The 57671-nt window shown below is 50.4% G+C and carries 53 protein-coding genes, 1 tRNA gene, 1 other RNA gene and 1 pseudogene (1 of these 56 running past the window's edge); 42 read left to right on the plus strand and 14 right to left on the minus strand.

Features of this window, described 5'->3' with window-relative positions; genetic code table 11:
- Positions 1-154: 154 nt before the first annotated feature.
- Complete coding sequence (locus tag LKD71_RS07545) at positions 155-1285, plus strand: hypothetical protein (protein WP_178047196.1); 1131 nt, start codon at positions 155-157, stop codon at positions 1283-1285.
- 98 nt (positions 1286-1383) lie between these two features.
- Here the strand turns inward: LKD71_RS07545 and LKD71_RS07550 are convergent, their stop codons facing one another.
- On the minus strand, positions 1384-2085 hold the full coding sequence (locus tag LKD71_RS07550) for an anaerobic ribonucleoside-triphosphate reductase activating protein (RefSeq protein WP_227614955.1): 702 nt from the start codon (positions 2083-2085) through the stop codon (positions 1384-1386).
- A 236-nt stretch (positions 2086-2321) separates the two neighbouring features.
- On the opposite strand from LKD71_RS07550, the pseudogene tadA reads away from it, so the two are divergent.
- The 11 genes and pseudogenes from tadA to LKD71_RS07605 all read left to right on the plus strand — a co-directional run.
- A pseudogene (tadA, locus tag LKD71_RS18505) lies at positions 2322-2801 on the plus strand (tRNA adenosine(34) deaminase TadA); the annotation flags it as partial.
- Positions 2775-3344: a GNAT family N-acetyltransferase gene (locus LKD71_RS18510; protein WP_227615028.1), complete on the plus strand. Its 570-nt coding sequence runs from the start codon at positions 2775-2777 to the stop codon at positions 3342-3344. The pseudogene tadA and the gene LKD71_RS18510, both read left to right, overlap by 27 nt.
- A gap of 319 nt (positions 3345-3663) precedes the next feature.
- An RNA gene (ffs, locus tag LKD71_RS07565) (signal recognition particle sRNA large type) lies at positions 3664-3925 on the plus strand.
- 206 nt (positions 3926-4131) lie between these two features.
- The gene (gene hflK / locus LKD71_RS07570) at positions 4132-5166 is read left to right on the plus strand and encodes an FtsH protease activity modulator HflK (RefSeq protein WP_331466407.1); all 1035 of its coding nucleotides are present in this window, start codon (positions 4132-4134) and stop codon (positions 5164-5166) included.
- Between the two features lie 4 nt (positions 5167-5170).
- Positions 5171-6034, plus strand: coding sequence for a protease modulator HflC (gene hflC, locus LKD71_RS07575; RefSeq protein WP_227614956.1), 864 nt, complete (start codon positions 5171-5173; stop codon positions 6032-6034).
- 178 nt (positions 6035-6212) lie between these two features.
- Entirely contained in the window at positions 6213-7079 is an 867-nt protein-coding gene (locus tag LKD71_RS07580) for a substrate-binding domain-containing protein (RefSeq protein ID WP_178047201.1), read from the plus strand.
- A 129-nt stretch (positions 7080-7208) separates the two neighbouring features.
- On the plus strand, positions 7209-8057 hold the full coding sequence (pstC, locus tag LKD71_RS07585; RefSeq protein WP_178047202.1) for a phosphate ABC transporter permease subunit PstC: 849 nt from the start codon (positions 7209-7211) through the stop codon (positions 8055-8057).
- Positions 8050-8913, plus strand: coding sequence for a phosphate ABC transporter permease PstA (gene pstA, locus LKD71_RS07590; protein ID WP_178047203.1), 864 nt, complete (start codon positions 8050-8052; stop codon positions 8911-8913). The genes pstC and pstA overlap by 8 nt, the downstream gene beginning before the upstream one ends.
- A 36-nt stretch (positions 8914-8949) precedes the next feature.
- On the plus strand, positions 8950-9699 hold the full coding sequence (pstB, locus tag LKD71_RS07595; protein WP_178047204.1) for a phosphate ABC transporter ATP-binding protein PstB: 750 nt from the start codon (positions 8950-8952) through the stop codon (positions 9697-9699).
- Entirely contained in the window at positions 9699-10346 is a 648-nt protein-coding gene (phoU, locus tag LKD71_RS07600; protein WP_227615031.1) for a phosphate signaling complex protein PhoU, read from the plus strand. The genes pstB and phoU overlap by 1 nt, the downstream gene beginning before the upstream one ends.
- Positions 10347-10359: 13 nt before the next feature.
- Positions 10360-12012: a sensor histidine kinase gene (locus tag LKD71_RS07605; protein ID WP_227614957.1), complete on the plus strand. Its 1653-nt coding sequence runs from the start codon at positions 10360-10362 to the stop codon at positions 12010-12012.
- A 163-nt stretch (positions 12013-12175) separates the two neighbouring features.
- Here the strand turns inward: LKD71_RS07605 and LKD71_RS07610 are convergent, their stop codons facing one another.
- Entirely contained in the window at positions 12176-13105 is a 930-nt protein-coding gene (locus tag LKD71_RS07610; RefSeq protein WP_227614958.1) for a LysR family transcriptional regulator, read from the minus strand.
- Positions 13106-13249: 144 nt separating this feature from the next.
- Between LKD71_RS07610 and aspA the strand changes: the two genes are divergently transcribed.
- Entirely contained in the window at positions 13250-14701 is a 1452-nt protein-coding gene (gene aspA, locus LKD71_RS07615) for an aspartate ammonia-lyase (protein WP_227614959.1), read from the plus strand.
- A 119-nt stretch (positions 14702-14820) separates the two neighbouring features.
- Here aspA and LKD71_RS07620 read toward each other — a convergent pair whose 3' ends face one another.
- Together LKD71_RS07620 and LKD71_RS07625 are read right to left on the minus strand one after the other, a co-directional pair.
- Complete coding sequence (locus LKD71_RS07620; RefSeq protein ID WP_227614960.1) at positions 14821-15669, minus strand: hypothetical protein; 849 nt, start codon at positions 15667-15669, stop codon at positions 14821-14823.
- A gap of 361 nt (positions 15670-16030) precedes the next feature.
- Positions 16031-16978 (minus strand): lysozyme inhibitor LprI family protein, encoded by a 948-nt coding sequence (locus tag LKD71_RS07625; RefSeq protein WP_227614961.1) that lies wholly within the window; start codon positions 16976-16978, stop codon positions 16031-16033.
- Between the two features lie 218 nt (positions 16979-17196).
- On the opposite strand from LKD71_RS07625, the gene LKD71_RS07630 reads away from it, so the two are divergent.
- The 5 genes from LKD71_RS07630 to recR all read left to right on the plus strand — a co-directional run bounded on the left by LKD71_RS07630 (position 17197) and on the right by recR (position 21381).
- Positions 17197-17284 (plus strand) — tRNA-Ser (locus LKD71_RS07630).
- A 391-nt stretch (positions 17285-17675) separates the two neighbouring features.
- Positions 17676-18749: a 6-phosphofructokinase gene (locus tag LKD71_RS07635; RefSeq protein WP_227614962.1), complete on the plus strand. Its 1074-nt coding sequence runs from the start codon at positions 17676-17678 to the stop codon at positions 18747-18749.
- 6 nt (positions 18750-18755) lie between these two features.
- Positions 18756-20405, plus strand: coding sequence for a DNA polymerase III subunit gamma/tau (gene dnaX, locus LKD71_RS07640; protein WP_227614963.1), 1650 nt, complete (start codon positions 18756-18758; stop codon positions 20403-20405).
- Between the two features lie 14 nt (positions 20406-20419).
- The gene (locus tag LKD71_RS07645; protein WP_178047143.1) at positions 20420-20785 is read left to right on the plus strand and encodes a YbaB/EbfC family nucleoid-associated protein; all 366 of its coding nucleotides are present in this window, start codon (positions 20420-20422) and stop codon (positions 20783-20785) included.
- On the plus strand, positions 20785-21381 hold the full coding sequence (recR, locus tag LKD71_RS07650) for a recombination mediator RecR (RefSeq protein WP_178047144.1): 597 nt from the start codon (positions 20785-20787) through the stop codon (positions 21379-21381). The genes LKD71_RS07645 and recR overlap by 1 nt, the downstream gene beginning before the upstream one ends.
- Before the next feature lie 182 nt (positions 21382-21563).
- On the opposite strand, the gene LKD71_RS07655 is transcribed toward recR, so the two are convergent.
- Genes LKD71_RS07655 through LKD71_RS07665 form a run of 3 tightly spaced genes read right to left on the minus strand, consistent with a single transcriptional unit; the run spans position 21564 to position 22940 of the window.
- Entirely contained in the window at positions 21564-22424 is an 861-nt protein-coding gene (locus LKD71_RS07655; protein WP_227614964.1) for an HD domain-containing protein, read from the minus strand.
- Positions 22421-22795, minus strand: coding sequence for a substrate-binding domain-containing protein (locus tag LKD71_RS18680; RefSeq protein WP_408610985.1), 375 nt, complete (start codon positions 22793-22795; stop codon positions 22421-22423). The genes LKD71_RS07655 and LKD71_RS18680 overlap by 4 nt, the downstream gene beginning before the upstream one ends.
- Entirely contained in the window at positions 22698-22940 is a 243-nt protein-coding gene (locus LKD71_RS07665) for a type 1 periplasmic-binding domain-containing protein (protein WP_227614966.1), read from the minus strand. Before LKD71_RS07665 ends, LKD71_RS18680 begins: the two co-directional genes overlap by 98 nt.
- Before the next feature lie 126 nt (positions 22941-23066).
- Here LKD71_RS07665 and LKD71_RS07670 point away from each other — a divergent pair, with 126 nt between their 5' ends.
- The 3 genes from LKD71_RS07670 to LKD71_RS18330 all read left to right on the plus strand — a co-directional run bounded on the left by LKD71_RS07670 (position 23067) and on the right by LKD71_RS18330 (position 26159).
- Complete coding sequence (locus LKD71_RS07670) at positions 23067-23279, plus strand: hypothetical protein (RefSeq protein ID WP_227614967.1); 213 nt, start codon at positions 23067-23069, stop codon at positions 23277-23279.
- Positions 23280-23652: 373 nt separating this feature from the next.
- Positions 23653-24012 carry an ABC transporter permease subunit gene (locus tag LKD71_RS07675; RefSeq protein ID WP_227615032.1) on the plus strand — a complete coding sequence of 120 codons (360 nt, stop codon included), beginning with the start codon at positions 23653-23655 and terminating at the stop codon, positions 24010-24012.
- Positions 24013-24269: 257 nt separating this feature from the next.
- Positions 24270-26159 (plus strand): type I phosphomannose isomerase catalytic subunit, encoded by a 1890-nt coding sequence (locus LKD71_RS18330; protein ID WP_331466409.1) that lies wholly within the window; start codon positions 24270-24272, stop codon positions 26157-26159.
- A 62-nt stretch (positions 26160-26221) separates the two neighbouring features.
- Here the strand turns inward: LKD71_RS18330 and LKD71_RS07690 are convergent, their stop codons facing one another.
- Complete coding sequence (locus LKD71_RS07690) at positions 26222-26533, minus strand: hypothetical protein (protein WP_227614968.1); 312 nt, start codon at positions 26531-26533, stop codon at positions 26222-26224.
- A gap of 129 nt (positions 26534-26662) precedes the next feature.
- On the minus strand, positions 26663-27901 hold the full coding sequence (locus tag LKD71_RS07695) for a M20/M25/M40 family metallo-hydrolase (RefSeq protein WP_227614969.1): 1239 nt from the start codon (positions 27899-27901) through the stop codon (positions 26663-26665).
- 185 nt (positions 27902-28086) lie between these two features.
- Here LKD71_RS07695 and LKD71_RS07700 point away from each other — a divergent pair, with 185 nt between their 5' ends.
- From LKD71_RS07700 to LKD71_RS07770, 15 genes are all read left to right on the plus strand, one after another.
- Entirely contained in the window at positions 28087-29433 is a 1347-nt protein-coding gene (locus tag LKD71_RS07700; RefSeq protein WP_227614970.1) for an MATE family efflux transporter, read from the plus strand.
- 10 nt (positions 29434-29443) lie between these two features.
- Positions 29444-30553 (plus strand): LacI family DNA-binding transcriptional regulator, encoded by a 1110-nt coding sequence (locus LKD71_RS07705; protein WP_227614971.1) that lies wholly within the window; start codon positions 29444-29446, stop codon positions 30551-30553.
- Positions 30554-30769: 216 nt separating this feature from the next.
- Positions 30770-31426 carry a fructose-6-phosphate aldolase gene (fsa, locus tag LKD71_RS07710; protein WP_227614972.1) on the plus strand — a complete coding sequence of 219 codons (657 nt, stop codon included), beginning with the start codon at positions 30770-30772 and terminating at the stop codon, positions 31424-31426.
- A gap of 133 nt (positions 31427-31559) precedes the next feature.
- Positions 31560-32399: a transketolase gene (locus tag LKD71_RS07715; RefSeq protein WP_227614973.1), complete on the plus strand. Its 840-nt coding sequence runs from the start codon at positions 31560-31562 to the stop codon at positions 32397-32399.
- Positions 32387-33325, plus strand: a complete 939-nt coding sequence (locus LKD71_RS07720) for a transketolase family protein (protein WP_227614974.1) — start codon at positions 32387-32389, stop codon at positions 33323-33325. The genes LKD71_RS07715 and LKD71_RS07720 overlap by 13 nt, the downstream gene beginning before the upstream one ends.
- A 166-nt stretch (positions 33326-33491) precedes the next feature.
- Positions 33492-34499, plus strand: a complete 1008-nt coding sequence (locus LKD71_RS07725) for a stealth family protein (RefSeq protein WP_227614975.1) — start codon at positions 33492-33494, stop codon at positions 34497-34499.
- Positions 34500-34516: 17 nt separating this feature from the next.
- Positions 34517-36682: an NAD-dependent epimerase/dehydratase family protein gene (locus LKD71_RS07730; RefSeq protein ID WP_227614976.1), complete on the plus strand. Its 2166-nt coding sequence runs from the start codon at positions 34517-34519 to the stop codon at positions 36680-36682.
- Between the two features lie 8 nt (positions 36683-36690).
- Positions 36691-37599 (plus strand): hypothetical protein, encoded by a 909-nt coding sequence (locus LKD71_RS07735; RefSeq protein ID WP_227614977.1) that lies wholly within the window; start codon positions 36691-36693, stop codon positions 37597-37599.
- Between the two features lie 13 nt (positions 37600-37612).
- Positions 37613-39442, plus strand: a complete 1830-nt coding sequence (locus LKD71_RS07740; protein WP_227614978.1) for a DUF2194 domain-containing protein — start codon at positions 37613-37615, stop codon at positions 39440-39442.
- Between the two features lie 24 nt (positions 39443-39466).
- Positions 39467-40933: a GT4 family glycosyltransferase PelF gene (pelF, locus tag LKD71_RS07745; RefSeq protein ID WP_227614979.1), complete on the plus strand. Its 1467-nt coding sequence runs from the start codon at positions 39467-39469 to the stop codon at positions 40931-40933.
- An 18-nt stretch (positions 40934-40951) separates the two neighbouring features.
- Entirely contained in the window at positions 40952-42418 is a 1467-nt protein-coding gene (gene pelG, locus LKD71_RS07750; protein WP_227614980.1) for an exopolysaccharide Pel transporter PelG, read from the plus strand.
- Entirely contained in the window at positions 42415-43611 is a 1197-nt protein-coding gene (locus tag LKD71_RS07755) for a glycosyltransferase (protein WP_227614981.1), read from the plus strand. Before pelG ends, LKD71_RS07755 begins: the two co-directional genes overlap by 4 nt.
- 11 nt (positions 43612-43622) lie before the next feature.
- Complete coding sequence (locus LKD71_RS07760) at positions 43623-44909, plus strand: DUF4832 domain-containing protein (protein ID WP_227614982.1); 1287 nt, start codon at positions 43623-43625, stop codon at positions 44907-44909.
- A gap of 48 nt (positions 44910-44957) precedes the next feature.
- Positions 44958-46502 (plus strand): lipopolysaccharide biosynthesis protein, encoded by a 1545-nt coding sequence (locus tag LKD71_RS07765; protein WP_227614983.1) that lies wholly within the window; start codon positions 44958-44960, stop codon positions 46500-46502.
- Positions 46503-46507: 5 nt separating this feature from the next.
- Positions 46508-47590: a glycosyltransferase family 2 protein gene (locus LKD71_RS07770; protein WP_227614984.1), complete on the plus strand. Its 1083-nt coding sequence runs from the start codon at positions 46508-46510 to the stop codon at positions 47588-47590.
- Positions 47591-47605: 15 nt separating this feature from the next.
- Here the strand turns inward: LKD71_RS07770 and LKD71_RS07775 are convergent, their stop codons facing one another.
- The gene (locus LKD71_RS07775; protein WP_227614985.1) at positions 47606-48802 is read right to left on the minus strand and encodes a nucleotidyltransferase domain-containing protein; all 1197 of its coding nucleotides are present in this window, start codon (positions 48800-48802) and stop codon (positions 47606-47608) included.
- 71 nt (positions 48803-48873) lie between these two features.
- On the opposite strand from LKD71_RS07775, the gene LKD71_RS07780 reads away from it, so the two are divergent.
- Positions 48874-49137 (plus strand): PqqD family protein, encoded by a 264-nt coding sequence (locus LKD71_RS07780; RefSeq protein ID WP_227614986.1) that lies wholly within the window; start codon positions 48874-48876, stop codon positions 49135-49137.
- Here LKD71_RS07780 and LKD71_RS07785 read toward each other — a convergent pair.
- On the minus strand, positions 49132-49557 hold the full coding sequence (locus LKD71_RS07785) for a S24/S26 family peptidase (RefSeq protein WP_227614987.1): 426 nt from the start codon (positions 49555-49557) through the stop codon (positions 49132-49134). The two genes, LKD71_RS07780 and LKD71_RS07785, sit on opposite strands and share 6 nt — an antisense overlap.
- Before the next feature lie 336 nt (positions 49558-49893).
- Here LKD71_RS07785 and LKD71_RS07790 point away from each other — a divergent pair, with 336 nt between their 5' ends.
- Positions 49894-50277 carry a hypothetical protein gene (locus LKD71_RS07790; protein WP_227614988.1) on the plus strand — a complete coding sequence of 128 codons (384 nt, stop codon included), beginning with the start codon at positions 49894-49896 and terminating at the stop codon, positions 50275-50277.
- 41 nt (positions 50278-50318) lie between these two features.
- On the opposite strand, the gene LKD71_RS18140 is transcribed toward LKD71_RS07790, so the two are convergent.
- From LKD71_RS18140 to LKD71_RS07800, 3 genes are all read right to left on the minus strand, one after another.
- Positions 50319-50441 (minus strand): hypothetical protein, encoded by a 123-nt coding sequence (locus tag LKD71_RS18140; protein WP_255632961.1) that lies wholly within the window; start codon positions 50439-50441, stop codon positions 50319-50321.
- Between the two features lie 95 nt (positions 50442-50536).
- Entirely contained in the window at positions 50537-52306 is a 1770-nt protein-coding gene (locus tag LKD71_RS07795; protein WP_227614989.1) for a peptidase domain-containing ABC transporter, read from the minus strand.
- A complete protein-coding gene (locus LKD71_RS07800; RefSeq protein WP_227614990.1) occupies positions 52303-53463 on the minus strand; it encodes a PqqD family protein in 1161 nt (386 codons plus the stop codon). Before LKD71_RS07800 ends, LKD71_RS07795 begins: the two co-directional genes overlap by 4 nt.
- Before the next feature lie 465 nt (positions 53464-53928).
- On the opposite strand from LKD71_RS07800, the gene LKD71_RS07805 reads away from it, so the two are divergent.
- The 4 genes from LKD71_RS07805 to LKD71_RS07820 form a co-directional block, all read left to right on the plus strand.
- Complete coding sequence (locus tag LKD71_RS07805; protein WP_227614991.1) at positions 53929-55416, plus strand: phospholipase D-like domain-containing protein; 1488 nt, start codon at positions 53929-53931, stop codon at positions 55414-55416.
- A 193-nt stretch (positions 55417-55609) separates the two neighbouring features.
- A complete protein-coding gene (locus tag LKD71_RS07810) occupies positions 55610-56611 on the plus strand; it encodes an ABC transporter ATP-binding protein (protein ID WP_178046212.1) in 1002 nt (333 codons plus the stop codon).
- An 18-nt stretch (positions 56612-56629) separates the two neighbouring features.
- The gene (locus tag LKD71_RS07815; RefSeq protein ID WP_227614992.1) at positions 56630-57610 is read left to right on the plus strand and encodes an ABC transporter ATP-binding protein; all 981 of its coding nucleotides are present in this window, start codon (positions 56630-56632) and stop codon (positions 57608-57610) included.
- Positions 57611-57628: 18 nt separating this feature from the next.
- Positions 57629-57671, plus strand: the 5' end (the start) of a protein-coding gene (locus LKD71_RS07820; protein WP_227614993.1) for an ABC transporter permease. The gene runs 878 nt beyond the window's last position; the window shows 43 of its 921 coding nt (coding positions 1-43); the start codon lies at positions 57629-57631; its stop codon lies off the right edge, out of view.

The following is a 57671-nucleotide window of genomic DNA, read 5'->3' on the forward strand; positions in this document are numbered from 1 at the left end:
CGCCTCATTCCTCCGCCTTGCATATGAAGAAATCATCCTGCGTCAATATAGCAGATACTTAATTTTCACTGTACTAGGTACGGGTGGTCAGGCATGTATGAAACGGGAAAGCCCTGCATATAGTAGCCTTGAGAGAAGGGCAGGAGCGATGAATTTGGCTGATTACAGACGGTTTGTCTCCTACATTTATGCATACAGAAACGGAAAAAAAGAGAAGAATACGGGCTTTGCAAAAGTGGAAGCCAGAAAGAGAAATTTAAGGATAAGCATTCAGCTGGAAGCCTCTGAAAACCGGGAGACCAGTTTGGATGCTTATGGTTTTATAAGGAAAGGGGAAAAAAACTTCGGGATCTTTCTTGGGGAGATGCAAAAATCTTCCGGGCCCCTCTATTTTCTGAAGGTGGAAACCGACACCGATAACATAAAAGGAAGCGGTCATAGCCTGAATCAGTTCTCCGGTCTCTGGATCAAAGGAGAAGCAGGGGAGAATTACATCACGATCTGGGATGACGAGCCGGTGAAGCGGATGGATCTGGAAATTGAGATGGAAGAGGAGGAGCAGGAACGCATAGAGCCTGTTCCAGCAGCACCAGAAGTGGAGTTTGAGAAGCCCCTCAACGGCGTCCGGGCCCAGGAAGCGGAGCTCATCGCGGGGCTGGAGGCTTCTGAGACGGATCTTCCAGAAACGGATCTGGAGCCCGACGAGGCCTGTGTACCGGAAGAAATCATGTCAGATCCGGCTGCAGGCGAGTCTCCAAATGATCGGGAGCAGGAAGTAAAAGCTTCGGGGGAAACAGGTCAGGAGGCTGTACAGAATCAGGCATCAGATCAAGAAAAAAAAGACGCTTCCTGCGAGGTGGACGAAACTGCGGTCGAGCAGGCATCAGAACCAGAGCCGCCGGCAGTTAAGCTTACAGCTTCGGACACTGTATACACGGAGCATTACGCCAGTCTTTGGGAGCGTCTCTCACCGGCGTACGCCCACCGAAATCCCTTTCAGGACGGCGAAGCCACTGATGCCATACTGATCTCGCCGCGCGAGCTGCATTTCTTCTGCTGTAAAGGCTGGAGCGCCGCGAAAAACAGCTTCATCTACCACGGCTACTACAACTTCCACCATCTTCTTTTCGGAAAAACCGCCGATGGCACTTTCTTCCTCGCAGTTCCCGGCACTTACTCGCCCCAGGAGCAGCGAATGGCCGTCTCCTTTGGCTTTCCCCTTTTTAAGGAAAGCCAGGATAAGGCTCCGGCCTGCCGCCGTGGCTACTGGTGCCGTCTGCTTTAAAACTTTGATTTTCTCGATATTCAGAAAGCACCCTCCGGTCTGACGTAAGCCCCTTTAAGCTTCGAAGGGAAAGGCGGCCAGCCTGTCCCTTCGAAATTTTACTCAATCCCCCTGACTTCCACCACCGGAATTTTTTCTCTAAGAATCGCTGCAAACCTCTCCAGCTCCTCGCGGCTATAGCTGCTGTAATTTCCAGGTTTTAAGATATGCTCCGAGTCGCGGTAAGCCTGAAGATAATAGCGTCTGGCGCCAGCCAGCCAGTTCCGGATCGCCACAAAATCTTCCTGTTCATGCAGTTCCCGCACAACGGTGGTGCGAAATTCATAATCAAGATTCCCCTCCATCAGAAAAGCGGCAGTTTCCTCCACAGTAGCCAGCAGTTTTTCACTGGAATTTCCCGCGAGCCGTGCATAGTGTTCCCGGGAGCTCTTGATATCCATGGCCACATAGTCGATGAGCTTTTCTTCGGTAAGCTTCCGGACAATGGCCGGATGCGTGCCGTTGGTGTCGAGCTTGACGAGATAGCCCAGCTCCTTGATGGAGCGGATCAACTCCGGAAGCTCCGGTTCCAGGGTGGGTTCGCCGCCGGTGATACAGACGCCGTCCAGCACCCGCCGCCTTTTTTTCAGGAAGGCGAGGACGTCATCCTCCGGAATCACCGGTTCTTCATCCGGACGGAGAACCAGACCAGCGTTCTGGCAGAAGGGACAGCGGAAATTGCAGCCGCCAAGAAAGATTGTCGCGGCAGTATAGCCGGGATAATCCAGCAGAGTTAAAGTTTGAAATCCATGTATCTTCATAATCACAGAATCCTGCCGCCAAAGTGTTTTGAAAGCAGGAGTTTCCTTTCTTAAAAAAATATATAGTCCATTCAGGTTTGTATTTGATCCTTACTGGTGAGTTCGAGTAATTCCAGTATACCCCCTTTCCTCAAAAACGCAATGCATCAGACCAAAACTTTCTTCCCCTGCTTGCCATCCCTCCTATTTCCGTTTATACTTGACACCAGAAAAACATTTCACCGAAAGGCATTTTTATGACAGAAATACAAAACACAGATGAAACATACATGCGGGAGGCCCTGAAGCAGGCGAAAAAAGCCCTGGCCCTTGGGGAGGTGCCCATCGGCTGCGTCATCGTCCATGAGGGGAAAATCATCGCCCGGGGTTACAACCGCCGTAATACAGACCAGAGCACCCTTTCCCACGCTGAGATCACGGCCATCCGAAAGGCAGGAAAAGTCTTAAAAGACTGGCGGCTGGAGGGCTGTACCCTCTATGTGACGCTGGAACCCTGCCAGATGTGCGCCGGGGCTATTGTCCAGGCGAGGATTCCGCGGGTGGTCATGGGAAGCATGAACCCGAAGGCGGGCTGCGCGGGTTCCATCATTAACTTACTGGAAATGAAAGCCTTTAACCATCAGGTGGAGGTCACAAGGGACGTGCTTCGGGAGGAGTGCAGCGCGATTCTTCAGACTTTTTTCAGTGAAATGCGGGAAAAACAGCGGGCGAAACGCGCTCCGGGCACACTGATCCGAAGTCTCCGGGGAGGCCTTCCGGGCTACACGATTGTGGAAGGCTCCGAGGAAAATGCTGAGGATATCCAGAAGCTTATGGCCGGAAACGAAGAATATTTCCGTTTGGTAAAAGAAAAACTTCCCACCCTGGAAGGCGCCAGAGAAAGCTATACGATCCTGCCGCCGAACACAAGCCGTGAGCAGAAAATCTTCGCCGTTTTTTATAAGAAGGGAAAATGTACGGCAGTCCTCGATTTTATTCAGGGCTACCCGAAAGAATCTGTCGGTTTCATCGGCCTGTTCATGTTGGCCGCGGACTGCCAGGGCAAAGGCATCGGAAAGAAAATGTTCCGCCATATCCGTGAGGCCGCCGAGAAGGCTGGCCTTGAAAAACTCCGTCTGGGCTGCTATGCCGCCAACGAACCCGGCCGCATCTTCTGGGAAAAACAGGGCTTTCAGCTTGCAGAAATCCAGAAAAAAGACGGACAGAAACTGCTGGTGCTGGAACTTGCATTAAAAAACAGAAATACTGCTTTACACTGACAGAAAAACCTGTTACAATCCCATCTTTGACAGTTGGAAAGATAAAAAATGGCTACTAACCCAGTAAACATTCAAGGCTTTGCGGTATTTTTTTGAATTTTAATGTGTCAAACTCCCGATTGTCATCGATACGGAAAACGGCTTCATCCGCCTGAAACTGGCCGTGGATCTGGCCCGGAAACTGAAGGCAGATTACTTTAAACTGGAGGATCTGAACGCCGAGACACTGGCCGGTGTTGTGAGCGAGACTGTAAAATTCAGTTGACAAGTACTTATTTTTCAGTTACAATAGTCCGGAATCAATTTTGTCATAAAGCTTCCGCGCAGCCGGAGAGTTAGCGGTGCTCTGAACCTGCAATCCGCTATAGCAGGGGTGATACCAATCCGAGGACTTTTCGTTGTGGGGCTGCCTTTTATAAGTGGCGTTGACGTCTGGGTCTTACGCAACAGGACTCTGTGAACCGTGTCAGGGTAGGAATACAGCAGCACTAAGCAGATACTCCTGTGTGACGTAAGGCAGCCTGGGCTGAGCTGGCTGTAGGAGTAACGCCTGTGGCGTATTTTCGAAGTGCGGTGCGCGGATTAAAATATAAACCAACAGAAAAAAGGGAGTAGCTGCCAGGCTGTTCCGTCAGGAGCAGAATGGTACATGATGGCGTCAGGACGATAGAAATATCCGCGTCATGTAAGCGATTAGCGAGACTTTTGTCTAAGATATACACTATGCTTAGGTAAAGGTCTTTTTTGTATTCAAAATCCCTTTTTCACCACAAAACGGAGGAGAACTATGGAAGAACAGAATCAGAACTGGAAGGATGTTATTTACGAACAGGTTCCGGAAAAAGAAAACAAACCAAAGAAGAACAAAAGCAAAAAAATGAAGCACATGAAACTGGTTGTGGGAGCCGCCATCGCGGCAGGCGTCCTTGTGCCGGCGGTCTTTGGATCCTTTTATCAGATTCAGGAGCAGGAACAGGCCGTGCTGGTGACCTTCGGTAAACCAAAAGCCGTGACGGAGACAGGTCTTCACTTCAAGCTTCCTTTTATTCAGGAGGTTCGGAAGGTGAACACCACAATCCAGGGTTTTCCGGTGGGCTACACCGAGGAAAACAACGAGATGGTGGAGGCGGAGAGTATCATGATTACCTCCGATTATAACTTTATCGACGTGGATTTCTTCGTGGAGTACCGGATTTCCGACCCGGTGGCCTATCTTTACGGATCGAGAGAGCCGGAGCAGATCCTGAGAAATATTTCTCAGAGCTGCATCCGAAACGTTATCGGAAGCTATGTGGTGGACGATGTCCTGACCACCGGAAAAAGTGAGATCCAGGCGAAGATCAAAGAGATGATCATGGCACAGCTGGAGCAGCAGGAGATCGGCCTCATGCTCACGAATATCACGATGCAGGACTCCGAGCCCCCGACAACAGAAGTGATGGAGGCCTTTAAAAAGGTAGAAACGGCCAAACAGGGCAAGGAGACGACCCTCAATAACGCGGAGAAATACCGGAGCGAGAAGCTTCCGGAGGCAGAAGCCGAGGCAGACCAGATAATCAAAAATGCCGAGGCCGCGAAACAAACCCGCATCAACGAGGCGGAAGGCCAGGTGGCCCGTTTCAACGCCATATATGAAGAATACAGGAAAAATCCGGAGATCACGAAAGAGCGGATGTACTACGAAGCCATGGAGACGGTGCTTCCGGATGTGAAACTGGTGATCGACAGCGGCGACGGCGTAGAAAAAGTCCTTCCCCTGGAAAAATTTTCCGGTGGAGAGACCGTGACAGCCGATACAGAAGACAATAATGGAGGAGAATAAACATATGAAGAAGAAAATGGCAGCAGGCCTTGGAATTTTTACAGTCGGAGCGATCGCTCTGGCCTCGTCCCTGACGGTGGCCCAGCAGAACGAATATCAGCTGGTCCGTCAGTTTGGTAAGGTAAAACGAATCATTGAGGAGCCCGGCATTTACTTTAAAGTGCCCTTTGTGGAGTCGGTGTCCACCCTGCCGAAGGAGACGCTGATCTACGATCTGACGCCCTCGGACGTTATCACGAAGGACAAAAAGACGATGATCTGCGACAGCTACGTTTTATGGCGGATCGAGGATCCGCTCAAATTTGCCCAGACCCTGAACTCCTCCCTCAGCAATGCGGAGAGCAGGCTGAATACAAGTGTATACAACGCCACAAAGAACGTGATCAGCAGTATGGATCAGGATCAGGTCATCAGCGGGAGAACAGGAAGCCTTTCCGAGAAGGTCATGGAAAACATTGGCACCAACATGGAACAGTACGGAATCGAGCTCCTTTCCTTTGAGACCAAACAGCTGGACCTTCCGAATGACAATAAGGAAGCGGTTTACGAGCGCATGATCTCCGAGCGGGAAAACATCGCCGCTACTTATACAGCGGAAGGAAACTCGGAGGCAAAGGTGATCCGGAACACCACAGACAAGGAGGTGGCCATTCAGATCTCCGATGCGGAAAAGCAGGCGGAGATCCTGGAGGCCGAGGGCGAGGCAGAGTACATGCGGGTTCTCTCGGAAGCCTACGGCGATGCGGAACGGACAGAATTTTACACCTTTGTCCGCAGCCTCGATGCCCTAAAGGAATCCATGAAGGGCGGCGACAAGACCGTGATCCTAGATGAAAATTCCCCGATCGCCCAGATTTTTTACAAGTAATGATGTTTCCCCTGCGGGTCTTCTCGCGGGGGATTTTTTTGTGGAAATCTTACGATGGTTTACACGGATTTTACAGAGCTGCGCTTTTTGACTTTACATTCCTTTTCTATACTTGGAAACGTAAACGAGGTAAAGAAAAAAGCCCGCAGGGGCATAGATAAAAAGGAGATCAAAAATTATGAGAAAATTAGTTGCAGCAGCTTTAATCGGAGTTATGACCATGGGGCTTACCGTATGCGGGGCATCCGCAGCAGATTTTGATTCATCAGAAGATATCACCGTTGTTTCCCGTGAGGATGGTTCAGGTACCAGAGGCGCTTTCATCGAGCTTTTCGGTATTCAGGAAGAGCAGGACGGCGAGAAAGTCGATATGACTACCGACGAGGCAAACATCACCAACAGCACCTCCGTTATGATGACTACCGTAGCAGATGATGAGTATGCCATCGGTTATATTTCCCTCGGTTCTCTGGATGACAGCGTCAAAGCAGTCAGGATCGACGGAGCAGAAGCTACCGTAGATGACATCAACGATGGAACCTACAAGATCTTCCGTCCCTTCAACATCGCAACCAAAGGCGATGTGAGCGACGCAGCACAGGATTTTATCAACTATATCATGAGCAAAGACGGCCAGGCAGTTGTCGAGGAAAACAAATACATCGCTGTCGGCGAGCCGGAGGATTACACCTCAAACGGAGCTGAAGGTAAAGTTGTAGTAGCTGGTTCCTCTTCCGTTTCCCCGGTAATGCAGAAACTGAAAGAAGCTTATGAGAAAGTAAATGATAAAGTAGAGATCGAGATTCAGACCAGCGATTCCACTACCGGTATGCAGAACACCATCGACGGCATCTGTGACATCGGAATGGCATCCAGAGAGCTGAAAGATTCTGAGACCGAGGCAGGCCTGACTGCTACCGTGATTGCAAACGACGGTATCGCAGTAGTCGTAAACAACGACAACCCGATTGATGAGCTGACTTCCGATCAGGTAAAGAGCGTATTCACCGGTGAGACAACCACTTGGGCTGATCTGGAGAAATAATTACTGGACAGATAAAGAAATGATAGCGGGCCTCACTTTCCGGCCCGCTGTTTCTGGTAGTATGGTTGAAAATAACTATTCAGTAGCCACTGTGAAGGTACTGAACAGTTACGAACGGAGAGAGTAAGAATGATAAAAGAAAAACTCATGCATGCGGTCTTTTTCATCGCAGCCTGCACCTCGATTTTGGCAGTTGCACTGATCTGCCTCTTCCTTTTTGCAAACGGTATTCCGGCGATTCAGGAGATCGGCGTTTTTAAATTTCTTCTGGGTACCCGCTGGAAACCGGGAAACAACATTTTCGGAATTCTGCCCATGATCATGGGAAGTATTTATGTAACCGCGGGAGCCATCATCATCGGCGTTCCTATCGGCATCATGACTTCCATCTTCATGGCGGAGTATTGCCCCAGAAAAATCTATGGTTTTCTGAAATCGGCCACAGAGCTTCTGGCAGGCATTCCCTCTGTGGTCTACGGTTTCTTCGGACTGACGGTGCTGGTGCCGCTGATCCGGAAACTGCCCCACAGCAAAGGAACCAGCATCCTGACGGCTTCTATTCTTCTGGGCATCATGATTCTTCCCACGATCATCGGTGTGACGGAGGCGGCCTTAAGAGCGGTGCCGAGAAGCTATTATGAAGGTTCCCTGGCTCTGGGTGCTACCCAGGAGAGAAGCATCTTCCGCGTTATGCTTCCGGCTGCAAAGTCCGGTGTGCTGGCAGGCGTAGTTTTAGGCATCGGCCGGGCTATCGGCGAGACCATGGCCGTGGTTATGGTAGCGGGAAACCAGGCGAGAATGCCGGCGGGCCTTCTGAAAGGCGTCCGGACCATGACGACAAACATTGTCCTGGAGATGGGCTATGCGGCAGACCTTCACAGAGGCGCGCTGATTGCCACAGGCGTTGTGCTTTTTGTATTCATTCTGATTATTAACTTTTCCGTATCCATGCTGAACAGGAGGAAGGAACATGAGTAATTTCAAAAAAAGAATGGAGTCTTATCGGAGACATCCTGGTTCGTTTCTGTTGTTTTTGCTGGTGATGCTTTCCGCCCTAGCCACCTTTGTGGTGCTGCTGTTTCTGATTGCATACATCCTGATTAAGGGTGTGCCGAACCTGAAGCCTTCCCTTTTTTCCTGGACGTACACGACGGAAAATGCTTCTATGCTGCCCTCCATCGTGAATACACTGATCATGACGGTGCTGTCGCTTCTGATTGCCGTTCCCCTTGGAATCTTTTCCGCTATTTATCTGACGGAGTATGCGAAAAAGGGAAACAAGCTGGTGGCAGTCGTCCGGCTGACCACGGAGACTCTTTCCGGTATTCCGTCTATTGTATACGGTCTTTTCGGTTCCCTGTTTTTTGTAACCTACCTGAAATGGAGTTATTCTCTGGCGGCCGGCGCGCTGACGCTGGCCATCATGATTCTTCCGCTGGTGATGCGTACGACAGAGGAGGCTTTGAAATCCGTTCCGGATATGTACCGGGAGGGAAGCTTTGGTCTGGGAGCCGGAAAACTGCGTACGGTGTTCTGTGTGGTTCTGCCCAGCGCCATCCCGGGAATCCTCTCCGGCGTGATCCTCTCCATCGGCCGTATCGTGGGTGAGACAGCCGCCCTGATCTACACGGCAGGTTCCATCCCGCAGATCCCCTCCAGCATCATGGGATCCGGCGCGACGCTGGCTGTACACATGTACAACCTTTCCAAAGAGGGATTGTATACAGACCAGGCCTACGCAGTGGCGGTGGTACTTTTGCTCCTGGTTCTGCTTATTAACTGGGTATCAAGTAGAATAGGTAGTGTACTGTGCCACTCAAATTCCGCAGAATGACACAGTACACTAAACAACTGACGAAAGGAAAAGAAAATGGATAAACTGACGATCAAAAATCTGGACCTTTACTATTCGGAATTTAAGGCCCTGAAAAATATCAACCTGAACATTCAGGAAAAAGAGATTACCGCTTTCATCGGTCCTTCCGGCTGTGGAAAATCTACGCTTCTGAAATCGTTGAACCGGATGAACGATCTGGTGGAGGGCTGCCGCATCGAGGGAGAGGTCCTTCTGGACGGCGAGAATATTTACAAGGATATGGATGTGAACCTTCTCCGGAAACGGGTGGGCATGGTTTTCCAGAAGCCGAATCCATTTCCCATGAGCATCTATGACAACATCGCCTACGGCCCCAGAACCCACGGCATCCGTTCCAAGGTAAAACTGGACGAGCTGGTGGAAAATTCCCTCCGGGGAGCTGCCATCTGGGATGAGGTAAAGGACCGCCTGAAAAAAAGTGCCCTGGGACTTTCCGGAGGCCAGCAGCAGAGAATCTGCATTGCAAGAGCCCTGGCCGTTCAGCCCGAGGTGCTTCTGATGGATGAGCCCACCAGTGCGCTGGACCCCATTTCCACAGCGAAAGTCGAGGAACTGGCTCTGGAGCTGAAAAAAGACTACACCATCGTCATGGTAACTCACAACATGCAGCAGGCAGCCAGAATCTCAGACCGGACCGCATTTTTCCTGCTGGGCGAGATTGTGGAGTTCGGAAAAACAGAGCAGATTTTCTCCATGCCGAAAGACAAGAGGACAGAGGATTATATTACAGGGAGGTTTGGATGATGAAAACCAAATTCGACGAGCAGCTTGAAGAGATGCATGTAGAGCTGATCAAAATGGGAAGCCTGTGCGAGCAGGCGATCACACTTTCTTCCAGAGCGCTTCTGGGAGATGAAAAAAGTCAGGTGGAACAGGTGTATTCTGTGGACGGCGAGATCGACCAGCAGGAGCGTGAGATTGAAAATATCTGCATGCGCCTGCTTCTTCTGCAGCGTCCCTTTGCCTCAGACCTCCGGAAAATTTCCGCGGCGCTGAAGATGATTTCCGATATGGAGCGGATCGGCGACCAGGCCTCCGATATCGCGGACATGGTGCCCTATATCCGTTTCAGCGAGGCAAAAAGTAAGGTTCACATCGAGGCCATGGCGAAGGCGACGGTGAAGATGGTGACGGACAGCGTGGACGCTTTTGTGCAGGATGATCTGAATCTGGCTCAGCGCGTGATCGATTCGGACGATGAGGTGGACGACCTTTTTAACAGGGTAAAAAATGAGCTCATTGATCTGATCTATGCGAAGGACATCGATGCCAAAGTTGCCCTGGATCTTCTGATGACGGCCAAGTATTATGAGCGGATCGGCGACCATGCGGTAAATATCGCCGAGTGGGTGGTATATTCCATCACAGGAGTACATAAGAGCAACGAGTAAGGGGGAGTGAAAAGTGACAAAGCGTATCTTTCGCTCGATCTTTTCTGTGTCCGCGGTGATTCTGGTAATCAGCATCGGGCTGATTATGGGACTTCTCTACGGACATTTTGGGGATCAGCTGGAAAAAGAACTGAAACAGGAGGCCGTCTACCTGGCTATTGCGGTGGAAAATGACGGTGTGGAGAGTCTTAACAGGCTTTCCAAAACAGGAGAGCGTGTGACTCTCATCGATGAGGATGGAACGGTACTCTACGACAATAAGGCAGACGCCGGTACCATGGAGAATCATCAGGACCGGGAGGAAGTTCAAGCGGCTCAGAAATCCGGCGAAGGCTATGCCTCCCGTACTTCCGCCACTCTCGGGGAAAAGACCGTGTATTACGCTCTGCGTCTGGAGAATGGTCAGATCCTTCGTGTGTCAAGTACACAGTATACAATCGTGAGAATCCTGGGCGGACTGATTCAGCCGATCCTGGTTATGATCTTTCTCATGCTGATTCTGTCTCTGGCGGCAGCCTTCCATTCATCCAGGAAGATCGTGGAGCCTTTAAACAAACTGAACCTCGATGATCCGAAGATGAACGACACCTACGATGAGATCACGCCGCTTCTCACCAGGATCAACAAGCAGCAGAAGACCATCCGGGAGCAGCTTTCCGAGGCAAAACGGCAGCAGGAGGAGTTTGCGATTATCACCAACAACATGAGCGAGGGCCTTCTGGTCATCGACAAGCAGACGGAAATCCTTTCCTGCAACACCAGTGCCGTGAAGCTTCTGGGAGCGAAAAAAGCGGTGACGGATCAGAGCGTTCTCACGATGAACCGGAGCGAGCCTTTCCGGAAGGCTGTGGAAGGTGTTCTGAAGGGAAAACATATGGCAGATTTTATCGAGCTGGAGGACGGTGTCCGTCAGCTGATTGCCAACCCGGTGCTGGAAGATGGAAAAGTCACCGGCGCGGTTCTTCTTCTGGTGGATGTGACGGAAAAAATGCAGCGCGAATCTTTGAGAAGAGAGTTTACGGCCAACGTTTCCCACGAGCTTCGGACGCCGCTGACCTCGATTTCCGGCTTTGCGGAGATCATGCAGGACGGCTATGTGAAGCCGGAGGATGTCAAACGGGTGGCCGGTAAGATCTACGATGAGGCCCAGCGGCTCATCACTCTGGTGGGAGATGTCATGGAGATTTCCAGGCTGGATGAGGGCATCACCGAGTACAAAAAAGAGCGCGTGGATCTTCTGGATGTCGTGGAAGATTGCAAAGAACGGCTTCAGGAGGCCGCCGACCGGAAAGAGATTCAGGTGGAGGTCATCGGGCAGTCTTTTGTTTTTGAGACCACGAAAACCATTCTGGAAGAGGTTGTATACAATCTGATGGATAATGCCATCAAGTATAACAAGGAGCAGGGAAAGGTGACCGTACGGATCTTCCAGAAGGACGGCGAGTTCGGTTTCTCCGTGAAAGATACGGGTATCGGTATTCCGCTGATCCATCAGGATCGTATTTTCGAGCGCTTTTACCGGGTGGACAAGAGCCGTTCCAAGGAGATCGGCGGTACGGGCCTGGGCCTTTCCATCGTAAAACATGGCGTCAGCTGCCTGGGCGCAAAGATCTCTGTAGATAGTATACAGGACGAGGGAAGCACGTTTACCGTGACCTGGGGCTGACCTGTTTTTCCTCCATAGCAAGACTGTAACTATTTGGAATCCACTGTCCCGCGAGGTGTTTTGGCATGAATATGCCAAAATCCCGAGGGTTGCATGCAAAAATCCCATCGCCGAAGGCGATTTTCATTGGATTTTTGTGCATAACTGTGAAGGTACTGAACAGTTACGCAATGTTTAAAAATTCCTCCATGGCGCGGCTGATGTATTTTCCATTTTTCCAGTAGAAATAAAGGTTTCTCCGGGTCTCAGCCCCGGGAAGCTTGTAGTAGATCACGTCCGGATGGGGAGTGACATGGCGAACCAGAGTGTCGCTGATGAAGGAGATCCCCATACCGGCACAGGTGATGTTGTAGGAGGTCATCTGCTGGTCCAGCTCCAGAACGACTCTGGGGGAAAAACCATTGGCCTGACAGAGAAGGGTGCTTCGCCGTCGGGTATCATTTTCCTGTTTCAACAGAATAAAAGCTTCATCTTTGAACTGCTCCAGGGGAACCGGGGCAGTTTTTTTGTCCAGAAAAGCGCCACTGCAGATCTCCTCCACAGAGAGCTGGTAGCTTTCAAAACGCCGGTTGATGGGGAAAGCTCTGGGAACGGCCAGAATCAGGTGTTCCTCATGAAAAAGCCGTCTGCCGAAGACGGCTTCGTTGAAGGGATAATTGTCGATGGCGAGATCCAGAACGCCGGAGAGGAGAAGTTCCTCCAGCCGGGCCGTGCTCTCCTCAATGAGATTGATCTTCACCAGAGGGAAGCGGCGGGTAAAATCACCGATGAGATGCGGGAGGACACAGGAGGAAAAAAGGCTGCTTCCGCCTAAGGTGAGATGGCCGGTTTTCAGGCCGCCCAGGTCGTTGACAAAGCTTGAGAAGGAATTTTCAATGGCGAGAATTTCCTCCACGGACTGGATATAGCGCTCCCCACATTCGGTGAGAGTGAGAGGGGAGGTGTTCCGGTTAAAGATGGGGTAGCCGATCTTATTTTCCACACGGCGGACGTTGGCGCTTAGGGACGGCTGGGAGATGTAGAGATTTTTTGCGGCTTTGGAGAAGCTTTTTTCCTTGTATACTTCATACACATAGTTCATTCCCTGGAACATTTTTGTATTTTCTCCTTTTGATATAGCTTTAAAGTTATAACTGATATAGTAATATATGTATTTGATTATATTTTACCATGCTCCTATAATGGGGGCAACGAAAAAAATCAAAATTGAAATATAAGTGTTGTGGAGGAAAAGGAAATGGAAAAAGAGAAGAAAACAATCGATTACCGTGTGGAGAAGGATTCCATCGGAACCAAGGATGTGCCGGAAGGCGTGTATTACGGCGTACAGTCTTTAAGAGCCGCTGAGAACTTTCATATCACCGGTCTTTCCATGCATCCGGAGATCATCAACAGCCTGGCATATATCAAGAAGGCCGCTGCCATCACCAACTGCGAGGTGGGCATCATTGATAAAAAGATTGCCAATGCGATCGTGAAGGCCTGCGATGAGATTCTGGAAGGAAAGTTCCACAAGGACTTTATCGTGGATCCGATCCAGGGAGGCGCCGGAACTTCTCTGAACATGAACGCCAACGAAGTCATTGCCAACCGTGCCATTGAGCTTCTGGGCGGCCAGAAGGGTGATTACAGCATCGTAAACCCCAACGACCATGTAAACTGCAGCCAGTCCACCAACGATGTCATTCCCACCGCCGGAAAAATGACTTCCCTGCGTCTTCTGAAAAATCTGAAAAAGGAGCTGCGTCGTCTTTATGAAGCTCTGAGCAAAAAGGCAGATGAGTTCGACCATGTAATCAAAATGGGCCGTACCCAGATGCAGGATGCCGTTCCCATCCGTCTGGGCCAGGAGTTCAAGGCTTATTCCGTAGCTGTGATGCGTGATATCAACCGTATGGACAAAGCCATGGATGAGATGCGGACCCTGAACATGGGCGGAACCGCTGTCGGAACCGGCATCAATGCCGACGAGGCTTATCTGAAACGGATCGTTCCCAACCTGGTGGAGATCTCCGGAATGGATTTTGTACAGGCTTTTGACCTTATCGATGCTACCCAGAACCTGGATCCCTTCGTAGCAGTATCCGGAGCTATCAAGGCCTGTGCCGTGACGCTTTCCAAGATCGCCAACGATTTCCGACTGATGTCCTCCGGCCCCAGAGCCGGTTTTGGCGAGATCAATCTGCCGGCAAAACAGAACGGTTCTTCCATCATGCCTGGTAAGGTAAACCCCGTTATCCCCGAGGTGGTAAACCAGGTGGCCTTTAACGTCATCGGTAATGACGTGACGATCACGATGGCAGCAGAGGCCGGTCAGCTGGAGCTCAACGCTTTCGAGCCTATCGTTTTCTACTGCATGTTCCAGTCCATCGATACGATGGCTTATGCCGTTCAGACCTTCGTGGACAACTGTGTTTCCGGTATTACCGCCAACGAGACCCGCTGCCGTTATCTGGTGGAGAACAGCGTGGGCGTCATCACCGCCATTTGCCCCCATGTCGGCTATCAGAAAGCCGCAGATATCGCAAAACAGGCCATCAAGACCGGCGAATCTGTCCGTGATCTGATTCTGAAAGAGGGACTTCTCACTGAGGATGAGTTAAACGAGATCATGGATCCGGTTAATATGACCGAGCCGGGAATCTCCGGAAAAGAGCTGCTGGTAAAAACCACTGCAAAGAATGCATGATAATTTCTTCCTATATAAAAAACTGCTGCCCGGAAAGTTGGGGCAGCAGTTTTTTTATGGAAAATTTGGACAGGAAAAATGCCTGTACTCCGGAAGAAAATACAGGCATTGATATTTTATTAGTAGGGATAGAAGTTTCCGTTGGAATCAGTGACACCTTTTTCTCCGAAGGTATAAATGTTTCCTTCGCTGTCCACCCAGTTTCCATTCTCATCCATGGTGCAGACGATGTGGTTGCCCTGACTGTCGTAGAAATCGGCTTTGCTTCCTACCTCAACGGAGCTGTTTCCGTTTGCAGGTGGATCGTAGTAATACTCATTTCCGTTGGAGTCTTTGACGCCGTTCTCGTAGAAGGTGTAAGAGATTCCGTTGGCATCCTGCCAGCTTCCGTCCGGCATCTGGCTTACATCCACGCGGTTTCCGCTGCCGTCATAGAAATAACGGGGAGCTTCGGTGGAAGTGGTCTCGCCACTGCTGGAGGAGTCTCCGCCATTGGAAGAACCGTTGTCTGTGGTTCCGGTGGAGCTGTTGTCAGTGCTTCCTGTGGAAGTTCCAGTAGAACCATTGTTTCCGCCGCTGGTAGTTCCGGTCGTGCCTCCGGTGGTCGTGCCTCCGGTGGTTGTACCGCCGCTGGTTCCGGTGGAGCCGCCGGTAGTAGTACCAGTTGTAGTTCCGGCGGTGCTGGAAGAAGTGCTGGTGGAACCGGTATTGGCAGTGGAAGGAGTCTGGTTACTATTATTATTGGCAGCAGTGCTGGTTTCGGACTCGCTGGTCTTCTCAGTTGCTTTCTCTGTTGTCTTCTCGGTGGCTTTCTCTGTCTCGGACTCAGACTCTGTGGAAACAAGAGTGGTTGTCTCAGACTGACCTACCTGGATTTTTTCTCTCTGTTTGCGGCAGCCGCTTAAACTCAAGGTAGCCGCCATTATAACTGCAAGAACGAGTGCGCCCCATTTCTTTTTATTTCGCATAGTTAGTTACCTCCATGTGGACAGGTTTCGAGTTACGTCTGATATTATAGAAGATTTGGAGGAGGATTGCAACTTTGTGGGAGAAAAAAAGTCTTAACTTTCTGTGAAGGAGATAGCAGGGGGAAAACCATCGGAGTTGCGGCAGTCCTGGTTTTCCCCCTGCACCCCCCCTTTCTGGTATAACGTTTCGAAAATAACTGGACCATTCACGCAGGATGCAGATTCAACTGTGCAATCGGATTTGCAGACAAGTCAATGGTCTTTATTTCGAAAACGCTATACTAAGGCACGCTAGAAAATAGGGGGCTTACGTCAGACTACTGTTGTGTGAAAGAACGTATAGGGTGGTTGAATGAATATGTTACTGGGTATTAGCTTGGATGTAGGTCAGGAGAATCTCGCAGCGATCCAGGGTGCGGGTGGCGAGGTCGAGGCTGGCGTTGAGCTGGGCGGAGGTGCCGTCATTTTCTTCGAGGATTTTGGCGGCTGCGGCTTCTTTGTCGTCGATCCACTGGAGCTGTTCTTTCAGGATCTCCTGGTATTTGTCTTCGGGAACGTTATTTTTCAGGAGTTTCCAGAGCTGGTTCAGGCAGGTGTCGGTGGTGGTGTACATCTCATCAGCAAATTCGTTCATTTTCTGCTGAGTGCTGGCTGCCTTGAGCTGGAGGTCGAAATTGTCGTAGGCGGTTTTGCAGGTGTTGTAGAGAGCTTCGGCTTCTTCTGCGGGAGTTCCGCGGTCGTAAGAGTAGATACCGAATCCTTCTGCCTCGTTGACGATGATGGGGATGGTGAGTTCTGTGTCATTGTCGTTGGCCATGGATACCCAACTGTATACTTCAGCAGACAGATCGCTTACCGGGGTGCCGGGAAGATAGATTTTGAAGGTGTCGGTGCCGGTCAGGCCCTGGGCTTCGGAGTAAACGTATTTTACACTGTCGATGATTTCAGTTTCTCCGACGGTATTCTGATAAGCGATGTCAGAGAGAGTCATCTCATAGGTGGTGTCATCCACTTTGGTCAGATCAGTAAAATGACCGGAAAAATCGCTGTAGTAAAGAGTGCCGTTGCCATAGCCGTCTCCCGTATCGCCCATATCGGAATCGTGGTAGTTTCCGGCGAAAGAGCCATCCTTTTCAATCGTAAAATAAGTGGACCAGGCGCCGGCACCGCTGCTGAACTCAAAGGTGTAACGGGAGAGGGCCTCGAAGGTCAGTGAGTCTGGCTCAGAACTGCTTTCCGCCGCCGATACAGTCAGAGCAGAAAGGGAGAGGGAAGTAACGAGCAGAGATAAAAATAGTTTTTTCTTCATAGGGAGAAGTCTCCTTTCGGGAAAATAAATGTAGTTTATTTGAGTATAGCAGAAAAAGGAGGGGAAAGGATAATGCGGGGGAAAATATAATGAAAAATTAAGGTTTGTTTTTCTTTAATTGATAAGGAAGAGGTAAGAGAGTAATTCTTTCAAAGTGTAAACAATCTCTTGACGCATCCCCCGTAACCCGCTATAATAAAATTCGGTTCATTTTATAAGGAGATGTACTCAAGTGGCTGAAGAGACCGCACTCGAAATGCGGCAGGCCGGGCAACCGGCGCGAGGGTTCAAATCCCTCCATCTCCGTAAAAGTGTGAAGCTGTGGCAATTTAACAAACTTCACACTTTTTTATGTGTGCCTGCCACTACATCATTAAATGGTTAGATGGCGATGATTAGTCGGTAACTAGTACAGCGTTTCGAAAATAACTGGACCATTCACGCAGGATGCAGATTCGAGTGTGCTGTTGAAAAAGCCTCAGCGTAGCCCGCTACGCTGAGGCTTTTTCAACCGTGCAATCGGATTTGCAGACAAGTCAATGGTCCAGCTATTTTTAAAATTTTGCCCAATTTCTCTGTTGTGAACAATGAAAAATATGGTATAATGAATAACAGTGAGCGGGAACAGGCGAAGCCTGCTCATCGCGAGCGGCGAATGGTATATGGAATTCATCAAACGAAAAGGATGTGATACACTATGAAGCGAATCGGTTTATTAACCAGCGGCGGTGACTGCCAGGCATTAAATGCTACAATGAGAGGTGTTGTGAAGAGCCTCAGCAACAGCCTTGACGAATTGGAAGTGTACGGCTTCATGAACGGATATAAGGGTCTGATCTACGGCGATTACCGTATGCTCACGGCCAAAGATTTTTCCGGTATTCTGACAAAAGGAGGCACCATCCTTGGGTCTTCCCGTCAGCCCTTTAAACTTATGCGGGTGCCCGATGAAAACGGCCTGGATAAGGTTGAAGCGATGAAACAGAATTATTACAAGCTCCGTCTGGACTGTCTTGTCATCCTTGGCGGAAACGGCACACAGAAGACGGCAAACCTTCTCCGTGAAGAGGGGCTGAACATCATTCATCTGCCGAAGACCATTGATAATGATATTTACGGGACCGATATGACCTTTGGTTTCCAGAGCGCTGTGGATATTGCCACAGATGCCATCGACTGCATCCACACGACGGCAGCTTCCCACAACCGTGTATTCATTGTTGAGGTTATGGGCCATAAGGTTGGCTGGCTGACGCTGTACGCCGGTATTGCAGGCGGCGCTGATATCGTGCTGATCCCCGAGATTCCCTACGATATTGACAAAGTTGTGGAAGCCATCGACAAGAGAACCAAAGCAGGAAAAGGCTTTACCATTCTGGCAGTGGCAGAGGGTGCGATCTCCAAAGAAGACGCAGCTCTTTCCAAGAAGGAATACAAAGAGAAACTGGCAAACCGCAAACATCCTTCCGTTTCCTACGAGCTGGCAGATCAGATCCTGGAAAAGACCGGAGTGGAAGTTCGTATCACCGTTCCGGGTCATACACAGCGAGGCGGAAGTCCCTGCCCCTACGACCGTGTTCTTTCCACGAGACTGGGTGCGGCAGCAGCTCAGCTGATCCTGAAAGAAGAGTATGGTTACATGGTTGGAATAGTCAACGGTAAGTGTAAGAAAGTTCCCTTAGCTGAGGTTTCCGGCAAACTGAAAATGGTTTCCCCGGACGATCAGATCATCCGTCAGGCAAAACTTACCGGAATCAGTTTCGGAGATTGATGATCCATGGGTTATACCGCGTTATATCGTAAATTCCGTCCTGACTCCTTCGCTTCGGTGAAGGGTCAGGACCATATTGTGAAAACACTGAAAAATCAGATCATGGCGGACCGTATTGGCCACGCCTATCTTTTTTGTGGGACCAGAGGTACCGGAAAGACAAGCGTAGCCAAGATTCTGGCAAAGGCCGTCAACTGTGAGCATCCCGTGGACGGAAATCCCTGCGGGGAGTGTGAGAACTGCAAGGCCATCGCTGCGGGCACTTCCATGAACGTCATCGAGATCGATGCCGCATCCAACAACGGTGTGGACAACATCCGTGAAATCCGGGAGGAGGTCGCCTATTCGCCCACCACAGGAAAATACAAGGTCTACATTATCGATGAGGTGCATATGCTTTCCATCGGAGCTTTCAATGCACTTCTGAAAACGCTGGAAGAGCCGCCTTCCTATGTGATCTTTATCCTGGCGACTACCGAAGCCCACAAGATCCCGATTACGATTCTGTCGAGGTGTCAGCGCTACGATTTCAAACGAATCTCCATCAATACGATCAGCGACCGGCTCATGGAGCTGATGGAAAAAGAACAGGTGGAAGTGGAGGAAAAAGCTATCCGCTATATTGCAAAGAAAGCGGACGGTTCCATGCGTGACGCTTTAAGCCTTCTGGATCAGTGCATTGCCTTTTATTTGGGGCAGAAGCTGACCTATGATCATGTACTGGATGTGCTGGGAGCTGTGGATACGGAGGTTTTCAGCCGTTTCCTCCGGGAAATTTTAAGCAACAACGTGGCTCAGGTCATGAAGCAGCTGGAGGAACTTGTGATGCAGGGTCGGGAGCTGGGGCAGTTTGTCTCGGATTTCACCTGGTATCTTCGAAATCTTCTCCTTTTGAAATCCTCAGAAGAGCTGGAAGACGTGCTGGACGTGTCCAGCGACAATCTGGTGCTTTTAAAGGAAGAAGCGGGCATGGTCCGTGAAGATACGCTGATCCGTTTTATCCGGATCTTCTCTGAACTCTCCGGGCAGATGCGTTTTTCCGGGTCAAAAAGGGTGCTTCTCGAGGTGGCGGTGATCAAGCTTTGCCGGCCCCAGATGGAAACGGATGAGCTTTCTCTTCTGGAACGGATCCGGATGCTGGAGAAAAAGCTGGAATCCGGGATGATCGCCCTGCGGCAGGCTCCGGCAGGCCAGACGGCTCCGCGACCGGATTATGGAGCAGGGGACGAGGCCTTTTTCGGGGGTCTGGATCTTCCGGGAGCCGGTGGAAATGCCGGAGCGGATGAGCTTTCCTTCGAGGAAAAGGCAGCGCCCGAGGATCTTCAGAAGGTCATGTCCATGTGGCCCAGCATCGTGGCCCAGACCACGGGCCGTTTTAAAATGACACTGATCAGTGCAGTGCCAAAATACAATGCAGCCGGGGATGATAACCGTTTGTTCGTGGTATTTTCGGATTTCATGGGGGAACGGTATGCCAATGACCCGGAGGCAAAAAAACAGCTGGAGACGATCATTTCCAGCAGACTCGGCAAAGAGGTGGAGGTCAAAATGGTGCTTCCAGATGAGGAGCATCTGGCCCCGGGCCGGCTGGCAAAGATCAATGTCAGCGAAGGCTTAAGCCAGATTCATGCCGATATTGAAATTGAAGAAGAATAAGGAGGAATAGATCCATGGCAAAACGTGGAGGTTTCCCGGGCGGCGGAATGCCCGGAAATATGAATAATCTGATGAAACAGGCGCAGAGAATGCAGCGCCAGATGGAAGAGAGCCAGAAAGAGCTCGAAGAGAAAGAGTTTACCGCTACCGCAGGCGGCGGAGCCGTTGAGGTTTCCGTATCCGGAAAACGGGAAGTGACGAAGGTAAAACTTCAGGAAGAGGCTGTAGATCCCGATGACATCGAGATGCTGGAGGACCTCATCATGGCAGCAACCAACGAGGCTTTAAGAAAAGTTGATGAGGAGTCTGCCAACGTGATGGGCAAACTGACCGGCGGTCTGGGAAGCCTGGGCGGTCTTGGCGGAGGCCTTTCCTTCTGATGGATTACTACAGCAAGCAGATCAGCCAACTGATCGAGGAGCTCTCCAAGCTTCCGGGGGTGGGAAATAAATCCGCCCAGCGGCTGGCTTTTCACATCATTAACCGTCCGGTGGAGGAAGTGGAGCGGCTGGCGAACACGATCCTGGATGCCAGAAAAAATGTCCGCTACTGTAAAGAATGTTTTACCCTGACGGATCAGGAGCTCTGCCCCATCTGCCGCAATGAAAAAAGGGATCATACCACGATCATGGTGGTGGAAAACACCAGAGATCTCGCGGCCTATGAAAAGACCGGAAAATATGAGGGCGTTTACCATGTGCTTCACGGCGCCATTTCCCCCATGCTGGGCATCGGCCCCAACGATATCCGCCTGAAAGAGCTTATGCAGCGCCTTCAGGGAGATGTCAAAGAGGTGATTATCGCCACAAATTCCAGTCTGGAGGGTGAGACCACAGCTATGTATATCAGCAAGCTGATCAAGCCCACCGGCATCAAGGTGAGCCGGATCGCCAGCGGTGTCCCCGTGGGCGGAGATCTGGAATATATTGATGAGGTGACGCTTCTTCGGGCACTGGAAGGACGGACGGCGTTGTAAGACAGTGTGTAAAAATAAAAGTGACAGAGTTCCCCAAAAAGGAGATTTCTGTCACTTTTTTGATTGCGTGTAAGGATTCAGAAGCCAATGTTCCAGGGAATATTTTGGCAGGAATATGTCAGAATCATGTGAGGTGTATGCAATAATATTATCGATATATGCACTGTGAATATACGCAACCGTTAAGACCGGGCAGAAAGGTTTTCTGACAGTCCACAGTTTTCCTGGATATAGCTTCGGGTAAGGCCAGAAATCTTCTGCCAGCGTTTCTTATCTTCCGGATCTATTGGGGCATACCGCCGAAGGATTTTTTCCATATAGCCGCTCTCCAGGATCCAGACGAAGGAGGCAGGAAAATTCAGGTCAAAAAGATAAGCCACATAGGAGAGCCACATATCCGGACGGGTTTCCCGGAGGGAGTTGATGAGGGGCTCTTTTTTCATGAAGGTCTCATAGGCGTAATCGCTGAGACTTTCCCGGGAGAGGTCCGCTTCCGTCACGTCCAGCATGGCTTCCATGGAGTCGGTGGCCTTGACACGGAAATTATCGAGCTTGTCTGCGTCCCGGATGAGCCGTGTGAAAAGCAGGAGATTTTCCGGGAGTCCATCAGGAACCTGAAAGACGCCGTGATACTCGATGGCAGCCTCAATGACGGGAGACCAGGCTTCATATTTCGGGGCCAGGTAATCCTGGATATGGCCATCCAGGAAAAGAAACTCCACGCTGAGCTTCGCATGGGGAATCAGGGAATCGTCAAAGCTGTGGAACCGGGTCAGCTGCTCAAAACGGCCAACATCGTGGAGCAGGCCGATAAGGCAGGCGATATAGGTTTCCTCATCAGAAAGTTTTAAAGCTCGGGCGAGATAAAAACAGGCATCCACCACATGAAAGGTGTGGCGGAGCTTCAGCTCAATCTTCGGGTCCGCCAGGTCAAAACCGGAGGCAAAGGTGAGAAAGGTCTTTGCATTTTCCAGAAAATTCGGTTCGGAAACCGGCGGTAGAGAAGAGAGGTACTGGGAAAAAACAGTGGAATCTGGGGTCATGGGAGCTCCTTTCTGAAATTGCATACAGATTCCCGTTCAATGAGCTGTACGGGAACTTTGCATATCTTGGGTGAACTTTTTTCGGGATTTTGGAACTGTTCCAGCAGCAGCCGGGCAGCTTCTACGCCGATCTGGAGAAAATCCTGAGCGATGACTGTGATGGAGGGAGAAAAACAGGAAAATATCCGGTCATCATCGAAACCGATAACGGACATTTGTTCCGGTATGGAGATTCCCCGCTCATTCAACAGGGAGATTCCGCCCAGGCAAAGGTCAAAGGAGCAGAAAAAGACGGCGCATCTGCTCTTTTCCGCCCATTTGTCCGTTGAGATCATAGGAGTAAAGCTTCGGATAAGCAGGAAGTTTTGCATCCTTTAGTGCGTTCAGAAAACCGGAAGTTCTCTGGACAATCGTATAGGCATCCCTGCGGCCTGCAACAAAGCCAATCCGCTGATGATTTTTGCGGGCCAGATAGGAGCCTGCCAGATAACCGCCCAGATAATTTTCGGAAGTCACATAATCCGAAGAAAAAGAATCGCTGACCTGATCCAGGGTTCCGGTAACGGCAATGAGACCGCGGATGTTGTTTTTGATCAGAAGCTGGCCAAGCTGCAGCTGCTTTTCTTTTTCCGGAGGATAGGTATGTATGGTGCAGACATAACTCTGTTCCCAGAGAAAAGATGTAATGTAGCTGACAGAATTTCCCCAGAAATAGTTGTTCTTGGAGGGAATCAGAAGGGCGACGGTGTGGGAGCTTTTAGCACGGAGCCCCTGAGCGATTCGATTGTTTTTTATGGAGGCTTCAACAAGGGCCTCATTTTCCGGAAGTATATTTTTGTGATTGAGATATTTTGAAATGGTAGATACAGCCAGGCCAGTGTCCCGTGCAATATCGGTGATCTTAATTTTTATGTGAAATCCTCTTTTTCATACGTTGGGTTCTTGGACCCTCTGGTTTCATCTTACCACAGAACCTCCAGCTCCACAATCAGCAGAATGAGAATTGCAGGGATTCTTTTTTTGTAAAATGAAACGTTTTTTGTTATAAAAAAGAATAATACAGCTATATACAAAAAAATAGATAAAAAATATGTGAAAAACGGAAGAAATACCATGAATATATGAAAATATATTAACAAAACGTTTCAAGTTTGGTGAGGCGTTTCCAGAACGAAACAGAAAATACGGGGACAGAACAAACGGAAAAAACAAAAGTATTGCCAGCTCAATAGGAGCCAAGAACAGCTACTGGTTTCTGGTCCTCGTGTATACAGCCTTTAACCTGGCACAGGCGGTGTATCTGTATATCGGTTTTATTCAGGGAATTGACAGGGAACTGGATGAAGCAGCCATCATTGACGGCTGCAATGATGTGTTCCTTCTGACGAAAATTCTGATGCCGATCTGTAAACCGATTATTGCCACGGAAGCAATTTTTGTCTTCATCTATGGTTATGAAGAGTTGATTTTCTCTCTGATTTTACTTTCCAAACCGGAAAAGTATACGGCATCCAGGGCAATGCTGAATTTCACCGGGGAACATTCCACAGATATGGAACCGCAGTTTGCTTTCATTGTGAGTGTTTAAAGCTGTAAGCCAGCTGAAAGTAAAGGTACCGGAAAAATTATCCCTGGTGCCTGTGAGCTTCTGAAGAAAAAAATGGAAAATGAAGAACAGAGAAGCTATGCAAAGGTAATCCGGCCAAGGGGAAAAGTGTTAATCCGGGAATCCATCGCAGAACCGGGATAATATCAACTCTTTACTCATCCCGTACTTTGCTGTATACTTATTATGAAAATCAGGTGTCTGAGCAACGCCGAAATGAAGATTCAGGAGGAAAAAGTATGGCTATTTTAAAGCTGGCCCCCAGTTTTAAGGATTATATCTGGGGCGGACGAAGACTGATCGAGGAATATCATAAGCCCTACGACGGTGACATTCTGGCAGAGAGCTGGGAAGTATCCTGTCATCCGGACGGTCCGTCTTTTGTGACAAATGGAGAGTATGCAGGAAAGACCCTGCAGGAATACATAGATCTGGCAGGCAGAGAGGTGCTTGGAACCAACTGCCGCCGTTTTGACGAGTTTCCGGTGCTGATCAAATTTATCGATGCGAAGGATAACCTGTCTATTCAGGTGCATCCGGACAATGCCTATGCGCTGAAAAACGAGCATCAGTACGGAAAAACTGAGATGTGGTATGTGGTAGACTGCGAGGAAGGCGCTTACCTTTACTACGGCTTCAACCGTGAGGTCAGCAAGGAAGAGTTCGCAGAGCGTATCAAAAACAACACGCTTCTCGAGGTTCTGAACCCGGTGAAAGTAAAGAAGGGTGACGTTCTCTTCATCGAGTCCGGCACAATTCATGCTATTGGAAAAAATATCCTCATCGCGGAGATCCAGCAGAACTCCAATGTGACTTACCGTGTGTATGACTACGGCCGTATTGGTAAAGACGGCAAGCCCAGAGAGCTCCATGTGGAGAAGGCTCTGGAAGTGACCAGAAGAGAGCCGGTTCGCCCGAGAGAGGACTGCGCTCCCCATGTGGCAGCCTGCGACTATTTCGTGGTAGACAAGCTCAGTGCAAAAAATGAAAAACTCACCGGTTTTGTGGGAGAAGAATCCTTCAAGAGCATCCTCGTTATGGAGGGTGAGGGCGAGATCGTCAACGGCGACGAGAAAATGAGCTTCAAGAAGGGCGACAGTTTGTTCCTTCCGGCTGATTCCGGCGCTTATGAGATCAGCGGCGCCTTTGAGGCCCTTGTGACCAGCGAGGGAGCCAAGAAAAATCCGCTCCGCATCGGTATCGACATGGGCGGCACCAGCATCAAGATCGGCGTGGTCAATGAGAAAAATGAGATCATTGCGAGGACCGTTCTGGAGACCCGTCTGGATATCGCTCCGGAAGAGCTCATTGCCAATATGGGAAAAGTGACCAGAAAGCTTCTGGAAAATTCCAACATTCCTCTGGACCAGTGCGTGGGCGTAGGTATCGGAAGCCCGGGAACCATTGACGACAAGGAAGGCGTGGTGATCTATTCTAACAACTATGCCTGGGAGAATGTTCCGCTCCGTGCAGAACTGAAAAAATATCTTCCGCTTCCTATTTATATTAACAACGACGCAAACTGCGCGATGCTGGGCGAGGCCGCAGCAGGAGCCGCAGCAGGTAGAAAAAATGTAGTCTTCCTGACGCTTGGAACCGGCGTGGGCGGCGGCTTCCTCATTGACGGCAAGCTCTTTAACGGCGGCCTCTTAGGCGGAACCGAGTTCGGTCATACCGTTGTCCAGGTGGGCGGCGTGCGCTGCACCTGTGGAAGAGAGGGCTGTCTGGAGTCTTATGCTTCTGCTACCGGACTGATTCGCATGGCAAGAGAGCAGATGGACAAGCATCCGGATTCCCTGCTCTGGAAACTCTGCGACGGCGACAAGAGCAAGGTAAATGCAGAGCTGGCTTTCAAAGCTTCCGATGAGAAGGACGAGGCCGGTATGCTGGCTGTGCAAGAATACATGAAATATCTGGCAGCCGGAGTTGCCAATGCCATCAACATGTTCCGGCCGGAAGTTGTCGTTCTTGGCGGCGGTATTTCCAACCGCGGCGAGAAACTGGCAGCAGAACTGAATGGGATGGTAAAAGGCGAGTGCTTTGGACATACCTTTGTGAAACCCGCTGAGGTTGTCATTGCATCCCTGAAAAATGACGCAGGCATCATCGGAGCAGCAGAGCTCTGCTGATAAAAAAATAGGAAAAGCTCCGGCTGACAGGTTTTCTGCCAGACCGGAGCTTTTTTAAACAATTATTTTCTTGTGAGCCAGTCTTCGGGGAGTTCCGTAAGAGGTTCCGGGAAAGAGAGAAGAGAACCAACTCTGGCAAATTCTTCTTCCAGATTTTTATCCAGCTTTCCTTTCTCATTGGGAGACAGGTTCAGCATGAAGTTTACATTCATGGGGAAATACTGCTGCATTTTCTGGATGCCCCAGGAAGCAGGAGCCGGAGTGGTATCCGGATTCTTTGCGGTCTGCTCTACCGGAAAGCACAGGATACGGAGGAAAAAGAAAGCGGCAGCCAGAACGAACTTGTCCGTCAGGCTGTCGCCTATATACAGCAAAATTACCGGAATCCTCTTACGCTGAAAGAAACAGCGGAATATGTAGGGCTTTCCCCTTCCTATTTCTGACCTCCTTTAAGAAAAAATACGGGGTTCCGCCTGCCAGCTACCGAAAGCAGAAAAAGGAACTTACCGGTTAAAATACTTGTCCAGCTGTTCCATAAACTCCGCCGGGATCTCCTTCGGGAAGGGGAAGGTCGGGAGGTTTCCAAGGCGGTCGGCGATGTAGCCGAGGAGCATGGCGCTGCGCTTTAAGGACCAGGAGGAGATGAGGTCCACGGTGTCGTGGCGGGTGTGCATGCCGAAGCCGTCGCGGTTCAAGGTCATGGCCGGGATACCTTTCCAGGCGAAGGTGTTGGAGTCGCTGCCCCAGATGGCGTTGGAGGTCCGCATGCCAAGGCCGATCTCGTGGGCCATGTAGGTGATCATCTGGCAGATGGCGGGATCAGCAGTGACGCCGACAACGGTGCCGCCCACAAGCTGACCGGCTAGGTCCACATTCATATTGAACTGGTGGGAGGGAAGCTCAGAAGCATGGGCGCGGACATATTCCTGGCTGCCCAAGAGGCCTTTTTCCTCAGCACCAAACCAGATGAACTCCATCGTGCGCTTCGGGCGGTGAGCGTTAAAGTAACGGCAAAGCTCCATGATGATGGCTCCGCCGGAAATGTTGTCGTAAGCGCCGGGGCCGGCAGGTACGGAATCGTAGTGGGCGGTGAGGGTCAGGATTTCGTCGGGCTTCTCGGTACCGGTGATCCGGGCTGCCACATTGGCTGAGATCCGCTCCACAAGTTTCTGCTTCAGAACCAGTTTTGCTCTGGAAGCGCCGCGGCTTACGAGGTCAACGGCGTCTCTGTGATGGATGCAGACGCCCTGGATTGGTGTCTCTTTCATGGAAGGAAGAGAGTAGAGCGCGGGTTTCAGGTCCTCGCCCTCGTCGATGGGGGCGCCGCTGATGCTTAAGTAAGCGACGGCTCCTGCTTTGACCAGTTTCTCGTATAAATCTTTGCGGACCGGACCGTTTACCATCACGATCTTTCCTGTGGCATAGCCAAGGCTGATATCGTCGCCGTTCTCCGCATAGAGGAAGGGAGCCTCCACGCCGCCCTCCGGGGTACTGCCGCATTTGCCGTAACCGGTGACAACGTATTCTTTCTCAAAGGGTTCCGTGATAAAAAAGCGGGCTTCCTCGATCTCAAAAGCTTCAAAAGGAAACTCCTCCAGACGGCTCTCGAGGCCGAAGGAGCGGAGCTCTTCCTGGATGGAAGCGGCGGCTTTCTGTTCGCCTTCGGTTCCGGCTTCCCGGATATAATCAAATTTTCTGACAAAATCAAGCTGACGTTCTCCGTCAATTTCTTCAAAATACATGGTAAACCTCCAAAATAGTTATTCTTTCCTTATTCTAACATGGGAAGGATTTTATGACAATCATTTCCAACTATCTTTACATTTCCTGAAAGAGAAGAGTATAATGTTCGTAATTATTCAGAATAAAGCGGAATCGAGCTTGGCTCTGAATAATTACGTTACTACATAAAAAGAGGAAAAAGAAAATGAACGAAAAGAATCATTTATTCAGCAATCATGTATTGAAAATGCTCCTGATCCCGCTGGTGGCGGAGCAGTTTCTGACCTCCCTTATGGGAACGGCGGACAGCATGATGGTGAGTAATGTGGGCTCTGCGGCAATTTCAGCCGTCTCGCTGGTGGATTCCATCAACGTGCTGGTGATCCAGGCGTTTGCGGCTCTTTCGGCCGGCGGAACCATCGTCTGCTCCCAGTATATCGGGCAGAAAAATCTGAAAAAAGCCACAGAGAGCGCAAGGCAGCTCCTTCTGGCGGTGGCCTCCATTTCGGTGCTGGTCATGGTGGTTTGTCTGGCTTTCCGGACACCGCTTCTTCGGCTGGTATTTGGAAAAGTGGACGCGGAGGTTATGGATGCGTCGAAGATTTACTTCCTTATTACCTCCCTGTCCTTCCCTTTTATCGCCCTTTATGACGCGGGAGCTTCCGTCTACCGGGCTCAGGGTGATTCAGCAACGCCTCTTCGGATCTCCGTGGTGGCAAACTGCCTGAACATCACGGGAAATGCCGTGCTGATCTGGGTTTTCCATATGGGAGTGGCAGGCGCTGCTCTGGCGACCCTGGGCTCCCGTGTTTTTTCAGCGATTGTCGTTCTCTGGCTTCTTCGAAGTCCGAAAAATGAGATTGCCGTGAAAGATTATCTCACAATCCGTCCCGATGGCACCCAGATCGGCATGATCCTGAAGATCGGTATTCCCTCCGGCGTGGAAAACAGTATGTTCCAGTTCGGAAAGCTGGCGATCCAGTCTACGGTTTCCACCATGGGAACTGTCGCCATCGCCGCCCAGGCCATGACGAACATTCTGGAGAACTTAAACGGTGTGGCTGCCATTGGCATCGGTATCGGCCTGATGACTGTGGTGGGCGAGTGTATGGGAGCCGGCCGGAAAGACGAGGCTGTCTACTATGTGAAGAAGCTTTCGGTCATTGCAGAGGTGATCATCATCATCTGCTGCGGAGCAATTTTCCTGCTCACAAAGCCCATCACGACGCTGGGCGGCATGGAGCCGGAGAGTGCGAGCCTCTGCTTCCATATGATTACCTGGATCACGATCGTGAAACCCATCGTCTGGACCGCAGCCTTTATTCCGGCCTATGGCCTTCGGGCAGCAGGTGATGTGAAATTTTCCATGATCATTTCCTGCCTGACCATGTGGCTTTGCCGGGTGAGCCTCTGTATCTTCCTGAGCCGTCATTTCGGCATGGGTCCGATGGCTGTCTGGATCGGTATGTTTTCCGACTGGACTTTAAGGGGCATCTTCTTCGGAATCCGTTTCCACAGCCGGAAATGGCTGGAAAAGAAAGTCATTCAGTAAAGGAAAGCCCATGAAGAAAAAAGTGACCACGACGGATATCGCGAAAATGGCCGGAGTTTCCCAGGCGACGGTATCCATGATCCTGAACAAAAAATACAATGTCTCTTTTTCCAGGGAGACCATTGAAAAGGTGGAAAAAGCCGCGGAAGAGCTGGGCTACCACAAATCTGAGTGCCGGAGAGCAAGGAAACTTACGGGTCAGAAGCTCATCGCTGTCTTTTGCCCGACTCTCACGAATCCCTACTATGTGATGCTGCTTCAGGGCATTGAGGAGATCGCGAAGGAGAGCGGCTATACGGTCTTTGTCTGTAACACCCTGCGGGATCTGAAAACCGAGGAGAGCTGTCTTCGGATGCTGCGGCAGATCCAGCCCATGGGAATCATCTACACCTGCAATCCCAGCGCCTGTTTTCAGCAGGAGATCCTGGCCCTGTCGGAAAATATTCCGCTGGTGGTGATAAAAAACAGAGATCTCGATATGGAAGTGGATGTGGTGGAGCTCAACAACGCGAAGCCGGGACGGCTCATGGCCCGGCATCTTTTGGAGCTGGGGCACCGGAAAGTGGGGTTCATTTCCCCTCCGCTTACGAGACGGCAGCAGCAGCGCTTTCAGCGGGTGGAGGGCTTCATGGAGGAGTTTCGGGAGGCCGGGATTCCGGAAGGCGTCATCGTGAAGGCCGCAGACGAGGAGGTGGACAGCCGGGTGCCGGGAATGGATTCGGAGTACAAGATTGGCTATCAGCTGACGAAGGAGCTTCTGAAGGAGGAGAAAGGCATCACCGCTATCGCGGGCCTCAATGATATGATTGCTCTTGGCGTGCTGGACGCCCTGGCGGAAGCTAAGATCCGGGTGCCCTCGGAGATGTCAGTCCTGGGCTGTGACAACATCCTCTATGGAAAGCTCAAGGATATTTCCCTGACAACGATCGAGCATTTTGTTCAGCAGAAAGGCAGGGATGCCTGCGAGATTATTATTAAGAAGATTCACGCCCTCACAAGCCGGGAGGATGAGATCCGGCCCACGAGCATTTACCATATTGAATATGAACCGAAGCTCATCATACGGGGGACTACGGCGCCGGCGAAAGTGCGGCGGAACTTTAGCCCTGTAAAGAAATAAAGATAAATAAAAATTAAGAATTATTAGTAATAATCAAGACTATCTGACAGGGACTTCAACAGAATATCACGAAAGACAGGAAAGCATATATTGATAAAAGTTTATTTTATTAGTATATGCTTTTATTAATAAAAACTCAGGGCGGTTGACGGCGAAAGGAGATGTGCTATACTGGATTCAAAAGTTTACAGTACCTAATTCAAGGAGGAAAAAGCAATGAAATTTTTCGTAGATACAGCAGATGTAGATGAGATTCGCAAAGCCAACGACATGGGTGTGATCTGCGGCGTGACCACAAACCCGTCCCTGATCGCAAAGAGCGGAAGAAAATTTGAGGATGTGATCAAAGAGATCACTTCTATCGTGGACGGCCCCATCAGCGGTGAGGTAAAAGCCACCACCACCGACGCTGAGGGAATGATCAAGGAAGGCCGTGAGATTGCAGCCATCCATCCGAACATGGTAGTTAAGATCCCCATGACCGTAGAGGGACTGAAAGCAGTCAAAGTCCTTTCTTCCGAGGGCATCAAGACCAACGTGACCCTGATTTTCTCTGCAAATCAGGCTCTTCTCGCAGCTCGGGCTGGCGCAACCTACGTTTCTCCGTTCCTCGGAAGAATTGATGATATTTCCGGCTACGGCATTGACCTGGTTCGTCAGATCGCAGACATTTTCGACGTGGCAAAAGATATCCACACAGAGATCATCGCAGCCAGCATCCGCAACCCGATCCATGTAACCGACTGCGCCCTGGCAGGAGCTGATATCGCCACCGTTCCTTATAAAGTTATCGTTCAGATGACCAAACATCCGCTTACCGATGCCGGGATCGAGAAATTCCAGGCAGATTATAAGGCTGTATTCGGAGAGTAAGCCAGAAAAAGAGCTTGCATCAGACAGGGACTTTTCGTATAATGGGGGCAGCGGCATCCGGCCATCTGAAAAAGACCATGCTGCGCTGATTTCACGCTATGCGTGACAACATTTAAAGGAGCGAGGAATTAAGATGAACAAGTTAGAGCTTCAAAAGACTGCTAACGAAATCCGCAAAGACATCGTGACTGCTGTTCACAGTGCGAAGTCCGGTCATCCGGGTGGATCCCTTTCTGCAGCTGATGTTTTTACCTATCTGTATTTCAAAGAGATGGAGATCGATCCGAAGAACCCGAAGGATCCGGACAGAGACCGTTTTGTGCTGTCAAAGGGTCATAACGCGCCGGGACTTTATTCTGCACTAGCAGAGAGAGGCTATTTCCCGAAGGAGGATCTTGTAACTCTGCGTCATCTGGGCTCTTATCTGCAGGGCCATCCGGATATGAAACACATTCCGGGCGTAGATATGTCCAGCGGTTCTCTTGGACAGGGAATTTCCGCAGCTGTTGGTATGGCGCTGGCCGGAAAAATGGACGGAAAAGATTATCGGGTATTTACCCTTCTGGGCGACGGTGAGATCCAGGAAGGACAGGTCTGGGAGGCAGCGATGTTTGCCGGAGCCAGAAAGCTGGACAACCTGGTAGTGATCGTGGACAATAACGGACTTCAGATCGACGGAAATGTTGCTGACGTCTGCTCCCCCTACCCCATCGACAAGAAATTCGAGGCTTTCAATTTCCATGTAATCTCCGTAGCTGACGGAAACGATTTCGACCAGCTGGAGAGCGCCTTTGAGGAGGCAAAGACCGTCAAAGGCATGCCCGTGGCTATCGTGATGAAGACCGTCAAAGGAAAAGGCGTTTCCTTCATGGAGAACCAGGCCGGCTGGCACGGAAAGGCTCCCAACGATGAGGAGTATAAGATCGCAATGCAGGATTTGGAGAAAGCAGGTGAAGCATTATGTCAGAAGTAAAGAAGATCGCTACCAGAGAGAGTTACGGAAATGCCCTGGTAGAGCTGGGCAAAGAGCATGAAAATCTTGTGGTTCTGGACGCTGACCTTGCTGAGGCTACCAAGACCGGTATGTTTAAGAAAGTATTTCCGGAGCGTCACATCGACTGCGGTATCGCCGAGAGCAATATGGCAGGCATCGCAGCCGGTCTTTCCACTACAGGAAAGGTTCCCTTCATGAGCACCTTCGCCATGTTTGCGGCCGGCCGTGCTTTTGAGCAGGTGAGAAACTCCATCGGCTATCCCCATCTGAATGTGAAAATCGGTGCAACTCACGCCGGTCTTTCCGTAGGTGAGGACGGAGCAACCCATCAGTGCAACGAGGATATCGCTCTGATGCGCGTCATTCCGGGCATGGTTGTCATCAATCCGAGTGATGATATCGAGGCAAAAGCAGCAGTAAAAGCCGCTTACGAGTATGTAGGACCGGTTTATCTCCGTTTCGGCCGTCTAGCTGCACCGGTGATCAATGACCGTCCGGATTACAAATTTGAGATCGGCAAGGGCCTTACCCTCCGGGAAGGTAAGGATCTGACCATCGTAGCCACCGGTCTCATGGTATCCGAGTCCCTGGCAGCTGCTGAGATGCTGGCAAAAGACGGTATCGAGGCAAAGGTCATCAACATCCACACGATCAAACCGCTGGATGAGGAGCTGATTGTTGCAGCAGCAAAGGAGACCGGAAAGGTTGTTACCGTTGAGGAGCACTCCATCATCGGCGGTCTGGGAAGCGCTGTCTGCGACTGCCTGAGCGAAAAGGCTCCGACCAAAGTCCTGAAGATCGGCGTCAACGACGTCTACGGCGAATCCGGCCCGGCCAAGGAAGTCCTCCACAAATATGGTCTGGATGCAGAAGGCATCTATACGAAGATCAAGGCATTTGCATAAAAAAGAATATAATATGAGGGTTCGCTGATGAGCGGGCCCTTTTTTCATGTAATAGTTACAAAATTTTCTGCCCGGGGGCAAAAAGATTTTTCTGCTTATTGTATAAACATTTTTCACAAACTTGTGATATACTAACTCACAGAAAAAAGGTATAAGGGGAACAGACATGGAAATGGATTTTGTGATAGCCTGGGTGGACGGGAATGATCCTGCCTGGCAGAAGGAAAAGAGAAAAACGGAACATGTTCCTGAGGTCACGGCGGAAGCGGATGACAGAAACGAGCGCTACCGGGACTGGGATAATTTACAGTACTGGTTTCGCGGTGTGGAACAGTTTGCACCCTGGGTACGGAAAATTCATTTTGTCACCTGGGGGCATTTCCCCAAATGGCTGAATACGGAGCATCCGAAGCTTCATATTGTAAAGCACGAAGATTTCATCCCTTCTGAATTTCTGCCTACCTTTAATTCCCATACCATCGAATGGAATTTTCACCGGATTCTGGGACTTTCCGAGCGGTTTGTCTATTTCAATGATGACATGTTTCTGTTGAACCAGATCCACCCGGAGAATTTTTTCATCGGGGAAAAGCCCGTGGATATGCTGGCCCTGCAGCCGGATGTGGCAAATACGGATAATGAAGTGATGCCTTATATTTACCTGAATAATGCAATGCTCCTGGCAAAATACTTTAAGAAATATGAGAATATGAAAGCGCAGCCGGGGGCCTATTTTCATGTCGGTTATCCTCCGAAATATTTTTTCTATAATCTGATGGAGACGGCTTTTTCAAGATTTACGGGCTTTTACACAGTCCATGGGCCTTCGCCTCTGAAAAAAAGCACCTATGAGAAGCTGTGGGAGCTGGAAGGAGAGCGCCTTATAGAGGTCTGTGGCCATCCCTTCCGCCACAAGGGCGATGTGAATCAGTATGTGCTTCGGGAATACCAGAAGCTCAGCGGGAATTTTGTCCCGAAGAATGTGCAGAGGCTCTGCAGCTACTATGATATTGGAAATGATAACCGTGCGCTGACAGAGACGATCCGGAAGCAGAAAAGTCCGATCGTCTGTATCAACGACAGCAATCACGCAATCGACTTTGAAAAAGCGAAACGGGAGCTGAATGAGGCTCTGGAATTTCGGCTTGGGAAAAAATCTTCATTTGAAAAGTAACAAAAAGGGGAATATCAATGAATATCCTGCTGACAGGAGGCTCCAGCAGCCTGATCGACAGTATGATTCTGAAGCTCCGCAAAGAGGGGCATCGGGTGTTTATACTGACTGGTGACAAATATAAGCATAATAAATATGAAAAAGTATTTGAAAAATATGAGTTTCCATACGACAGCGAGAATCTGAATGAGATTCTGGAGAGCGTCAACCCGGATGTGACCATTTTGATGGGAGCCTTTGACACCAACTACTACTGGAATGGGGAGGAGAGGGAAAATGTCCGTTTTGTCTCTCATCTCGTAAATATTCTGGTGGCACATTCCAGGTTCAAGAAAACAAAATTGATTTTTCTCTCCTCGGACGAAGTGTACAGCGGAAATTACGCGCATGATATCGAAGAAGATGAGAAGTTTTCCGGTTCCGGACTGAAGGCAGAGTGTCTCTCCCAGGCAGAAGAAATGTGCAGGAATTTCTCGGAAAACCGGGGAATGGATCTGATAGTCTTAAGGCTGGATCATTTTTATGGGATTCCTAAAGGGAAGAAAGATTTAAATCATATTGTGGACAGAATGTGTCTGGAGTGTCTCCGGGACGGCTATATCAAGGCGGGTACGGATCATGAGTTTTCCATGCTGTATGAGAAAGATGCAGTGGAATATATTTATCAGGTGGTAAAACGGAAAAAACACGAGCATTTTCTCTATCATCTTTCTTCCAGTGATGTGGTCAGCGAACTGGAACTGGCAGCCATGATTCAGGATGAAATGAAGAGTGAGGCCAATATCATAACAGTTCCGGGAGGAGATGGGCGCTGTGTGCTTTCCGGCAGCCGTTTTGAGAGGGAATACGGTGTACACGCTTTCTGTGACTGGAAAAAGGCTGTGAAGGATATCGTTTCTTACATGCAGCGGCATAAGGGCGTTTTCCTGAAGGATGACGAGCTGAAGAAGCCCTGGTGGAAGAGGCTCTGGGAAAAATGGAAATGGCTGCTTCATGTGCTTTTTCCTTTTATGGAAAATCTGGCCTGCTTTATTCCGTTTTTCATGCTCAACAACCGTACAGTGGGAAGTGAATATTTTGCCAATCTGGATCCCTTCCTTTTATATGTGCTGCTCTTTGCCATTGTATATGGGCAGCAGCAGGCAACTTTTTCTGCCATGTGTGCGGTGGCAGGTTATTTGTTCCGGCAGATGTATACCAGAAGCGGTTTTGAAGTGCTGATGGATTACAATACCTATGTGTGGATTGCCCAGCTCTTTATTCTGGGACTGGTTGTCGGTTACATGAGAGATCAGATCCGTACGATGCGGATGGAGAGCCAGGAGCTTGAAGACCACTTATCGAGGCAGATCACGGATATCCGGGATATCAATGAGAGCAACATCCGCGTGAAAAAGGTCATGGAGCAGCAGCTCATCGATCAGAGGGATGGTATCGGCAAGATCTACAGCATCACGAAAGCGCTGGATCAGCGAATGCCGGATGAAGTTATGTTCTACGCCGTCGAGATTCTGACGGAGCTGATGGGAACACGGGATGTGGCGCTCTATAACGTGGTGAACGGGGATTATGCCCGGATCTTTTCTGCAGCCTCCCCAAAAGCCCGGAGTCTGGGAAATTCTATCCGCTATCGGGAGATGACAGAAATTTATGAAGAGCTGGCGGAAGAAAAGGTTTATATCAATAAAACCATGGATGAAAGGTATCCGCTGATGGCCCGGGCCATTTATCAGGAGGGTTCCATACAGATGATTATTATGTTGTGGGGCTTAAGCTGGGAAAAAATGACTCTGGGGCAGGCCAACTTCCTTACCGTAGTCAGCTATTTGATTCAGAATGCGGTGCTCAGTTCCCAAAGATACATGCAGGCACTGGAAGAAAAGCGATACAGCCAGGATTCCAGAATTCTGGAGAAGGAAGCCTTTGTTTCCCTGGTACAGGCTTATAAAAGTGCAGAGGAGCGGAATCTCGTGGAATGTATTCTTCTTCACATCGAGGTACCGGCGGAAAACTACCGGGATGTGGACGCAGCCATGACGAAGCGTCTCCGAGGCAGCGACTATATGGGCATCATGACAGACGGAGGGCTTTATGTTCTTCTGGCAAACACGACAAAAGAAAGTGCTGTTCCTGTACAGGCACGTTTTAAGGAAAATGGCTACCAGACAGAAATTGTGGAGTAAAAACAGCAATGTCACAGAGAATGAAACTGTTTATTTTAATCCTTGTTATAAATATCGTTATGGTTCTGGTTTATCTGATCTGGAATCATCTGAGAAAAAAAGAAAAAGTTTTGAGTACCTGGATGAAGGCTGCAGTTATGCTTCTTTGTCCGCTGGTGGGGCCGGCCTTTGTTTTTCTCTCCTACTTGTTTTATAAGCTTGTGATGTCCCAGAACATGGATCTTTCGGATGTGGTTTTTGGCAAGGAAAAAACCAGGGCTTTCATCAGGCCGGATGAAGAGGTGGAGAAGAATATGATCTCCATCGAGGATGCCCTGGAAATTGCCGATAAAAAGAGCCTTCGTACATTTATTATGAATGTAATCCGGGGAGACTACAGGAATTCGCTGGCCTCCCTTGCTCTGGCTCTGAACAGTGAGGACTCGGAGACCGCCCATTATGCGGCATCGGTTCTTCAGGATGTGCTCAGTGATTTCCGCAGTCAGGTACAGGAAAAATATGTCCGGAGTCAGGTGGAGGATGAGGAACAGGCAGAAAATTGTATCTCCCTGGTGGAGTATATGCTCCCAATTATTGTGCAGAAAGTTCTGACAAATATGGAGCAGCATGCCATGATTGCCAGAATGGATGAGGTGTTGGAAAAAGCCTGGACACTGGATCGCAGGAAGATCAGCAGTGTGCTTTATGAAAAAATGTGCCAGTGTCTTCTGGATATTCAGGACTATAAGACTTGTGAAAAATGGTGTGTTCGGTCTATGGAGCAGTATCCGGCTGCTCTGTCCAGCTATACCAGTGAACTGAAGCTCTTTTTCTCCTGCGGGGATAAAGAGAAGTTTTTTGATGTGATGAAAAGGCTGCGGGCCTCGGATATCACGATTGACAGCGAAACTCTGGAGCTGATCCGGACCTTCATGTGATAAAGGATGAAAAATGGTTTCAAGACGAAATTTTTTCAGCATAACGATTATGATGCTCGTTCTCCTCGTGCTCTTTCAGTTTTCCATGGTCTTAAGAGACCGGCAGAACACCTATGATACAAACGCAAATCTTTCCCAGCGGGTTTCGGACGGGGAAGAGGCCTGGAGCCAGGAGACGAGCCGGACTTCTGAATGTTTTGGAGAAAAAAAGAACATTATTTTCATAGGGAATGCTTCCGGAAGCATGGGAACGGCGGTCACGAGATGGGGAACCTATATCAAACAGCCCGTCAGTTCCTATGATTCCCTCGCGGCATTTGAAGAAGGGGAGGAAACGCTCCCGCAGATGCTGATTCTGGAATCGGAGACCTATGCACTGGGTGAAAATCTGGTGAAACTCAGGAAACTGGTAAAACAGGGTGTCATCCTTGTCTTTGGCTGCCTGGAAGATCCGAAGGTTCTGGCGGAGAACGAGAGCTTACGGAAATTCCTGGGGATTCGCTCGATCGTTTCCGAGACGACGGAGCTTAACGGGGTAAGGCTTTTTGCGGGACTGCTTCTGGGAGGCGAGAGCGTCTACGAGACACCGGAAAAAGAAGATGAGAGAAAGCGCCAGGATCTGGAACTCACTGTTCCATGGTATCAGGTGGGAAGCGGAACCAAGACCTACATGGTGGGCCTTTTGCCGGAGGAGAGCGAGGCAAATGTGAAAAATGAGGACCTGCCCACGCTGATCTGGCGAAACGGAATGGATAACGGCAGTGTCTTTGCCGTGGTCGGGGATTATCTGAAGGACAGCAGCGCCTTGGGGCTTCTGGATGGAATGCTGGCGGAAGCCTCCGACTACACGATCTACCCGATCGTAAACGCCCAGAATCTTTCTATGGTGGATTTTCCGGTTTTCGCGGATGAGAACAGCGGGGAGATTCAGAGACTTTACAGCCAGCGGACGACAGGAATGGTCCGGGATATCATGTGGCCGTCGCTGATCTCTATCACGGAACAGAGCGGGATGAAAATGACCTGTTTTGTGGAACCCCAGGAGGACTATCTGGATGGGATAGAGCCAAATGGAAGCAACATGGAGTTTTATTTAAAGCAGATGAAGGAGCAGGAGGCGGAGGCTGGTCTTTCCCTTCAGTATAAGGCAGCCGACTCCCTTGCGGACAAGCTTGAGCGGGACGCAGATTTTTTGAAATCGACGGGCAGCAGCTATGTCTACGGCGCGGCCTTTGCGGACCAGGCGGAGCTTAATGAGGTCTGGGAGCTGACGGACAGCAGTCTCCTTAAGAATGTCAGCACAGTGACCTGCGGCTACACGGAAGACTATCCGGTGGTTTCCTATGGAACAGATTCCATTACTTTACAGTGTGCAACGAGCGATGGTATGAATTATACTTACCGCGGAGATATCCGGATGAAAAGCATTGAGAGCGCCCTGGGCTATACGAATGTCATGCTGAATATGCAGGCGATCTACTGGCCGGAGCGGGAGACGGACCGCTGGGAGATCATGCAGAAGCAGTTTGCCAGCAACCTTCTCACCTACTGGAAGAACTTTTCCTGCTTTTCCAATACGACCCTTTCCCAGAGTGACGCCAGAGTGCGGACCTTTCTGAAACTGGATTACAAATATTCCAGGGAGGACGACGAGATTACGCTGGAGACCTCGGAAGCGGAAAGTTCTTTCATCCTTCGGACTCACGGGGAAGAGGCTGAGGAGATCGAGGGCGGAAGATTTGAAAGAATCGAAGAGAATGCATATCTTATCTATGCAGAAGATACGACCGTAAAGATTCAGGTGGAGGCTCCGGATCTTTCTGATTATAGCGGAAAAAACTAGCAGAGGCTGGAAAAGAGGCGAAAGATGAAGGTTTGTATTGTGGCGGAGGGCTGCTACCCATATGTGGTGGGCGGCGTTTCCGGCTGGATCAACAGCATGATCCAGTCCTTTCCAAATGTGGAATTTATTTTGCTGACGATTGTGGCAGACCGCTCCTTTCGCGGCAAATTCGTATATGGGCTTCCGGAAAATCTGACCCAGGTTTATGAGATTTATCTCGATGATTTTGAGTGGGTGGAGGGAAAAAAGACAGAGCGCTTCCAGAGAAACATGCATCTTACAAAAAAGGAGTATGCGGGGCTCATGGATATTGTCATGAACCGGAAAACGGACTGGGGCGTGATTTTTGACCTCTTCCATAAGAACCGGCTGTCCGTGGACAGGCTCCTCATGGGGCCGGATTTTTTCCAGATCGTTCGGGAATGTTACAACCGGAAATATCCGAACATTGTGTTTTCTGATTTTCTCTGGACCATGCGTTCCATTTATCTTCCGCTTTTTCGGATCATGAAGATGGAGGTGCCGAAGGCTGATTTCTACCATTGCGTGGCGACGGGCTATGCGGGCGTCCTCGGAAGTATGGCGAAGCATTTTCACGGGAGCTCGCTTCTGATCTCCGAGCATGGAATTTACACCCGGGAACGAGAGGAGGAGCTTATCAAAGCTGAGTGGGTAAAAGGCATCTACAAAAATATCTGGATCGAGCAGTTTAAGAAAATGTCGCTCCTTGCCTATGAGAAGGCGGATATCGTGACCTGTCTTTACGACCGGGCGAAAGCCTTACAGATCGAGCTTGGCTGTCCGGAGGAGAAGATCCGGGTGACGCCAAACGGCATCAAGGCGGATACCTTTGAGGGAATCCCGGGAAAAAGTGAAGAAGAAGAGGCGTATATCAACGCCGGAGCTGTCCTCCGCGTGACGCCGATCAAGGATGTCAAGACGATGATTCAGGCCTTTGCCTTTGCAAAGAAGAGTGTTCCGAAGCTGAAGCTCTGGATCATGGGACCGACGGACGAGGACGAGACCTACGCCCAGGAATGTTTTGATCTGGTGAAAGCCCTTGGTGTGGAAGATGTGGAGTTCACCGGCCGGGTAAATGTGAAAGATTACCTTGGAAAAATGGATTTTACGCTGCTGACCAGCATCAGCGAGGGCCAGCCCCTCACGATTCTCGAAAGCTATGCGGCTCATAAGCCGGTCATCGCCACAGACGTAGGAAACTGCCGGGAACTGATTTACGGAAATGACGACGGCTTTGGCTCCGCCGGAATCCTGACCCATATCATGAACATCGAGGAGATCGCCCAGGCCATGATCACGATGACGGAGGATCAGGAGGAGCGAGAGCGGATGGGAGAAGCCGGCTATAAAAGGGTAAACGCTTTTTACCGGATCGAACAGATGAAAGATGTTTACCGGGAAATATATAAGGAACTCTCGGACAAGCAGAAGCTTACCTGGACGGAGGAGCCTTTTGGACTCAGACGATAGAAAGGAGAGGAGACGGATATGGCAGGTATCGGTGTAAAACTGAACAACATCTATGGAAAGAATACGCTGACGACAGATCTCATCGGCATCGGTTACAGCACGGTTGTGACCATTGAGCCGATGCTGGCGGTGATCGGGGCTCTCACCTTCATGGAATATTTTCTGGATTTCTCGTCTGTGGATTATACTACAAGGGAACTTTTTTCCTGTACGGTGCTCTATATCTTCATTTTCGCTCTGCTGACGGCCTCGCCATTCAACTCGGTGCTCTCAAGATACATGTCGGATGTGATCTATGAGGAACGGTATGAGGATATTCTTCCATGTTATTATGTGGGGCTGTTTCTGAATATCGTGTTCAGTGCCATGGTGGGGATTCCCTTCTGTATTCACGAATCTCTGGTGGGAAAGGTGGATATCATTTATGTTTTCACGGGTTACTGTGGATTCATGGCGCTGGTGCTGGCCTTTTATTCGATGCTCTATCTCTCGATCTGTAAGGATTATAAGAAAATTTCCTTTTGCTTCCTTCTGAGCATGATTGTTACAGTTATGCTGGGCTTTCTTTTTGTGAAAGGGCTTCACTGGAGCATCACTTATAGTATGCTTCTGGCTCTGACGATTGGCTTCTGGCTCATCGCCTGCCTGGAATTTTCCATGATCCGCAGCTATTTCCGGGAAAACAGCGGAAGGTACCGGAGGGTGCTGCAGTATTTCCGGGAATACTGGCCGCTGGTGGTGACGAATTTTCTATACACGCTGGGGCTTTATATACATAATTTTGTGTTCTGGACCACGGATCTTCACATGGTTGTGGCAAAAAGCTTCGTCTGCGTGCAGACCTACGATATGGCTACCTGCCTGGCGATGTTTACGAATATTTCAGCCAGCGTGATCTTCATCAGCCGTGTGGAGATGCATTTTCACGACCGCTACAAGGCTTACTCGGAGGCTGTGACCGGAGGCCGGGGAAGCGATATCGAGATCACGAAGAAGCGTATGTTCCGTCTGCTGGCCGAGGAGCTTATGAGCCTGGCGAGAATCCAGTTCATCATTACTCTGGTGATTTTTCTGCTGTGTATGATTTTACTTCCCCGGCTGGGCTTTGGAGGTATGACCATGAGGATTTATCCCTGTCTGGCGGCGGGGTATTTTATCCTGTTTCTGATGTATGCGGAGATTATTTTTCTTTATTATTTTAACGATCTGAAAGGCTCGGTGCTGACGGCCCTGTCTTTCTGCGCCGGCACGCTGATCGGAAGCGTGATTTCCACCCATTTTTCTGAGATCTGGTACGGTCTCGGTCTTGTGGCCGGCAGCTTTATCGGTTTTACCGTTGCTTTCCATCGGATTCAGTGGATGGAAAAGCATCTGGATATTCATATCTTCTGTAACGGGCATCTTTTGAAGACGAAAAAAGGAAAATGTCCGTCGCCGAAGGTGTTCGACAGATATGAAGAAAAGCAAGGGGCATATGAGAAATGAAAAAAATACTGTTTGTGATCAATACGCTGGGAGGGGCCGGCGCGGAACGGGCGCTGCTGGAGCTTCTGACGAGATTTACACCGGAAAAATATGAGGTATCTCTGTATATCCTTCTGGGACAGGGAGAACTGATCCATCAGGTACCGGCCTATGTCAGGATTCTGAATCGTGAATATTCCGACGGTTCGGTTCTCTCAAGAAGAGGAAAAGTGCTGCTGAATAAGCGGCTGCTGAAACGAATTTTTATTCGGAAAGCGATCTTCCGCGACAGCCCTTATCTGGTAAGAAATCTTGGAAAAATGCTGAAAAAGGGCAAGATCTGGCCGGACAAGCTTTTATGGAGAGTCATGTCGGACAGCGGTCAGCCGATCCTGAAGCATTTTGATCTGGCTGTGGCTTATCTGGAGGGCGGTTCGACTTATTTCGTCCATGACTATGTGGATGCGGAGAAAAAGGCGGCCTTCATTCATGTGGATTATGAGCGGGCGGGATACAGCCGGAGCCTGGATAAAGACTGCTATCGGGAGTTTGACCGGATCTTTACCGTCTCCGATGAGGTGAAGCAGAGCTTCCTCAACGTATATCCGGAGTGCATCGGCCGGACCTATGTCTTCCACAACCTGATCAACCAGGAGGAGATCCGGAGAAAGGCGGAGCTGCCGGGAGGCTTTGAGGATTCCTATGATGGAAAGCGGATTCTCACTGTGGGAAGACTGACGGCACAGAAGGCCTATGAATTTTCGATTGATGCCATGAAGCTTTTAAAGGATCATGGAGTGAAAGCCAGATGGTATGTCCTTGGCGAGGGCGAGCTTCGGGAAAAACTGCAGTTTAAGATCAATAAGCTGGGCCTGAAGGATGATTTTATCCTGATGGGAGCCAGGGAAAATCCGTTTCCTTATTATAAGGAGTGTGATCTCTATGTCCATGCAAGCCGGTTTGAGGGAAAAAGCATCGCGATTCAGGAGGCCCAGACCCTGGGCTGTACCCTCGTCGTGTCCGACTGCAGCGGAAACCGGGAGCAGGTGGAGCCTGGCGTGGACGGAATGATGTGCCGTCTGGACGCGAAGGAGATCTGCGATACGGTGGAAGCCCTGTTAAAGGATGAAGAAAAGTGCAGGAAACTGGGCAAAAAGGCAGCGGAAAAAAGCTTCCTGGAAGACAAAGATGTGTTGAAACCGTTTGATTTTTAGTGGGTGACAGGATGATCTGGAAAGGTATCAGAAGAAAAACATGGGAATTTGAGCAGGCTTTTGCCGCTGAGAACAGCGTGTATATCAGCAATCCGGCGAGGGGCTGGTACGGCGTTTACACATTCCGAGCGGAGGAAAGGATCGCCCCGGAGGAGCTGAAATGGAGCCTTCGCGAGGGCGAGACCCTGTCCCTCGTGCTGGTGGATGTCGGAGGCTTCCGGGAGCGGCCATTGGATTTAGCCACTCTTGAAAACATCCGGAAAATCCTCGCCTTTTTTGAGCAAAACCAGCGGGATGTGATCTTTCGTCCGGTTTATGACCAGGAGGGAAAAGGAAGAGAGCGGGAGCCGGCCTCCTTTGAGCTGGTGCTGGAGCATCTGGGCCAGCTGGGGGCTCTCCTGAAAGAAAATCCGTATTCGGTCTTCATTTTCCAGGGCTTTCTCGTGGGAAGCTGGGGAGAACTGCATGATTCCTCCTATCTTTCGGAGGACTGTCTGAAAAAGATGTGGGAGCGGCTGCGGCCCGGTTTAGGTGAGACGATTTACGGAGCCGTCCGGACCCCGGCCCAGTGGCGCTTGTTGGTTTCGGAGGAGGAGTTTCAGAAGGGAAACTTTCCGCGGCTGGGGCTTTTTGACGATGGAATTTTTGCGTCGAAGAGCCATCTTGGAACCTTCGGGACCATGACGAGGGAGGCCGCAGGCTGGAAAGCACCCTGGATTCGGGAGGAGGAGCTCTCTTTTCTGGAGACTCTGGGAAAAAGGCTTCCCATTGGCGGAGAGGCGGTCTCGCCGGAGAGCGCAGGGCTTTCTGAAGGCTGGGACTGTGATGGGGAAAAGGTCATGGCAGAGCTCAGAACGCTTCGGCTTACCTATCTCAATCGGGCCTACGACCGGAAGCTATTGGATCGCTGGGAAAAGGAAGGCCTCCTGGGCGCTGTGGGGCTTCATCTGGGGTACCGCTTTGTCCTTCGGAAGGCGGAGCTTATAAAAAGCTTCGGAAGTCGAAAGCGCCAGCTTTGCCTTGAAATCGAAAACTCTGGGTTTGGAGGGCTTTTTCAGGAGGCAGAGCTTTTTCTGCTATTGAAATCCGGTGAGAAGACAGAAGAGCTTCCGATAGAGATGGATTTCGGCACCTGGGCCGGAGGGGAGAAGCGGAGCCTGGAAGTCCGACTTGAGCCGGAAATGGCAGAGCTTTATCTGAAGCTTCGGAGGAAAAAAGACGGAGCGCCGATCCGTTTCGCGAATGAAGGAAGCGGAGACCGTTTCTTTCTCGGAAGCCTGCATATTTCTGAAAACTGAAATTCAGGAAAATGAAAGACGATACTTAAGAAGAAAGGATCATGGAAGGTGAAAAAGAAATCCAGAACAGAATATTCCGTTATGAATACAACGGTGGCTTTTGCCGCCCAGGCCGCAGCGATCCTCATGGGCTTTTTTACAAGGGTGATCTTTACCCGGATGCTCAGCGAAGGATATGTGGGAATCAACGGCCTGTTTAATGATATCCTGAATATTTTATCCCTCTCGGAGCTGGGTGTCGGAACGGCGATTACCTATGCCCTCTACGGCCCCATTGCGAAGAAGGATATCAAAAAGCAGCAGATCCTGATGCGGATGTTCCGGACCTTTTACCGGGCGACGGCTGGCGTGGTGCTGCTGGTGGGGCTGGCGCTTCTGCCATTTTTGGGTGTCCTGATGAAGGAGCGGCCGGATGTGGACCACCTGACCCTGATCTATCTTCTCTATCTTTTCAAATCGGTGGCCTCCTATCTTCTGATTTACAAAAAGACCCTGGTGGACGCTCATCAGATGAACTATATCACGGTGCTGTACCACAATGGCTTTCTGGTTCTGCAGGATGTGTGCCAGATTGTGATCCTTCTTCTGACGGGAAACTTTATCCTCTTTCTGATCATCGGAGTTGTCTGTACTATCGCCGGAAATATCTGCATGTCGGGAACGGCGGATCGGCTGTTTCCTTATCTGAAGGAAGAATGCAGGGAAAAGCTGCCCGAGGCGGAGCGGAAGGATATCCTGAAAAATGTGAAGGCCATGTTTATGCACAAGCTCGGAAATGTGGTGGTCAACAATACGGATAACCTTCTGATTTCCAGCTTCGTGGGCGTGGTAAGCGCCGGTATCTATTCCAACTATTACCTGCTGATTGGTTCCGTGCGTCAGGTTCTGGATCAGGCCCTCCAGGGGGTGGCGGCCAGCGTGGGAAACCTGGGTGTCACGGAGGATAAAGAGAAGATCAGCGATGTCTTTGAACAGCTGTTTTTTGTGGGCTACTGGATGTATGGCTTTGCCGGAATCTGCCTTTTCGAGATTCTGAATCCCTTTGTGGAGCTGGCTTTCGGGGAGCAGTATCTTTTTCAGAGAAATATCGTCCTGATCCTCTGCATCAATTTCTTCATCAATGGCATGAGAAAAGCGGTGTTGATTTTCAAGGAATCTATGGGACTTTTCTGGTATGATCGCTATAAGGCCCTGTCGGAGGCTGTCCTGAACCTGAGCATTTCGATTCTTCTGGTGAAAAATTTCGGCGTCTGGGGCGTTTTTGCCGGTACGTTCTGCAGTACGGTCCTCACCTCCGTCTGGGTGGAGCCCTGTATCCTCTATAAATACCGCTTTCACCGGCCGGTGAAGGAGTATTTTAAGACCTATGTAGCCTATATTTTGATGATGGCGGCCGCCTGGAGCCTCACAGAAGGGATCTGTCATCTGATCAGAGGAGGGATTTTCACGCAGCTCTTCCTTCGTGGCCTTGTCTGTGTGACGGTACCGAACCTGCTGCTCTGGCTGATTTTCCATCAGACGGAGAAATGGAAGAGATTGGCCGAGCTTTTGAAAAAAATTGTCAAAAAGGTGAGAAAGAGCTTTCGGAGGTGAAACGGGTGGCAGAGCAGGAAAAGAAAGTATCGATTGTCATACCTGTCTATAATGCGGAGAAGTATCTCGGGGAAGCGTTGGAGAGCCTCCTTGCCCAGACTTACCGGAACTGGGAAGCTATTCTTGTGGTGAGCAGGTCCGGGGACCAGACGGAAGAGGTCGTTGAGGAGTACCTGAAAAGGGATTTAAGGATCAGTCGTCTGGATCACGAGGGTCAGGGCATCAGCAGCGCCAGAAATCAGGGGATCTCTTTGGCGGACGGAGAGTATCTGCTCTTCATGGATGCGGATGATTATCTTTCGGACCCTTTGGTGCTTCAAAGATACCTGAACATTGCCGAAAAAATATCCGCGGATATCGTCGTGAGCAATTATGCCAGACTGTGGAAAGGCCGTTTTCTTCCGGCGGAGACCCATCAGACCTTCTCGGTCTATCACCGGGATTCGGAGGAATTTCGCTTCCGGGGCTTTTTCTCCGTGGGAACCCTCTCTTATGTCTGGGGAAAGCTGTACCGCCGGTCGTTTCTGGAGGAAAATGGTCTTCGGTTTGAGGATTTTCCCTACGCGGAGGACAAGCTTTTCAATATGCAGTGTTATGTTCGCAGGGCGAAATATGCGTTTATCGAGGAGATCGGGTACGTTTACCGGCGAAATGAGTCCTCAGTTTCTTATCAGTATAATCCAAACTCCAGCGACTGCTGGCTGGGGATCGCCCGGCGGCTGAAAGGGTGGCTGGAAGAAAAGGGCGAGGCTGAGGCGGTCTATGGCGGCCTCGTGGAGTACACGATATTTTTCGCCTCCTTTTTCGACGCGAAGAAGGAGTATGAGCAGCACGGGCATTCCCTCCGGGCTATCCGGAAAATCCTGAAAATTTACGGGCGGGACGCGATCGGGGGTGATTGCTTCCGAAGGCTCTCAGGAGAAAAAAGAGTCTCCGAGCTGGAGCAGAAGTTCTGGCAGGTGCTGATCCGGGGCTATTCCCTGGGCATGCGGTTTCGCTTTTATTTTCTCCTGGCCCTTGGAACCCGGGAACTCATTCATCACAGGGTAGATGAACGGATGTCGGACACCGGCCTTCGGGAAATATAAAAAACAGCGGCCCATTTAAGAGTCGCTGTTTTCAAAGATCCGGACGAGGGTTGTCTTCTGGTTGCTCTTCCGGAAATCCTTAAGGGTCTGCCGGAGAGTCGTGTTCCGGAGTGTGTAGGTGTTTTTGAGAAAGCAGAAAAAGGTGGCGGGCCAGAGGGCAGGCCAGAGAAGGGGGCAGTGGCCGGCCTTTGGAAAGCGGACCTTCATCTGCACATGGCCTTCCCTGAAATAGGTCAGAAGATTGATCTTCCGGTAGGAGCCACTGCCGACCAGGGCCTGGGAGACGTCGGTGCCCATATCGCCATCCTCGAGAATCCGGATCAGAAAGGCTTCCGAAGTTTCCGGGGAGGCATTTATCGCCGGATCGATGGATGCGGGAAGATCAAGGTAAAGACGGCAGGTCTTAAGAATGATCTCATAGAGATGGCTGATCCGGGAAGCCTTGCACCACTGATGAATCCGGGAAAAATCGATCTCCTTTTCATAGCGTTTCAGATAAAGGACGAAATCGCAGAGGAGACGGATGCCGAAGCCGCTGTAGAGATAGTGCTTCAGCATATGGTGAATCATGTAGAAAACGTATTCGGTGGGCGGAAGGACCGAGTAGGTGAAGCCATTGATGGTCTGCCGGATCGGTTTCAGCCTCAGGGGGGAATAGACTTCATCCACGGTCTGGTTGGCCGGCTCATACTGATACATGCCCACCACCCGGTAATGGAGCTCCAGCAGGAAGCTGCGGCCGGTCTTCGGAAACGTATAACGGTAGGTGACATGATGGTCGCTGAGTTCTTTTTCTTCCTTATAGCCCTGGGCTTCCAGGAGAACTTGGGCTTTTTCGAGGGCTTTCGGCTCGTTGATGTAGAGGTCGAGATCGCCGAGTTTCCGGTACTCGGGCACCGGATAGCAGGCGGCGAGGCTGATGCCCTTGAGAAGAATACAGGGGATGCCGTTTTCCTCAAGAAGGGAGACTGTGTGCCGGGTGAAGGCGTCGATCTGATAGTAATTCTGCATCATATTTTTCGTCTTCTGGAGCATCGCGGGATAAAAGGAAGTGTTCCGAAAGCCCGGCAGGACAAAGGGAACGGTCCGGTGCTCTTCCGCGAGGGCGGCAAGGGAGGCCTGCTCTTCCTCCGGGATGGCGCCGGAAAAAGAAGTATCGTTTTTAAGACTGCTTCGGATAAACTGTAGATAGTGATCGTATAAAGGCTGCATGGCGACTCCTGATTATAAAAGATAGAAAGAGTATACCACGGATAAGCAGCTGAAAAAAGGGGGAAGAAGGAATGAAAAAGACAGAAGGTTATGTGATCCGGAAGCTGGAGGAGGAGTATGTACTCCTTCCCACAGGAAAACGGGCGGAAGAGGTCAACGAAGTGATCTCCTTGAGTGAGACGGCCGGTTTTATCTATCTCCACGCCGAGGAGGCCGCATCTATTCCGGAGCTGGCAGAACTGGTGGGAAGAGAATATGGAATCGAAGCGGCGGAAGTCCTCCCGGATGTGAAGGCCGTTGTGGAGACGCTAGAGAAAAAGGGTGTGCTCTCATAGCTTCCGAAGAAAGGCTGTGAGTCTAAAGCAGAGAGGGCGGACCGGAAGCATACAAAGCCAGAGGAAGGAGAGCAGGCGGTAAAGGGGATTGGAGACGGGAGTCTCTTTTCCTCTCCTCACAAAGGCGATGAGCTTTCCGCGAACCTGGTCTTCCCGGAGAGGGCCTTCGAGTTCTGACTGATTGTCGCCCACGAGAAACAGACCCTCGGGCGTGATCCTGGCAATCCGGTGAAGAACCAGGATGCTCTGATCCCGACGGTAGAGAATGACGTCATTCCGGCGGAGGGAGGAGACAGGAACCTCTTGAATCAGGGCCTCGTCCCTGCCGGGGATGAAAAGGGGATACATGCTGTACCCCTGGGGCTTGATCCGGATGATATTTCTATCCCGAAGAAGCGCTTCAAGATCTGTTTTATACATAAAAAATCCTCGTTGTGTCGTTTTGGATTCATTATAGCATCCGCTGAAAAAAACACAAGAAAAGACATGAAAAATTCAATTGTTTATACAGTATGAATACTTGACATTTGGGGGGATTGAGCTTAAGATAGATGATAGAAAAAGACATAAATACTAGTACAGTGAATATTAAGTAACCGCCATATTGACTTGTCTGATTTTTCATCTGTTGCGTTGTCGTCAATCGACGTAGCCACCACTACGGCTCATTCCTCCGCCTTGCATATGAAGAAATCATCCTGCGTCAATATAGCAGATACTTAATTCTCACTGTACTAGAGAAATGAGGTATATAAAATGCGTGAATATACAAAACCGGTTGTATCTGTAGATGCTGGAATGGCAGAGGGGGTTTATGCTTCCAGCGGCGCCAGCCAGGGAAATTTAACGGTGAGCTATTACGGCGTCTGGGACAGATGGGGAACTAACGGCGGTAAGGGTTTAGCTTCTGTAAGCTGGTCTGATATCACTGGTACAATTACCCTGACGATCAATTTCAATGATACAGTAGATCAGGTAGAAACTACGGATGGTTCCGTACAGGTAACATGGTCCGGAAAGACAGCTACGCTGACCTTTGCTAATACAGTTTCCAATCCGTTGACGGTTGGAATCCATCTGAATCATGGAACCAGCATTGATGATCTTCAGATAACCGGATATTCTTATTCTGTAGCATAAAAAATGCACCAGGTATGAAAATGCCTGGTGTATTTTTTTTCTCACATATTCCAGTCGCTGACAGTATCGTCTGGGCCATAACCCTTTTTCTCCCAGCTGGGCATCCGGTTGCCATTGTCCAAATCATAGCTTCCGGCATGGCCGGAATCCTCATAGTGGGTCATCAGGCCGCAGCCATTTGACGTATTCGCAGGACAGCCAAGACAGGCAAACTGCTGCTTGTATCCGCGGGTTCCGCCATTCCGCTGTGAAAACTTTTTTAAAAATCTTCCATCATACGGGTGATGGCTTCCTCATCCAGCACCTCGCACCGCTTATCGCGGATGGCATAAACCCGGCTGCAGATATTCAGCACGGTGGGGCGGTGGGTCGTAACGATGCAGGTTCTGGGGTAGGTGTCCTGCATGATATTTTTCAGGACTTTTCTCTCGGTGACGACATCCAGAGCTGAGGTGGCCTCGTCCAGAAGAAGAATCGGGGATTTCCGAAGGAGCGCCCGGGCGATGGAGAGGCGCTGGGCCTGGCCTTCAGAGAAGCCTCCGCCCCGCTCTTTGACCTCGCTCTCGATGCCGTCAGGAAGCTTTTCCACAAACTCCCAGGCACAGGCGAGTTTCAGGGCTTCGACGATTTCCTCATCTGTGGCATCGGGTTTGACGTTGCGGAGATTTTCTGCGATTGTGCCGGAGAACATGGTATTTCCTTGGGGCACATAGGAGAAAAGCTTTCTCGTGGAAGGAGACATAGCAAGCTGTTCCTTTTCATTGCGGCCGGCACAGATGTGGAAGGAGCCTTTCTGAGGTTTCAGAAGAGAGAGGATCAGCCGCAGCATCGTGGTTTTGCCCTCGCCGGAGGGCCCCACGAGGGCAACGATCTCATGAGGATAGGCTTCCAGCGAAGCGCCGGAAAAGACTTTTGTGCCGGTGCGGTAGGTGTAGTCGAGATCCTTCATGATGAGGCCGATGCCCTCTTGCCGGTGCTGTTTTCCAAACTTTTCCACGGCGCTGTCCTGACTGTAGTCCTCCTGGGGCATTTCCACGATATCCATGAGACGACCCGCGGAGATCGTCAGGGAGATGGCCGTGGGAATCAGGCTGGCCAGGGAGTTCACGGAGCTGGTCAGCGTGCCGGAGAGGGAGAGAAACATGGTCATGGTTCCGTAGCTGATGGCATTGCTCCAGACGCGGTAAATGCCCCAGCCGTAGCAGCTGTAGGAGACGATGAAGCCGATGATGGACATCAGGACGGAGGTGAGGATGGACATTTTCTGGAAATCCAGCCGCATCCGGATGTATTCCGTCTGGAGACTTTTCAGGCGATCGGTGTAAAAACGGATCAGGTCAAAGGCCTTGATGGTCTGAATGTTGGAGAAAGCCTCCTGGTTGAAACCGTACATTTTCGCATTCATGGCCGCGCTCTTCTGGTTGTTGTTCCGCATCCGGCGAAGGAGCGGCCGGGAGAGCAGGGCGCTGAAGGGAATGCCTAAGAGGGCAAAAAGCGCGAAGGTCGGGTCGTAATACAGAACCACGGCCAGGGCACTTACAAAGCGGAAGGTATAAATGATGAGATTGGGAAGCCAGTTGAGAATTCCATTGGAAATATTGGAGGCGTCGGAACTCCAGCGAGTCACCAGATCGCCGGTGTGGTAGGCTGTGAGGGATTCCCAGTCCGTCACGAGCATTTTCGCGAAAATGTCATTTTTGATCTCGGAATCCACCTTCAGATTGATGAAGGTGGAGGCGTAGCCGGAGGCCTGAGACACGAGAATGTTCGCCAGGGAAAAGCCGATCATGGCGGCAAAAGTAGCCAGAAGCTTTCCGGTCTGATGGCCGGTGATAATATCCACCAGATCCTTGGAGATCAGGCTGGAAATCAGGGAGACACCGGACCCCGCGATTCCGAGAAGCGTATAGAGAACCATGGATTTCCAGTAGCGTCGGCCGTACTGGAGAATCCATTTGGACTGTGCCCACATTTTCCTGAGAGTTCCCTGCTTTAAGTGCTTTTGGATCAGGAGCAGTTTGTCTTTCATGGGAGAAGTCCTCCGATGCGGTCGATCTCTTCCTTCATGGTGCAGGCTGCGGAAGGATTCTTCGTGCAGAGGAAGGAAAGGACCGGCAGGTTTTCAGCCAGAGCCTCGGAAAAGGCCAGATTTTCGGAGAGCTGCTCCTCGCTCCAGCAGGGGGAGATCAGCCGCTGCATGACGCGGACTGTTTTTTCCCCGGCGGAGAGCTCCTGTATGAAGTCTTTTTCCGGGTCGCGTCCCAGAAGAACGATGCCGCCAAGTTTCTGGGTTTCTGTGGTGAAAATTTCGGAGGTGCCGCACCAGGGGAGGCCGTAGACGAGAAAGCGGCCGTCCTTCTGCCCGAGGAGATTCAGATCGCCGTTGAGAAGGGGCGTCTGGAAAAGCTCGTGCCAGAGGTTGGTGTGGGTGGATTTTCCCATGCCGGAGTGGCCGGAGAAAAGCCAGGCCTTTCCCTGATAAAGAAGCGAAGCCGAGTGAAGGGCAAAGCGGCCTCTTTTCTGAGCCAGAAAAAGGAAAAACAGCCGGATTGCGTGAAAAAGATTGGCCAGATTTTCTTCCGTGGATGTGGGAGCACAGGAAATCCGGACGTAGGAGCCGTCTTTCGTCATGGAGGCCTCCCGGATGTTCTTCATAGTCGGGAAAAGAAAGACATATCGGTCCGCTGCCTCCATCACCGTGAGCTCCGGATTGCGAAGAAGAACAGTTCCGTTTGCTTTCGGGGAGGGCGGCAGCGTGACAAGGTCAATTTCCTGATCCGGAAGTTCGCTTTTTTCGGAAGCAAAGGCAGAAAATTCTTTTGGAAAAAGGGAAGCCGGACCGTTCAGACGCAGGAGCAGGCCCGCGATCTCCAGGTTAAGCGTATCGTCCCGGCGCTTCGGAGCCAGGTTTTCCTCGAGAATCCCAAAGGAGAGAAGCTGCCGGAAAAAGGTCTGCACATCCTCCCGAAGCTCCGGACAGGTGCTCTCCGGCACTTCATAATACCTGGCCAGATGGTGGGTCAGTTCTTCGAGATCGGAGGTGTGCTCCAGCGTATTCCAGAGGAAGGCGCCGGTCTCATTCAGAACCACTGCTTTGTGCTGGTCGGCCACCTGCTGACCAAAGGGGAGAAGATACCAGGAATTTCCCACTTTTTTCAATGTATATCCAGATGAATGTTTCAGCATGGTAAAGGATTCCTTTCTATATTGCTAATAAGAAGGATGTTGGGGTCAAAAGGTCTTTTGCCCCAACTGATGCTTACGAATTGCTCCGCTTCGGTCGGTGCAAAACGAACATCCACTGGATGTTCTGCACCTCATGTTTGGCGGGTTCCAAGTTCAAAAGCCTTATCGTGCAAGCACGAACGGCTTCTTGACCTATAGCAATTCTGCAAAATATTGCACCCGATCCGATTCATCAGAGCGTGAAATACTGCGTCAGAAATCTTTGCCGTGCGTCGGCACGCCTGCAGATTTCATCCTTGTCTTTCGCACTCTGCCAAATTGCCTCGGCCGCATTATTTTGTTGAATCGCTATAAATTATACCACCAGGAAATAAGGGAAGGCAAATGATTTTCTCCTTGACGTACCCTGCGGAATAGGCTATAGTACGACTCAATCCTGCCTTTCATGGGGGATGGAAGGAGTAGATGATGAAAACAATAATTTTAAGACTGTTACAGGTGGTTTTGCTTGCTGTTCTGGTGATCATCGGCGTGAATGTGCTGGAGCCGCTGCGGCCGGTGAAGCTTTCTGAGGAAAAACAGGCGGCGGCCGAGGAGACGGTCCGGGAGATCAAGGAGTCGATGAAGGCAGACAGCAGCTCGGAGTCGGGAAACACAGCCCTGGAAAACCGATCGAAAGATACGGCGGCTTTGGAAAATAAGGAGCGCATCGCCTGCATCGATGACAACGAGGAGGCCTTGGTTCTTCGTCTGCGAATGATCGAGGCGGCAAAGGAATCGCTGGTCTTTGCCACCTTTGATTTCCGGGCGGACGAGAGCGGCAGCGCCATGATGGCGGCTTTCTATGCGGCGGCAGAGCGGGGCGTAAAGGTGAGCCTTTTGCTGGATGGAATGAACGAGTTTCTCTATCTCGAAAGGAGTGAGCTTTTCAAGGCTCTCTGCACACACGAAAATGTGGAAGTGCGGGTCTATAACCCCATCGATGCGTTCCATATTTTAAAAGGGAATTACCGGATGCATGACAAGTATCTCATCACCGATGATACCATGTACCTGCTGGGCGGACGAAATTCCAATGACATTTTCCTGGGGGATCGGAAGACCGGAATCAATGCGGATCGGGAGATCTTCGTCTATGAGCCGGAGAAGGGAAATGGAAAGTCGTTTCAGGAGCTGGAGGAGTATTTTGCTTCCATCTGGGAGGAAAGCTGTGTTAAGGAAAAGAAGGTTTCCATGAAAGAGGCGAAGAAGGAAGCGGCGGAAGCGAAGCTTCTGGAGCACTATCAGGAAATCTGTGAGAAATATCCGGAGCTTGGCACGGCAGCAGAGACAGACTGGACGAAGGAGACTTACCCGGCGGAGAGCATTACGCTGATCAACAACGGGACTCAGGCGGCAAAGCACGAGCCGATCATGTTCTACACCCTGGAAAAGCTGATGGAAGAGAGCAAAGATATCGTGATTCAGACGCCCTATGTGATCGCAGACCAGTCCATGTATGCAGTGATGGAAGAGACTGCGGAGCACGCGGATGTGAAAATTATCCTGAATGCCGTGGAGAAAGGCTCCAATCCCTGGGGCTGTACGGATTATCTCAATAATAAAGGAAAGATCCTGGGGACGGGCTGTTCCGTCTATGAGCTGATGAATGAGGCCGCAGTCCACACGAAGACGATTGTGGTAGATGACAGGATGTCGATTGTGGGCTCCTATAACTGGGATATGAGAAGCACCTACCTCGACACGGAGCTGATGCTGGTGATTGACAGTGAGAAACTGAATCAGCATCTGAGGGAGATGAATGCGGAGTATATGGAGAAGAGCAGAGAGGTGCTGCCAGATGGAACGGAGACAGAAGGGGCAAAGTTCCAGGAAGTGGAGATGACGACGGCGAAGAAGGGGATTTATCAGGTGCTGAGGGTGATTATCCGGCCGTTCAGGCATTTGCTGTAGGGGAAAAGAAAAGTTTGAGCCGCTGATTGTATACATGTATTCTAAAAAACTCTTGACATCTTCCTATACTTGGTATTACAATAGCAGAAATTAAAAAAGAGTTTACAGACGCAGGGGTCTGAGCCAATCGGGGCCGGACTGCCTGCGTTTTTCCATAGTATGCAGGGAAAGCTCTTGGAAATACGGAGGCATTATGGAGGACAAAAATCAGGAAGTCATACTGGAGATGAAAGATCTTTCCATTTCCTTTTTCAATAAGTCTGGTGAGATACAGGCGGTCCGGGGAATCAATTATACGCTGCATAAAGGCGAGGTTCTCGGAATCGTCGGAGAGTCCGGAAGCGGAAAATCCGTTTCCAGCCACGGAATCTTACGGCTGACACCGGACACCGGCAAGGTCAAGACCGGAGAGATTCTTTTCCACGGGAAAGATATTTTAAAGATGAACAAGAAGGAACTTCAGGAACTTCGGGGAAACAAGATCGCCATGATCTTCCAGGACCCCATGACCTCCCTGGACCCTTTGTTTACGGTAGAGTATCAGTTGAACGAGTCGCTGAAAAAGCACACGAATCTGGATGCGGTGGCCCGGAAGGCAAGAATGATTGAGCTTTTGACGCTTGTCGGAATCAACCAGCCGGAACGGCGGATCAAACAGTATCCTTACGAGTTTTCCGGCGGCATGCGTCAGAGGGTCATGATTGCCATGGCACTCTCCTGTGATCCGGAGCTTCTGATTGCGGACGAGCCGACCACGGCCCTGGATGTGACGATCCAGGCACAGATTGTAGAACTTTTGAAAGAACTGAAAGATAAACTGGGAATGGCCATTATCTTCATCACCCATGACCTTGGCGTGGTCTCCGAGATCTGCGACAAGATCATTGTCATGTATGCGGGAAAGGTGGTGGAGGAAGGAATGAGCCGCCAGATTTTCTATGAGAGATGTCATCCTTATACAGAAGGCCTTCTGGCCTCCGTGCCGAAGCTTGACAGCGATGTGAGCGAGAAGCTTAAGCCCATCAAGGGAAATCCGCCGGATATGAGCGCGGTGAAACCGGGCTGTGCCTTTGCTCCCCGCTGCAGCTGTGCGATGAAGATCTGCGTCAGGGAGGAGCCGCCCGAGTGCGAGCTGGATGAGACCCATAAGGCTTCCTGCTGGCAGGTCATCAAAAAAGCGATGCAGAATACTTGAAGGATAGGATGATAGACCATGGAAAAGAAAAATGTGGAAAGCGGAGAGATTCTGCTGGAAGTAAAAAATCTCAAGAAATATTATCCGGTGCGGACCGGATTTATCAAAAAGACGGAACTGAAGGCCGTCGATGATGTGAGCTTTTTCATCCGGAAAGGCGAGACCTTAGGTATCGTGGGCGAGAGCGGCTGCGGAAAGACCACTTTAGGAAGAACGGTTCTTCGTCTCGAGGAGCCTACCTCCGGCGATATCATTTACGAGGGCGAATCCATCATCGGAAAAAACATGAAGGAATACCGCAAAAAAATGCAGATCGTTTTTCAGGATCCATACGCCTCCCTGGATCCCAGAAAAACCGTCTCAGACATCATCGGCGAGGCCATGGATATCCAGAAGCTTTGTAAGACGAAGGAAGAGCGGAGGGATAAGATTCTGGAGCTCATGAAGCTGGTGGGACTGAACGCGGAGTTCTACAACCGTTTCCCTCATGAGTTTTCCGGCGGACAGAGACAGCGTATCGGCATCGCCCGGGCGCTGGCGGTAAATCCGGGCTTCATCATCTGCGACGAACCGGTATCTGCGCTGGATGTTTCCATCCAGGCACAGATCATCAATATGCTGGAGGAACTGCAGGAGACAAGAAAACTCACTTATCTTTTTATCGCCCACGATCTGGCCATCGTAAAGCATATCAGTACGAGAATCGGCGTTATGTATCTGGGCCATATGGTGGAGCTGGCAGAGAGTGCGGAGCTGTACCGCAATCCGATTCATCCCTACACGGAGATGCTTCTTTCCGCGATTCCGATTGCGGATCCGGATCTTTCCGCGGCAAGAAAACGGATCAAGCTGGAGGGCGAGGTGCCAAGCCCCTTAAATCCTCCGTCAGGCTGTCCTTTCCGGACCCGGTGTCCGAAAGCCGGAAAAGCCTGTGCGGAAAGCATGCCGGCGCTTCGGGAGATCACCCCGGGCCATTTCGCCGCCTGCCATAACGCATAAAGAGTAAGGAGAATAAAAATGCAGACTTCAAGATATATTGTAAAGCGAATCCTGCTGGCCC

The organism is Fusicatenibacter faecihominis, from assembly GCF_020686945.1.
Classification (GTDB): domain Bacteria; phylum Bacillota; class Clostridia; order Lachnospirales; family Lachnospiraceae; genus Limivivens; species Limivivens faecihominis.

What these genes read in the sequence shown, in the direction of transcription:
- LKD71_RS07655 (WP_227614964.1), bottom strand. Translation starts at nt 22,424, where the DNA reads ATGACCCCAGATTCCACTGTTTTTTCCCAGTACCTCTCTTCTCTACCG.
- LKD71_RS07810 (WP_178046212.1), top strand. Translation starts at nt 55,610, where the DNA reads ATGGAGGACAAAAATCAGGAAGTCATACTGGAGATGAAAGATCTTTCC.
- pelG (WP_227614980.1), top strand. Translation starts at nt 40,952, where the DNA reads ATGGCAGGTATCGGTGTAAAACTGAACAACATCTATGGAAAGAATACG.
- LKD71_RS07795 (WP_227614989.1), bottom strand. Translation starts at nt 52,306, where the DNA reads ATGAAAGACAAACTGCTCCTGATCCAAAAGCACTTAAAGCAGGGAACT.
- dnaX (WP_227614963.1), top strand. Translation starts at nt 18,756, where the DNA reads ATGGGTTATACCGCGTTATATCGTAAATTCCGTCCTGACTCCTTCGCT.
- LKD71_RS07755 (WP_227614981.1), top strand. Translation starts at nt 42,415, where the DNA reads ATGAAAAAAATACTGTTTGTGATCAATACGCTGGGAGGGGCCGGCGCG.
- LKD71_RS07785 (WP_227614987.1), bottom strand. Translation starts at nt 49,557, where the DNA reads ATGTATAAAACAGATCTTGAAGCGCTTCTTCGGGATAGAAATATCATC.
- pstB (WP_178047204.1), top strand. Translation starts at nt 8,950, where the DNA reads ATGGATAAACTGACGATCAAAAATCTGGACCTTTACTATTCGGAATTT.
- LKD71_RS07550 (WP_227614955.1), bottom strand. Translation starts at nt 2,085, where the DNA reads ATGAAGATACATGGATTTCAAACTTTAACTCTGCTGGATTATCCCGGC.
- LKD71_RS07740 (WP_227614978.1), top strand. Translation starts at nt 37,613, where the DNA reads ATGGTTTCAAGACGAAATTTTTTCAGCATAACGATTATGATGCTCGTT.
- aspA (WP_227614959.1), top strand. Translation starts at nt 13,250, where the DNA reads ATGGAAAAAGAGAAGAAAACAATCGATTACCGTGTGGAGAAGGATTCC.
- LKD71_RS07730 (WP_227614976.1), top strand. Translation starts at nt 34,517, where the DNA reads ATGAATATCCTGCTGACAGGAGGCTCCAGCAGCCTGATCGACAGTATG.
- pelF (WP_227614979.1), top strand. Translation starts at nt 39,467, where the DNA reads ATGAAGGTTTGTATTGTGGCGGAGGGCTGCTACCCATATGTGGTGGGC.
- hflK (WP_331466407.1), top strand. Translation starts at nt 4,132, where the DNA reads ATGGAAGAACAGAATCAGAACTGGAAGGATGTTATTTACGAACAGGTT.
- LKD71_RS07610 (WP_227614958.1), bottom strand. Translation starts at nt 13,105, where the DNA reads ATGTTCCAGGGAATGAACTATGTGTATGAAGTATACAAGGAAAAAAGC.
- pstA (WP_178047203.1), top strand. Translation starts at nt 8,050, where the DNA reads ATGAGTAATTTCAAAAAAAGAATGGAGTCTTATCGGAGACATCCTGGT.
- LKD71_RS07670 (WP_227614967.1), top strand. Translation starts at nt 23,067, where the DNA reads ATGTATGGTGCAGACATAACTCTGTTCCCAGAGAAAAGATGTAATGTA.
- LKD71_RS07780 (WP_227614986.1), top strand. Translation starts at nt 48,874, where the DNA reads ATGAAAAAGACAGAAGGTTATGTGATCCGGAAGCTGGAGGAGGAGTAT.
- LKD71_RS07760 (WP_227614982.1), top strand. Translation starts at nt 43,623, where the DNA reads ATGATCTGGAAAGGTATCAGAAGAAAAACATGGGAATTTGAGCAGGCT.
- LKD71_RS07705 (WP_227614971.1), top strand. Translation starts at nt 29,444, where the DNA reads ATGAAGAAAAAAGTGACCACGACGGATATCGCGAAAATGGCCGGAGTT.
- recR (WP_178047144.1), top strand. Translation starts at nt 20,785, where the DNA reads ATGGATTACTACAGCAAGCAGATCAGCCAACTGATCGAGGAGCTCTCC.
- LKD71_RS07725 (WP_227614975.1), top strand. Translation starts at nt 33,492, where the DNA reads ATGGAAATGGATTTTGTGATAGCCTGGGTGGACGGGAATGATCCTGCC.
- LKD71_RS07735 (WP_227614977.1), top strand. Translation starts at nt 36,691, where the DNA reads ATGTCACAGAGAATGAAACTGTTTATTTTAATCCTTGTTATAAATATC.
- LKD71_RS07625 (WP_227614961.1), bottom strand. Translation starts at nt 16,978, where the DNA reads ATGAAGAAAAAACTATTTTTATCTCTGCTCGTTACTTCCCTCTCCCTT.
- phoU (WP_227615031.1), top strand. Translation starts at nt 9,699, where the DNA reads ATGAAAACCAAATTCGACGAGCAGCTTGAAGAGATGCATGTAGAGCTG.
- hflC (WP_227614956.1), top strand. Translation starts at nt 5,171, where the DNA reads ATGAAGAAGAAAATGGCAGCAGGCCTTGGAATTTTTACAGTCGGAGCG.
- LKD71_RS07775 (WP_227614985.1), bottom strand. Translation starts at nt 48,802, where the DNA reads ATGCAGCCTTTATACGATCACTATCTACAGTTTATCCGAAGCAGTCTT.
- LKD71_RS07700 (WP_227614970.1), top strand. Translation starts at nt 28,087, where the DNA reads ATGAACGAAAAGAATCATTTATTCAGCAATCATGTATTGAAAATGCTC.
- pstC (WP_178047202.1), top strand. Translation starts at nt 7,209, where the DNA reads ATGATAAAAGAAAAACTCATGCATGCGGTCTTTTTCATCGCAGCCTGC.
- LKD71_RS07645 (WP_178047143.1), top strand. Translation starts at nt 20,420, where the DNA reads ATGGCAAAACGTGGAGGTTTCCCGGGCGGCGGAATGCCCGGAAATATG.
- fsa (WP_227614972.1), top strand. Translation starts at nt 30,770, where the DNA reads ATGAAATTTTTCGTAGATACAGCAGATGTAGATGAGATTCGCAAAGCC.
- LKD71_RS07715 (WP_227614973.1), top strand. Translation starts at nt 31,560, where the DNA reads ATGAACAAGTTAGAGCTTCAAAAGACTGCTAACGAAATCCGCAAAGAC.
- LKD71_RS07620 (WP_227614960.1), bottom strand. Translation starts at nt 15,669, where the DNA reads ATGCGAAATAAAAAGAAATGGGGCGCACTCGTTCTTGCAGTTATAATG.
- LKD71_RS07635 (WP_227614962.1), top strand. Translation starts at nt 17,676, where the DNA reads ATGAAGCGAATCGGTTTATTAACCAGCGGCGGTGACTGCCAGGCATTA.
- LKD71_RS07580 (WP_178047201.1), top strand. Translation starts at nt 6,213, where the DNA reads ATGAGAAAATTAGTTGCAGCAGCTTTAATCGGAGTTATGACCATGGGG.
- LKD71_RS07815 (WP_227614992.1), top strand. Translation starts at nt 56,630, where the DNA reads ATGGAAAAGAAAAATGTGGAAAGCGGAGAGATTCTGCTGGAAGTAAAA.
- LKD71_RS18680 (WP_408610985.1), bottom strand. Translation starts at nt 22,795, where the DNA reads ATGCAAAACTTCCTGCTTATCCGAAGCTTTACTCCTATGATCTCAACG.
- LKD71_RS07790 (WP_227614988.1), top strand. Translation starts at nt 49,894, where the DNA reads ATGCGTGAATATACAAAACCGGTTGTATCTGTAGATGCTGGAATGGCA.
- LKD71_RS18140 (WP_255632961.1), bottom strand. Translation starts at nt 50,441, where the DNA reads ATGACCCACTATGAGGATTCCGGCCATGCCGGAAGCTATGATTTGGAC.
- LKD71_RS07720 (WP_227614974.1), top strand. Translation starts at nt 32,387, where the DNA reads ATGTCAGAAGTAAAGAAGATCGCTACCAGAGAGAGTTACGGAAATGCC.
- LKD71_RS07800 (WP_227614990.1), bottom strand. Translation starts at nt 53,463, where the DNA reads ATGCTGAAACATTCATCTGGATATACATTGAAAAAAGTGGGAAATTCC.
- LKD71_RS07805 (WP_227614991.1), top strand. Translation starts at nt 53,929, where the DNA reads ATGATGAAAACAATAATTTTAAGACTGTTACAGGTGGTTTTGCTTGCT.
- LKD71_RS18330 (WP_331466409.1), top strand. Translation starts at nt 24,270, where the DNA reads ATGGCTATTTTAAAGCTGGCCCCCAGTTTTAAGGATTATATCTGGGGC.
- LKD71_RS18510 (WP_227615028.1), top strand. Translation starts at nt 2,775, where the DNA reads ATGCGGGAAAAACAGCGGGCGAAACGCGCTCCGGGCACACTGATCCGA.
- LKD71_RS07695 (WP_227614969.1), bottom strand. Translation starts at nt 27,901, where the DNA reads ATGTATTTTGAAGAAATTGACGGAGAACGTCAGCTTGATTTTGTCAGA.